General features: G+C 63.3%; 51 protein-coding genes (1 of these 51 running past the window's edge). 11 read left to right on the forward strand and 40 right to left on the reverse strand.

Going from position 1 to position 57,671, the window contains the following annotated elements; genetic code table 11:
• Positions 1 to 389: 389 nt before the first annotated feature.
• The 7 genes from HWY30_RS42715 to HWY30_RS18005 form a co-directional block, all read right to left on the reverse strand.
• Positions 390 to 539 (reverse strand): hypothetical protein, encoded by a 150-nt coding sequence (locus HWY30_RS42715; RefSeq protein ID WP_316251815.1) that lies wholly within the window; start codon positions 537 to 539, stop codon positions 390 to 392.
• Between the two features lie 79 nt (positions 540 to 618).
• Entirely contained in the window at positions 619 to 1,146 is a 528-nt protein-coding gene (locus HWY30_RS17980; RefSeq protein ID WP_090803340.1) for a DUF2778 domain-containing protein, read from the reverse strand.
• A 493-nt stretch (positions 1,147 to 1,639) separates the two neighbouring features.
• A complete protein-coding gene (locus tag HWY30_RS17985) occupies positions 1,640 to 1,897 on the reverse strand; it encodes a hypothetical protein (protein ID WP_090803336.1) in 258 nt (85 codons plus the stop codon).
• Positions 1,878 to 2,396, reverse strand: a complete 519-nt coding sequence (locus tag HWY30_RS17990; RefSeq protein WP_090803335.1) for a DUF2778 domain-containing protein — start codon at positions 2,394 to 2,396, stop codon at positions 1,878 to 1,880. The genes HWY30_RS17985 and HWY30_RS17990 overlap by 20 nt, the downstream gene beginning before the upstream one ends.
• A gap of 1,158 nt (positions 2,397 to 3,554) precedes the next feature.
• On the reverse strand, positions 3,555 to 5,435 hold the full coding sequence (locus HWY30_RS17995) for a polysaccharide biosynthesis protein (RefSeq protein WP_090803332.1): 1,881 nt from the start codon (positions 5,433 to 5,435) through the stop codon (positions 3,555 to 3,557).
• 11 nt (positions 5,436 to 5,446) lie between these two features.
• The gene (locus tag HWY30_RS18000; protein WP_090803330.1) at positions 5,447 to 6,469 is read right to left on the reverse strand and encodes an MraY family glycosyltransferase; all 1,023 of its coding nucleotides are present in this window, start codon (positions 6,467 to 6,469) and stop codon (positions 5,447 to 5,449) included.
• 49 nt (positions 6,470 to 6,518) lie between these two features.
• Positions 6,519 to 7,478 (reverse strand): NAD-dependent epimerase/dehydratase family protein, encoded by a 960-nt coding sequence (locus tag HWY30_RS18005; protein WP_090803328.1) that lies wholly within the window; start codon positions 7,476 to 7,478, stop codon positions 6,519 to 6,521.
• A 520-nt stretch (positions 7,479 to 7,998) separates the two neighbouring features.
• Between HWY30_RS18005 and HWY30_RS18010 the strand changes: the two genes are divergently transcribed.
• From HWY30_RS18010 to HWY30_RS18025, 4 genes are read left to right on the forward strand one after another with little or no spacing between them, the layout of a single operon-like run.
• Positions 7,999 to 8,970 carry a glycosyltransferase gene (locus tag HWY30_RS18010; protein ID WP_090803327.1) on the forward strand — a complete coding sequence of 324 codons (972 nt, stop codon included), beginning with the start codon at positions 7,999 to 8,001 and terminating at the stop codon, positions 8,968 to 8,970.
• Complete coding sequence (locus HWY30_RS18015; protein WP_090803325.1) at positions 8,967 to 11,174, forward strand: glycosyltransferase family 2 protein; 2,208 nt, start codon at positions 8,967 to 8,969, stop codon at positions 11,172 to 11,174. The genes HWY30_RS18010 and HWY30_RS18015 overlap by 4 nt, the downstream gene beginning before the upstream one ends.
• The gene (locus HWY30_RS18020; protein WP_090803323.1) at positions 11,167 to 14,403 is read left to right on the forward strand and encodes a glycosyltransferase family 4 protein; all 3,237 of its coding nucleotides are present in this window, start codon (positions 11,167 to 11,169) and stop codon (positions 14,401 to 14,403) included. The genes HWY30_RS18015 and HWY30_RS18020 overlap by 8 nt, the downstream gene beginning before the upstream one ends.
• Positions 14,400 to 15,518 carry a glycosyltransferase gene (locus HWY30_RS18025; protein WP_090803322.1) on the forward strand — a complete coding sequence of 373 codons (1,119 nt, stop codon included), beginning with the start codon at positions 14,400 to 14,402 and terminating at the stop codon, positions 15,516 to 15,518. The genes HWY30_RS18020 and HWY30_RS18025 overlap by 4 nt, the downstream gene beginning before the upstream one ends.
• A gap of 65 nt (positions 15,519 to 15,583) precedes the next feature.
• Here the strand turns inward: HWY30_RS18025 and HWY30_RS18030 are convergent, their stop codons facing one another.
• From HWY30_RS18030 to HWY30_RS18045, 4 genes are read right to left on the reverse strand one after another with little or no spacing between them, the layout of a single operon-like run.
• Positions 15,584 to 16,489 (reverse strand): hypothetical protein, encoded by a 906-nt coding sequence (locus HWY30_RS18030; RefSeq protein ID WP_090803320.1) that lies wholly within the window; start codon positions 16,487 to 16,489, stop codon positions 15,584 to 15,586.
• Entirely contained in the window at positions 16,486 to 17,076 is a 591-nt protein-coding gene (locus HWY30_RS18035; RefSeq protein WP_090803319.1) for a histidine phosphatase family protein, read from the reverse strand. The genes HWY30_RS18030 and HWY30_RS18035 overlap by 4 nt, the downstream gene beginning before the upstream one ends.
• 14 nt (positions 17,077 to 17,090) lie before the next feature.
• Positions 17,091 to 18,092 carry a glycosyltransferase gene (locus HWY30_RS18040; protein WP_244144935.1) on the reverse strand — a complete coding sequence of 334 codons (1,002 nt, stop codon included), beginning with the start codon at positions 18,090 to 18,092 and terminating at the stop codon, positions 17,091 to 17,093.
• Between the two features lie 49 nt (positions 18,093 to 18,141).
• Entirely contained in the window at positions 18,142 to 19,131 is a 990-nt protein-coding gene (locus HWY30_RS18045) for a glycosyltransferase family protein (protein ID WP_090803315.1), read from the reverse strand.
• 503 nt (positions 19,132 to 19,634) lie between these two features.
• On the opposite strand from HWY30_RS18045, the gene HWY30_RS18050 reads away from it, so the two are divergent.
• The 3 genes from HWY30_RS18050 (at position 19,635) to HWY30_RS18060 (ending at position 22,945) form a co-directional block, all read left to right on the forward strand.
• Complete coding sequence (locus HWY30_RS18050; RefSeq protein ID WP_090803314.1) at positions 19,635 to 20,591, forward strand: class I SAM-dependent methyltransferase; 957 nt, start codon at positions 19,635 to 19,637, stop codon at positions 20,589 to 20,591.
• A 42-nt stretch (positions 20,592 to 20,633) separates the two neighbouring features.
• Entirely contained in the window at positions 20,634 to 21,707 is a 1,074-nt protein-coding gene (locus HWY30_RS18055; RefSeq protein WP_090803312.1) for a zinc-dependent alcohol dehydrogenase, read from the forward strand.
• A gap of 77 nt (positions 21,708 to 21,784) precedes the next feature.
• On the forward strand, positions 21,785 to 22,945 hold the full coding sequence (locus HWY30_RS18060; protein ID WP_090803310.1) for a class I SAM-dependent methyltransferase: 1,161 nt from the start codon (positions 21,785 to 21,787) through the stop codon (positions 22,943 to 22,945).
• 311 nt (positions 22,946 to 23,256) lie between these two features.
• On the opposite strand, the gene HWY30_RS18065 is transcribed toward HWY30_RS18060, so the two are convergent.
• From HWY30_RS18065 to HWY30_RS18150, 18 genes are all read right to left on the reverse strand, one after another.
• Complete coding sequence (locus tag HWY30_RS18065) at positions 23,257 to 24,723, reverse strand: hypothetical protein (protein WP_244144936.1); 1,467 nt, start codon at positions 24,721 to 24,723, stop codon at positions 23,257 to 23,259.
• A gap of 71 nt (positions 24,724 to 24,794) precedes the next feature.
• On the reverse strand, positions 24,795 to 25,193 hold the full coding sequence (locus HWY30_RS18070) for a GtrA family protein (RefSeq protein WP_090803307.1): 399 nt from the start codon (positions 25,191 to 25,193) through the stop codon (positions 24,795 to 24,797).
• Positions 25,194 to 25,326: 133 nt separating this feature from the next.
• Positions 25,327 to 26,067 carry an SDR family oxidoreductase gene (locus tag HWY30_RS18075; protein ID WP_090803305.1) on the reverse strand — a complete coding sequence of 247 codons (741 nt, stop codon included), beginning with the start codon at positions 26,065 to 26,067 and terminating at the stop codon, positions 25,327 to 25,329.
• A complete protein-coding gene (locus HWY30_RS18080; protein ID WP_090803304.1) occupies positions 26,064 to 27,380 on the reverse strand; it encodes an FAD-binding oxidoreductase in 1,317 nt (438 codons plus the stop codon). The genes HWY30_RS18075 and HWY30_RS18080 overlap by 4 nt, the downstream gene beginning before the upstream one ends.
• Positions 27,381 to 27,382: 2 nt before the next feature.
• Complete coding sequence (locus HWY30_RS18085; RefSeq protein ID WP_090803302.1) at positions 27,383 to 28,807, reverse strand: UbiA family prenyltransferase; 1,425 nt, start codon at positions 28,805 to 28,807, stop codon at positions 27,383 to 27,385.
• A gap of 366 nt (positions 28,808 to 29,173) precedes the next feature.
• Positions 29,174 to 30,307: a glycosyltransferase gene (locus HWY30_RS18090; protein WP_090803301.1), complete on the reverse strand. Its 1,134-nt coding sequence runs from the start codon at positions 30,305 to 30,307 to the stop codon at positions 29,174 to 29,176.
• Positions 30,304 to 31,557 carry a glycosyltransferase gene (locus HWY30_RS18095; RefSeq protein WP_090803298.1) on the reverse strand — a complete coding sequence of 418 codons (1,254 nt, stop codon included), beginning with the start codon at positions 31,555 to 31,557 and terminating at the stop codon, positions 30,304 to 30,306. Before HWY30_RS18095 ends, HWY30_RS18090 begins: the two co-directional genes overlap by 4 nt.
• Positions 31,550 to 32,668 (reverse strand): non-hydrolyzing UDP-N-acetylglucosamine 2-epimerase, encoded by a 1,119-nt coding sequence (gene wecB / locus HWY30_RS18100; protein WP_090803296.1) that lies wholly within the window; start codon positions 32,666 to 32,668, stop codon positions 31,550 to 31,552. The genes HWY30_RS18095 and wecB overlap by 8 nt, the downstream gene beginning before the upstream one ends.
• A complete protein-coding gene (locus HWY30_RS18105; protein WP_090803295.1) occupies positions 32,665 to 34,242 on the reverse strand; it encodes a polysaccharide deacetylase family protein in 1,578 nt (525 codons plus the stop codon). The genes wecB and HWY30_RS18105 overlap by 4 nt, the downstream gene beginning before the upstream one ends.
• The gene (locus HWY30_RS18110) at positions 34,239 to 35,621 is read right to left on the reverse strand and encodes a phenylacetate--CoA ligase family protein (RefSeq protein WP_090803293.1); all 1,383 of its coding nucleotides are present in this window, start codon (positions 35,619 to 35,621) and stop codon (positions 34,239 to 34,241) included. The genes HWY30_RS18105 and HWY30_RS18110 overlap by 4 nt, the downstream gene beginning before the upstream one ends.
• Positions 35,622 to 35,812: 191 nt before the next feature.
• Positions 35,813 to 36,589, reverse strand: coding sequence for an ABC transporter ATP-binding protein (locus HWY30_RS18115; protein WP_090803291.1), 777 nt, complete (start codon positions 36,587 to 36,589; stop codon positions 35,813 to 35,815).
• A 4-nt stretch (positions 36,590 to 36,593) separates the two neighbouring features.
• Complete coding sequence (locus HWY30_RS18120; RefSeq protein WP_090803289.1) at positions 36,594 to 37,412, reverse strand: ABC transporter permease; 819 nt, start codon at positions 37,410 to 37,412, stop codon at positions 36,594 to 36,596.
• A gap of 1 nt (position 37,413) precedes the next feature.
• Complete coding sequence (locus HWY30_RS18125) at positions 37,414 to 38,829, reverse strand: mannose-1-phosphate guanylyltransferase/mannose-6-phosphate isomerase (RefSeq protein ID WP_090803287.1); 1,416 nt, start codon at positions 38,827 to 38,829, stop codon at positions 37,414 to 37,416.
• 286 nt (positions 38,830 to 39,115) lie between these two features.
• Positions 39,116 to 40,042, reverse strand: a complete 927-nt coding sequence (gene rfbD, locus HWY30_RS18130; RefSeq protein WP_090803286.1) for a dTDP-4-dehydrorhamnose reductase — start codon at positions 40,040 to 40,042, stop codon at positions 39,116 to 39,118.
• A gap of 9 nt (positions 40,043 to 40,051) precedes the next feature.
• Positions 40,052 to 40,603, reverse strand: a complete 552-nt coding sequence (gene rfbC / locus HWY30_RS18135) for a dTDP-4-dehydrorhamnose 3,5-epimerase (protein WP_090803284.1) — start codon at positions 40,601 to 40,603, stop codon at positions 40,052 to 40,054.
• The gene (rfbA, locus tag HWY30_RS18140) at positions 40,588 to 41,481 is read right to left on the reverse strand and encodes a glucose-1-phosphate thymidylyltransferase RfbA (protein WP_090803282.1); all 894 of its coding nucleotides are present in this window, start codon (positions 41,479 to 41,481) and stop codon (positions 40,588 to 40,590) included. The genes rfbC and rfbA overlap by 16 nt, the downstream gene beginning before the upstream one ends.
• 10 nt (positions 41,482 to 41,491) lie before the next feature.
• On the reverse strand, positions 41,492 to 42,553 hold the full coding sequence (rfbB, locus tag HWY30_RS18145) for a dTDP-glucose 4,6-dehydratase (RefSeq protein WP_090803281.1): 1,062 nt from the start codon (positions 42,551 to 42,553) through the stop codon (positions 41,492 to 41,494).
• A 392-nt stretch (positions 42,554 to 42,945) separates the two neighbouring features.
• A complete protein-coding gene (locus tag HWY30_RS18150; RefSeq protein WP_090805602.1) occupies positions 42,946 to 43,857 on the reverse strand; it encodes a GDP-mannose 4,6-dehydratase in 912 nt (303 codons plus the stop codon).
• Positions 43,858 to 44,086: 229 nt separating this feature from the next.
• On the opposite strand from HWY30_RS18150, the gene HWY30_RS18155 reads away from it, so the two are divergent.
• A complete protein-coding gene (locus HWY30_RS18155; protein ID WP_090805601.1) occupies positions 44,087 to 44,959 on the forward strand; it encodes a symmetrical bis(5'-nucleosyl)-tetraphosphatase in 873 nt (290 codons plus the stop codon).
• Positions 44,960 to 44,995: 36 nt separating this feature from the next.
• Here the strand turns inward: HWY30_RS18155 and HWY30_RS18160 are convergent, their stop codons facing one another.
• The 8 genes from HWY30_RS18160 to HWY30_RS18195 form a co-directional block, all read right to left on the reverse strand.
• On the reverse strand, positions 44,996 to 45,853 hold the full coding sequence (locus HWY30_RS18160; protein WP_090803279.1) for a lysophospholipid acyltransferase family protein: 858 nt from the start codon (positions 45,851 to 45,853) through the stop codon (positions 44,996 to 44,998).
• A 38-nt stretch (positions 45,854 to 45,891) separates the two neighbouring features.
• Positions 45,892 to 47,172 carry a dihydroorotase gene (locus tag HWY30_RS18165; RefSeq protein WP_090803278.1) on the reverse strand — a complete coding sequence of 427 codons (1,281 nt, stop codon included), beginning with the start codon at positions 47,170 to 47,172 and terminating at the stop codon, positions 45,892 to 45,894.
• 60 nt (positions 47,173 to 47,232) lie between these two features.
• Complete coding sequence (locus tag HWY30_RS18170) at positions 47,233 to 48,258, reverse strand: aspartate carbamoyltransferase catalytic subunit (protein ID WP_090803276.1); 1,026 nt, start codon at positions 48,256 to 48,258, stop codon at positions 47,233 to 47,235.
• A gap of 68 nt (positions 48,259 to 48,326) precedes the next feature.
• Positions 48,327 to 48,866: a bifunctional pyr operon transcriptional regulator/uracil phosphoribosyltransferase PyrR gene (pyrR, locus tag HWY30_RS18175; protein WP_090803275.1), complete on the reverse strand. Its 540-nt coding sequence runs from the start codon at positions 48,864 to 48,866 to the stop codon at positions 48,327 to 48,329.
• Positions 48,853 to 49,293, reverse strand: a complete 441-nt coding sequence (ruvX, locus tag HWY30_RS18180) for a Holliday junction resolvase RuvX (protein ID WP_090803273.1) — start codon at positions 49,291 to 49,293, stop codon at positions 48,853 to 48,855. Before ruvX ends, pyrR begins: the two co-directional genes overlap by 14 nt.
• A 10-nt stretch (positions 49,294 to 49,303) precedes the next feature.
• On the reverse strand, positions 49,304 to 49,882 hold the full coding sequence (locus HWY30_RS18185) for a YqgE/AlgH family protein (RefSeq protein ID WP_090803272.1): 579 nt from the start codon (positions 49,880 to 49,882) through the stop codon (positions 49,304 to 49,306).
• 308 nt (positions 49,883 to 50,190) lie between these two features.
• Positions 50,191 to 51,597, reverse strand: a complete 1,407-nt coding sequence (locus HWY30_RS18190) for a FimL-related protein (protein ID WP_090803268.1) — start codon at positions 51,595 to 51,597, stop codon at positions 50,191 to 50,193.
• 379 nt (positions 51,598 to 51,976) lie between these two features.
• Positions 51,977 to 52,147, reverse strand: a complete 171-nt coding sequence (locus HWY30_RS18195) for a rubredoxin (protein WP_006047743.1) — start codon at positions 52,145 to 52,147, stop codon at positions 51,977 to 51,979.
• Positions 52,148 to 52,532: 385 nt separating this feature from the next.
• Between HWY30_RS18195 and HWY30_RS18200 the strand changes: the two genes are divergently transcribed.
• Positions 52,533 to 53,396 (forward strand): hydroxymethylpyrimidine/phosphomethylpyrimidine kinase, encoded by an 864-nt coding sequence (locus HWY30_RS18200; RefSeq protein WP_090803266.1) that lies wholly within the window; start codon positions 52,533 to 52,535, stop codon positions 53,394 to 53,396.
• Positions 53,397 to 53,674: 278 nt separating this feature from the next.
• Here HWY30_RS18200 and HWY30_RS41705 read toward each other — a convergent pair whose 3' ends face one another.
• Positions 53,675 to 53,842, reverse strand: coding sequence for a hypothetical protein (locus HWY30_RS41705; protein WP_244144937.1), 168 nt, complete (start codon positions 53,840 to 53,842; stop codon positions 53,675 to 53,677).
• Between the two features lie 21 nt (positions 53,843 to 53,863).
• Here HWY30_RS41705 and HWY30_RS18205 point away from each other — a divergent pair, with 21 nt between their 5' ends.
• Together HWY30_RS18205 and cysC are read left to right on the forward strand one after the other, a co-directional pair.
• Positions 53,864 to 54,883 (forward strand): chondroitin 4-O-sulfotransferase, encoded by a 1,020-nt coding sequence (locus HWY30_RS18205; protein ID WP_244144938.1) that lies wholly within the window; start codon positions 53,864 to 53,866, stop codon positions 54,881 to 54,883.
• A 26-nt stretch (positions 54,884 to 54,909) separates the two neighbouring features.
• Entirely contained in the window at positions 54,910 to 55,548 is a 639-nt protein-coding gene (cysC, locus tag HWY30_RS18210) for an adenylyl-sulfate kinase (RefSeq protein WP_090803263.1), read from the forward strand.
• 204 nt (positions 55,549 to 55,752) lie between these two features.
• Here cysC and groL read toward each other — a convergent pair whose 3' ends face one another.
• Positions 55,753 to 57,393 carry a chaperonin GroEL gene (gene groL / locus HWY30_RS18215; RefSeq protein WP_018419577.1) on the reverse strand — a complete coding sequence of 547 codons (1,641 nt, stop codon included), beginning with the start codon at positions 57,391 to 57,393 and terminating at the stop codon, positions 55,753 to 55,755.
• 53 nt (positions 57,394 to 57,446) lie between these two features.
• Positions 57,447 to 57,671 carry the 3' portion of a co-chaperone GroES gene (gene groES, locus HWY30_RS18220; protein WP_008923887.1) on the reverse strand. The gene runs 66 nt beyond the window's last position, so the window shows 225 of its 291 coding nt (coding positions 67-291); its start codon lies beyond the right edge, outside the window — the gene reads right to left on this strand; the stop codon is at positions 57,447 to 57,449.

The raw sequence follows: 57,671 nt of genomic DNA on the forward strand, positions 1-57,671 counted from the left end.
CCTGCGGCTTCCTTCAGATTCCGCCTTACGACGGACACCCTTGCCGTTCAGCTAGCACTTCCCCTTGCCGGGTGTGCAGAGGACTTTCACCCCCAAGTCATCCGGCTCGCCACCACAGCGGGTCGGACAGCGCCAGTCACGGTGCTACGCGCCATGCCTGGCGCACCAAAAAAAGCGCGCCACAAGGGCGCGCAAAACATTTGCATCACAGATAAAAGAGCTAACCGAACCGCCACCTCAGCGAGAAAGCGATACCGGGTTGCGACGATTCAATGCTAGGTGTATGTGCCGGGCGCAGGCTTCAGACGACTCCGAAAAGCCGGGGCGTGCGCGATGGTCGTCAACTCTCCTGAGCAAAAATAGAAAAGTCCCGTCGCCGGGGCTTTCGTCTACTTCGTGCGGTACCACCGCCATAGCTTCATGATTGCCACATACGCCAGCACCGCCACGATCAGTTCGATAGTCATCCACAGGCCGATATACAGGTTTTCGGGATCGCCGATACCTAGCACCTCCGAAGCGTGTATCCATGCACGCATCTCAGACTCGGTCCACCCATCGTCGTACGGTCGGACAAATCGGAATGACAGAAGGTACAGACCTATAAACAGCAGGACCTTAAGCACCCTTCGGACAGGTGTTGCCATAGGTAATGACCTCAATTGTTCCGTAGGCGCGAAGCCCCGAATTGCCGGCAGGGATCGTCATGGTGTGAAGGAGTGAGTTGCGGATTCTCAGGAAATCCGTACGGCTCGGCAGGGTAATGCAGCCAAGCGAAACACCCCGACCACCTGCCGGATGCAACCTGAAGTTTCCACGCCGCACGCCGTTGATCCATGTGTAATCGTCGATTAGCCCATCACCACGATACAGTGCAAACCATTCACTGTGATCGGTCGGGTGCGACGAGTAGTAATTGAACTCATCTTTTAACCACGTTTCTACCGCAGAGCGCACGCCGCCAGTAGAGCGCGGGACGATCCAGTACTTGCCAGCGGGGATCGGCCCGTTATTGGGAACCATTGTGCAGCCGCCCCGATTGCGGTATTGGCCGTTGCCGGAATAGGCGTCGAATGTGCCGATGCCATTAATGGTGAGCGGTGACAGCGGCGCGTTGTTCACGAGAAATTTGCCGAAGTAAGCCATGTTTCACGCCTCCTGATTGCGCTGGCTGTAGGTCATTGCGTCCTGCATAGGTTCCTCCCGTTGGTGAGCCTGGACCGTAAGCGCGCGTGCCGCTGGCGCGCTACAGGTCGATTCCGGATTTGCCGCCTCTTGCGCTTGGACAAAAAAAAGCGCCACAGGGGCGCGCAATACCTTTGCATCACAGAAAAAGAGCCAACCGGGGCGCCACCTCAGCGGGAACGACATACCGGGCGGCGACGGTTCAATGCTAGGTGTATGTGCCGGGCGCAGGCTTCAGACGACTCCGAAAAGCCGGGGCATGCGCGATGGTCGTCAACTCTCCTGGGCAAAATCGGGATAGGGGCAGGCCTCGCGGCCCGACCCCTCCCACATACATGGACGCCCCCGTTTTGCCAGGCCTTCACCACCATCAGGTTGGACAGGGGACTCACACCCCCAAGCTGTTGCGCATGCTCGGCGCACAATAGAAAAGCCCCGTCGCCGGGGCTTTCGTCTACTTCGTGCGATACCACCGCCATAGCTTCATGATCGCCACATACGCCAGCGCCGCCGCGATCAGTTCAATCGTCACCCACGCCACGAAATACAAATCTTCGGGATCGCGGACACCAAGCCAACGTGAAGCACCAAACCATGCGCGCGACTCGCTTTCTGTCCACTCATAATGGTACGGACGGACATAGAGCAGAGAGAGATAGCACAGGCCGATAAACAGGGCGACCTTGAACACCCTACGGGCAAGTGTTGCCATATGTGATGACCTCAATTGTTCCATAGGCGAGAAGGCCCGAACTGCGCGCGGGGATTTTGACCGTGTGCAGCAGCGCGTTGCGGATTCTAATGAAATCGCTATGGCTCGGCAGCGTGATGCAGCCAAGCGAAATCCCGCGTCCGCCTGCCGGATGCAAACGGAACTGCCCGCGTTTGACGCCATTAATCCACGTCAGATCATCAATCGTCCCAACATCACGATATAGCGCGAACCAATCACCGTGATTCGATGGGTGACCCATTGCTGCATTCCACTCATCTTTTGCCCATGCAAACACCTGAGAACGGATGCCGCCCGTGGGGCGGTCCACGATCCAGTATTTACCGGCAGGGAGCGGCCCATCATTAGGCACCATCGTGCAGCCGCCCCGATTGCGATATTGATTGTTGCCTGAATACGCGTTGAACGTGCCGATGCCAGAAATGGTGAGCGGTGATAGTGGCTCGTTATTCACGAGAAATTTGTCGGTGTAGGCCATGTGTCACGCCTCCTGATTGCGCTGGCTGTAGGTCATTGCGTCCTGCATAGGTTCCTCCCATTGGTGAGCCTTGACCGCAAGCGCGCGTGCCGCTGGCGCGCTATAGGTCGATTCCGGATTTGCCGCCTCTTGCGCCTGGAATCGGGTAGGAAGCGGGGTTGCCCCCGCCGTCCTCCCACAACACCGGACGTACGGTTCACGTATCCGGCGTTTCCCGTCGGCCTCGGACCGGATCGGTCGTCGGCGTGAGCTTGTTTCGTGCGTCGTGTCGCCTGGCATCCGATGGACACCTCAGCCTCTCTCGGGGCTTCCGGCCCCTCCAGCATGGCTGCAGGCCCCCGGCATGGCCGAGGCTTCTGCCCAGATACGCAGAGATCACGCGTGACTTGCCACTCGTGACAGGTTTGGCCCTTCGCCGCTCCGGTTTCAACGGCTACTACGACCTCTGCTGACTTCTGCCACCCCATTCCGACACCTCTCGATGCCAGTAGCACAAGGCAGGATGGCAGATCTCCCAGGGTAATACGCGCGACCTTCACGCTTAGGCCTGTCGGATCTACGTCATGGCGTTCCGTGCAAGTATCGGGCTTTACAGATTTTGGCCTGCTCACCCCGCCATACCGCCTAATATCCGCTTCCTGTTCGTCAGGCCAGCGCTTTGCCTTCGGCTTCCTTCAGATTCCACCTCACGATGGACACCCTTGCCGTCCGCTAACACTTCCCCTTGCCGGGTGTGTAGGGGACTCTCACCCCCAAGTCATCCAGTTCGCCACCACAGCGATCCAGATAGCGCCTTTCACGGCGCTGCGCGCCATGCCTGGCGCACCAAAAAAAAACGCGCCACAGGGGCGCGCAATACCTTTGCATCACAGAAAAAGAGCCAACAGAGCCGCCACCTCAGCGGGAATGACATACCGGGTGGAGACGGTTCAATGCTAGGTGTGTGTGCCGAGAGCAGGCTTCAGACAACTCCGAAACGCCGGGGCGTGCGCGATGGTCGTCAGCTCTCCTGGGCAAAAATAAAAAAAGCCCCAGCAGATCTGTAGGGGCTCTTATCTATAAACATCCGGCGGCCAACTTCAACGGGTCAACTGACCTGCCTTCGCGGGTACGGATTCCATGCTTCGACTACTCCGATGACTCGCGGCGGCGGAACGCCTACGACACCCGCGTCGCCGGCGCCACACTACGCAGCGTCGTCGCCGTCGCCGGCAGATACTCCGGCACCCAGCGCCGCAGATCGCGCCGCACTTCATCGTCGGCCGGCACGCGATGCTGCATCAGCCACGGCAGCAGATTGTCGATCAGGCTGTCCGGCACCTCGCGCGCCTGTGCGATGCGCAGCTTCGGGTGCGGCGTGCGCGTGGTGGTTTCGTCGTCCGCGAGCAGTTCTTCGTAAAGCTTCTCGCCCGGACGCAGGCCCGTGAACACGACGCGAATCTGCTCTTCGGTGAAACCGTACAGGCGGATCAGATCGTGCGCGAGATCGGCGATTCGCACCGGCTTGCCCATGTCGAGAATGAAAATCTCGCCGCCGCGCCCCATGCTCGACGCCTGCAACACGAGTTGCGACGCCTCCGGAATCGTCATGAAGAAACGCGTGATTTCCGGATGCGTGACGGTCACCGGCCCGCCGCGCGCGATCTGCTCCTGGAACTTCGGAATCACGCTGCCAGCGCTACCGAGCACGTTGCCGAAGCGCACCGTCTCGAACTGAGTGCGCCGCGCGCCCTGCTGCTGCAGCGCCGAGCACGCCATCTCCGCGAGCCGCTTGCTCGCGCCCATCACGTTGGTCGGGTTGACCGCCTTGTCGGTCGAGATCAGCACGAAATGCGCGACGTCGTGGCGGATCGCCGCGCGCGCGACGCGGTACGTGCCAAGCACGTTGTTGCGCACCGCCTGCCACGTGTTGACCTCTTCCATCAACGGCACATGCTTGTAGGCCGCCGCATGAAACACGATGTGCGGACAGTAGCGCGCCATCACCTGATCGAGCAGCAGCGAGTCCTTCACGTCGCCGACGATCGGCACCACCGACACTTCCGGATATTTGTCGCGCAGCTCTTCGTTCAGCCGATAGATCGAGAACTCGGAGATGTCGAACGCGACCAGTTGCACCGGACCGAAGCGCAGGATCTGCCGGCATAGCTCCGAGCCGATCGAGCCGCCCGCGCCCGTCACCATCACGACGCGGTTTTTCAGCAGCGCGGCGACGTGCTCGGTGTCGATCGTCACCGGGTCACGGCCGAGCAGGTCTTCGAGATCGATCTGCCGCACCCGCGACAGGAACGCCTGACCTTGCGTGAGCGGCGTGAGCGCGGGCAGCGTCATCGCGCGTACGCCGGCGCGCACGCACAGCGTGGCGATGCGCCGATGCGCCTCCACCGACGCCGACGGCACCGCGATGATCACATGCTCGACCTTCAGCTCCGTGCAGATTTTCTGCAGATCGCTGATCGCACCAACCACGCGATAGCCGTAGATTTCACGGCCCTGCTTGATCGGATCGTCGTCGAGCAGACCGACGAGGCGCCATTGGCCCGAGCGCTTCAGCTCGCGCACGAGGTTCGCGCCGGCATTGCCCGCGCCGAGCACGAGCACCGGCTTGCCCTGGCCGACCAGTCCGCCGTAGCGATAGAACTCCTTGGCCGCGCGATACAGCGCGCGTGAGCCGCCCATCGTCAGGAACAGCAGCATCGGCGACACGATCAGCACCGAGCGCGGCACGACCGGCGCCGGCTGCAACAGCGCCGAGCCGATCACGACGACGAGCGCGCCGACGCCGATCGCTTTCGCGATCCGCACGAGATCGGGCAGGCTCGCGAACACCCACATGCCGCGATAGAGGCCGTAGCCGCGAAACATCACCGCGTAGATCAGCAGCACCCACACGAGCGCATGCAGCCCGCTCGACCAGAACGGCGCGGGCACCGGTCCGTTGAACCGGATCACATAGGCCAGCAGCCAGGCCATTGCCACCGCGCACAGGTCGAACGCAAACGCACTGAACGAAAGCCATCTGGCTTTGAAGCTTTTCATTGCGCAGAACCTCAGATTGGCCCGGAACGGGACACATGGCGCCGCCAGCGGCGATCAATACACAGCCCCGCGACGACCAGCACGGCAGCCCATGCGACGACAACCAGCCATTGATACAGAAGAGCGAATTGTAGCGCCCAGACAGCAAGCAATATGCCCGCCGCCATGAACAAATACCAAATCCACGCGGTCGATGCGTGCCCGAAACCCGACTGCACCAGTCTTTGATAGTAGTGTTCACGATGCGCCTGCCAAAATTTTTCACCGCGCAGCAGGCGCTTGAGCAGCGTGACCGACGCATCGCCGATGAACGGCGCGAAGCACAGCGCCGGAAACCACACCGGCCATACACCCTCGCGCCACCCCCAATAGCCGAGCGCGCCGGCCAGAAAGCCGAGCGGGATCGAGCCGGCGTCACCGAGAAAGATGCGCGCTGGGTGAAAGTTGAACAGCAGAAAGCCCGAGGCCGCGCCTGTGACGATCAGGCTCGCCGTCGCGAGCGCCGGGTCCGCGTGCGACGACAGCGAGGCGGCCACCGCATAGCCGCCGAAGCCGAACAGCGCCATGCCGCCCGCGAGGCCGTCCGAGCCGTCCATGAAGTTGTAGAGATTGACGAGCCACACGAGTAGAACCGCCATGCACGCGAGCGCCCACCACGGCACGTCGGCCGGATAGACGGCGATCAGTGCCGCCACCGCCGCCGCATGACCGCCGAAGCGCACGCGTGCGGGCAGGCCACGTCGATCGTCGAGCTGCGATAGCGCCGCGAGCAGCGCCGCGGCAAGCGCGGGCAGCCACAGCGACGGCGCCGCCAGCGCGATCAGCAGCACCGCGACCGGCACGATGCCCCAGCCGCCGACGCGCGGCGTCGGGCGCGTGTGCAGCGAGCGGTCGTTGGGGATGTCGGTGGCGAGCCGCCACGCGAGGCCGGTGCGCAGCAGCGTCCAGAGGATCGCCGCGCAGGCCGCGAGCGCGGCGACGCCCCACGGCAGTAGAGAGACGACGGAAGAGGCAGAGTGTGCAGCGAGCGGCATCGATAGCGTTAGCGGTTCAGGTCGGAGTCAAGGCGGGTTCAACCCGTGGTCAATGCGTTGAGCGATACCACGCCGCGGTTTCGAGCAGCCCATGCTCGACCGTATGCGGCGCAGACCAGTTCAGACATTCGCGGATATGCGAACTGTCGACGCGCAGCTCGCCGGTCAATCGATCGATCTGCGCCGAGCGGCCGGTCAGGCGACCCGCGAGACGCAGCAGGCTGGCCGGCACCGGCACGAGCCGCGCGGGCACGTGAAGCTGCGTGGCCAGCAGACGCGCGAGTTCCGGCACGCTGAGGTCGCGGCCGTCGGTCACATGGAAGGTTTCGCCGGCCGCGCGCGGATCGGTCGCGCAATGCACGAGCGCGTCCGCGAGGTTATCGACGAACACGAGGCTGCGCAGCGCGCTGAGCGCGCCGAGCGGCAACGGAATGCCTCTCGCGACCGCGTTCATCAGCTGCAGGAAGTTCGCGCGCACGCGCGGCCCGTAGACCAGCGGCGGCCGCACCACGACGACTTCGAGACCCGTCGAGCGGCCGTAGTCGAACAGCGCGCGCTCGGCTTCCAGTTTCGAGATGCCATACGCATCGGACGGCGCGGGCTGATCCGTTTCAGCGATCGGCCGGCCGCTGCTCGCCTCGCCCATCGCCTTGATGCTGCTGACGAACACGAAGCGCCTCGCGCCCGCGCGCCGCGCCGCGGCCGCGACGCGCAAGCTGCCCTCGACATTGGTCGCGCGATAGGCGGCGAGCGGCTCGGTCAGGGTCTCCCGCATCACGTGCACGCGCGACGCCAGATGGATCACCGCATCGCAAGTGAGCGCGACCGGCCAGCGCTGGTCGATGCCCGCAAAGTCTTCGGTATCGAGCAGCCATTCGCGCACGCCCTCGGCGGCCGTCTGCGGCCGGCGCACCACGCCAGTCACTCGATCGCCCCGCCGCAGCAACGCGCGGGACACCGCCTGGCCGACGAAGCCGTTGGCGCCGGTGACGAGGATCTGCAGACTCATCGCAATGCTCCGTCATGCACTTCGCGGCGCACGATTACGCCCACGCCATGCCGCGCGACCCACGCAAACAGACGATCGCCGTCAGGACTCGACGCGGCCGCAAACGGCGGGAAAGGCGGATCAGACACGATACAATCTGGCATCGGCGGTGCTTTCTCAGGAAGTCTGGCTGGGAACGTATTGTATTCGGGCCGTGATAATAAAACGGACCTGCGCCTGCTGGCGCGTCGTTCGTACACTTCGTAACAACTCAAACATATTCGCGCATGTGGAATTCGTGGTATCGATCCGACGTGCTCGACAACAGCACACGCCGGCCTGCTCGCGGGCCGTGCGATCAGGCCCCGGCCCGCGCACCGGCAAGTCCGCGCCTGAAGGCCGCGCAAGCGCGCGGCGAGCATCCACGTGAATGCCCCGAAACCTGCCGGTCTCGCCGCCATGTTCGCGCGTTACGCGCAGCGGCGTGCCGCGACGTGCTGGTCTGAAGAAAAGAACTGTTTGAGCGACTAGAGTCCCACCTATGAAAGTGCTGTTCGCCACCTACCCGATGGCTTTCCATACCCCCGGCGGCGGAGAAATCCAATTGCTTGCGTATCACAAGCATCTGCCCGCGCATGGCGTCGACGTTACGCTGTTCGATCCGTGGAAGCCGCGTTTTCTAGAACACGACGTGGTGCATTTCTTTTCGTGCGTCGGTGGCTCGGTGCACTTCTGCAACTTCGTCAAGCAACTCGGCTTGCCGCTCGTCGTGTCGTCGAGTCTGTGGGTGACGGAGGAAACCAGGCATCTCTATCCGATCGGCGAGATCCATCATCAGTTTTCTCTCGCGGACCGCGTGGTCGCGAACTCCGAGATCGAATGCGACACGCTCGCTCGCATCTTCGATCTGCCGCGCGAGAAGTTCGCGAGCGTGTTGAACGGCGTCGAACAGAGCTTTTACGAGCCGGTCGCGGCGGAGCCGTTCCGCCGCGAATCCGGCATCGAGGGCCGCTTCATCCTGAACGTCGGCAACATCGAGCCGCGCAAGAACCAGCTCGCGCTGATCCGGGCGATGAAGTCGTTCCCCGACCTGAAGCTTGTCCTGATCGGCCATCAGCGCGATCCCGAGTATGCGAAGGCATGCTTCGACGAGGGTGGCGCGCAGGTCGTCTACACCGGCACGCTGCCCCACGATTCGCCGCTGCTGCGCTCCGCCTACGCGGCCTGCGAAGCGTTCGTGCTGCCGAGCACGCTCGAAACGCCGGGGCTCGCCGCGCTCGAAGCGCATGCCGCCGGCGCCCGCATCGCGGTGACAAAGGTTGGCTCTACCCAAGAATATTTCGCGCAGCACGTTGCCTACCTGGATCCGTTCGACGTCGACAGCATCACCGGATCGATTCGCGCGGCGCTCGCGCAACCGCGCGGCGCTGCCGCTGCTCCGACGCGCGATCTGACCTGGCAGGCCGTCCTGTCGCCCTTGAAAGACCTCTACGATTCCCTGCTGACGAAATGACAAAACCCGTGACGAACCTCGTGAAGAACCTCATGAAGAACTTCGAACTTCGTCCCTTGAATAACGTCGAGGCGTCCTCGAATTCCGGGTTCGCCTGGAACGCGACGAACGGCGATCCGCAGTTCGAGCTGACGGGATGGGAAGAGTTGTCGGGTCGCGCCGCGCGTATTTCGTTCGAGCTCGCGAAAGAAGACATGCCGGCCTCGCCGTGCATGATCTATTTCGACGCGGGCGCGGGCATGTCGGAGCACGCGACGTTCGGCCTCGTGGTCGACGCTGACGGCAAGGTGGATCAGGTCGTCGCGTTTCCGCCGCTCGTCGGTCCGTTGCGCCTCGATCCGATCGCGCGCGCGGGACTGTTTTCGATCACCGGCTTCAACGTCGAACTGGTGGCCGACGCCGACTGCCCGACGGAACTGCTCGAACGCGCGCGCCGGATGGCGTCGTGGGGCGGCGGCGCTCAGCCCGCGCCGGCGCCAACCGTGGGTCACACGTATCAGGAATGGATCGAGCGGCACGAGCCGCCCGCGTCGCATTACCCGGAACTGCGCGCGCGCTCGAAGGCGTGGGCGCTGCAACCGCTGATCAGCATCGTGATGCCGACCTACAACACGCCGGCCAGGTGGCTGCGCATGGCGATCGATTCGGTCGTCGACCAGGTCTACGAGAATTGGGAATTCTGCATCGCCGACGACTGCTCGACGAACCCCGAGGTCAAGCAGGTGCTCGACAGCTACGCCGCCAAAGATCCGCGCATCAAGGTCGCGTACCGCACGACGAACGGCCACATCAGCAGCTCCAGCAACACGGCGCTCGAGCTTGCCGTCGGCGAATTCGTCGGCCTGCTCGACCACGACGACGAATTGCATCCGCTCGCGCTCTACTGCGTCGCCGAGCTGATCAACGCGCATCCGGACGCGACGGTGATCTACAGCGACGAAGACAAGATCTCGATCGACGGGGTCCGCTCGGACCCGTACTTCAAATGCGACTTCAACTACGATCTGTTCCTGAGCCAGAACATGATCTCGCATTTCGGCGTCTACAAGACTTCGGTCATGAAGGAGGTCGGCGGCTTCAGAACCGGCTTCGAAGGCTCGCAGGACTACGACCTCGCGCTGCGCGTGATCGATCGCGCGGGTCATCACACGGTGTATCACGTGCCGCGCGCGCTGTACCACTGGCGCATGATCCCCGAGAGCACGGCGGCCGGCCATGAAGCCAAGCCGTACGCGCATATCGCGGCGATGCGCGCGCTCGACGAACACCTCGCGCGCAACGGCATCAACGCCCACACCGAGCACGCGCCGGGCACGGACGCCTTCAACAAGGTCGTGTACGACTTGCCCGAGGTGCTGCCGTCGGTGGAGATCATCATTCCGACGCGCGATTCCGCCGGACTCGTCGAGCAATGCGTGGAATCGGTGCGGCAGAAATCGAGCTACCCGAACTTGCGCATCACGATCATCGACAACGGCTCGCTCAAGCAGGAAACGCACGACCTGTTCGCGCGCCTGCAAGAGGACGAGCGCATCAAGGTCGTGCGCGACGATTCGCCGTTCAACTACTCGGCGCTGAACAACCGCGTCGCGCTCGCGAGCACGGCGGACTTCGTCTGTTTGATGAACAACGACATCGAAGTGATCAACGCCGACTGGCTCGAGGAAATGGTGTCGGTCGCGCTGCAGGCGAATGTCGGCGCGGTCGGCGCGAAACTGCTGTATCCGGACGACACGATCCAGCATGGCGGCGTGGTGCTCGGCGTCGGCGGTATCGCGAGCCATGCGCACAAGCATTTCCCCAATTCGCACCCCGGCTACTTCGCGCGCGCACGCCTGCGCAACGTGATGTGCGCGGTGACCGCCGCGTGCCTGCTGATTCGCCAGTCGATCTACAAGGAAGTCGGCGGCCTCGACGAACAGTTACACGTCGCTTACAACGACATCGATTTTTGCCTGCGTGTGCGGCAAGCGGGCTACCGCAATGTGTGGACGCCCTACGCGGAGCTTTATCATCACGAATCGGCAACCCGCGGCGCCGAAGACACACCGGAAAAAATCAGCCGCTTCAACCAGGAATCTGAGTTGGTCAGACAGCGCTGGGAGCATCTGTTGATGAACGATCCCTGCTATTCACCCAATCTGACACTGACTGCCGACGATTTTTCCTTTGCTTGGCCTTCAAGGATTGCAAATCTTGATTAATCTGGGACCCCAAAAAAACAAGACCGGATGGCTGGCGGAGTACCGCCATCCATCGCCGGGGGAACTGTTCTGCCTGCCGAGCGCGATCTACTTTCTGATGAAGTTCAGAGCCGATCTCGCGCGCTTCAATTCCAAAGTGCTGGATGACCGCGTCACGCTGTATTTCTGGTGGGAAATGTCGGCGCGCGAAACGTATCCGGACTTCAACTGGGTGCTGCGACAGGAAGACCTCGAATATTTGCGTCAGCTCGACAACGACACGCTGATCGAGCGGCATCCGGACGCCGTCACGTACTGGCTCGGCTCGACCAAACCGAGCGTGCTCGATGCGAAGCATCTGAGCGAGACGCTGCACGAGCCCGTCACCGTGCTCGAAGAAGCCGGCCTGCAATTGCCGAAGCTGATGACGACGGTCGTGCGCAATCGCGGCGATCTGTCTCAGGCATTCAACCTGAACACGCTGACCGGCTATCTTAACTGCCTCGACTGGTGGGAGCAGTACGGTCAGCTCACCTGCCCGCGCGTAACGTGGCGTCCGCCGATCGCGTGGCCCGGGCTGCTGGAACCGATCGACGCGGCCGACTCCAGCGCGATGCCGTTTCCGCGCTTCCTCGCGCTGATCACGACCGAGCGGCCCGATCTGCGCAGCGCGTTCAATCTGAACAGCTTCACTTCGCGGCTCAACGCGCTCAGCTGGTGGGAAGACCACGGCCAGCGCGAGTATCCGCGCATCAAGTGGTCGCAGCCGCCGATCGGCGGCTTCATGCTCGAGCCCGAAGCGCCTCCCGCGGACGGTGGCCCTTACGTGCCGCGCTTCCTGTGCGAGATCTACAAGGACCGGCCGGACCTGCAGGAGACCTTCACGCTGCAGTCCTTCCGCGGGCGGCTCAGCTGTCTGTCGTGGTGGATCGAACACGGCCAGCATCAGTACCACGCGATCAAATGGGTGCCGCCCACGCCCTCCGCCGTGATGTTCGAGCCCGAATTTGGCTCGCACGCCGACTGGCTACCGGTGCCGCGCTTCCTGCGGCTGCTGCACGGTGAGCGCCGGGACCTGCAGGAACTCTGCTCGCTCGACAGCTTCACCGGGCGCCTGAAGTGCCTGTCGTGGTGGATCGAGCATGGGCAGCATCAGTATCCGGCGATTCACTGGGGCATCCCGCCGTTGCCCGACACCCTGTTCAGGATGGAAGCGGGCGAGCAAGGCGCGCTGCCGCTGCTGCCGCGCTTTCTGCCGCTGATCTGGAACGAGCGGCCCGACCTGCAGGCGTCGTTCAACCTGAGCAGCTTCCGCGAGCGGCTCGCGTTCATTTCGTGGTGGGAAAAGCACGGGCACAGCGAGTACTACGCGATCGAATGGTCGCCGACGCATCTCGCCGAAGAACGCGAGGGCGAATGGGTGCCGCCCACCACACCCGCGCTGATGTTCGAGCCCGAATGGGGCACGCACGCCGACTGGCTGCCGGTGCCGCGCTTCCTGCGGCTGTTGCATGACGAGCGCCAGGATCTGCAGGAGCTCTGCTCGCTCGACACCTTCACCGGGCGTCTGAAGTGCCTGTCGTGGTGGATCGAACACGGGCAGCACCAGTATCCGGCGCTTCACTGGGCCATCCCGCCGTTGCCCGACAGCCTGTTCGGCGCGCAAGCCGGCGAGCAAGGCGCGCTGCCGCTGCTGCCGCGCTTTCTGCTGCTGATCTGGAACGAGCGGCCTGACCTGCAGGCATCGTTCAACCTGAACAGCTTCAGCGAACGGCTCGGCTTCATCTCCTGGTGGGACAAGCACGGGCACGACGAGTACTACGCGATCAAGTGGACGCCGACTCATCTGGCCGAAGAGCTCGCGAGAATCGACGACGAGCAGCCGGCGGACGACACCTTGCTGCCGCGCTTCCTGACGATGATCGCGAATGACCGCCCGGATCTGCGCGAAGTGTACGACCTGAACACCGCGGAAGGCCGCGACCAGCTCGTGCGCTGGTGGAACGAATGGGCGTCGACCGAATATCCGCTGGTCGGCTCGCTGAAGGTGCGCTGGACCGACAGCGCCGACGACGAAGCCGATGACGACGCGCACGAGCCCGCGCGCTATCACGCGCGCGTCGAAGGCATCGGCTACGACTTCGGCGTCAACATCATCGGCTTCCCGCAAGGCGTGCTCGGCCTCGGCGAAGACGCGCGCATGGCCGCCCGCGTACTGCAACTGTCGTCGACGCCGGTCACGCTGCTCAATGCGCCGATGGCGGGACCCGCGCGCCTCGAACACTCGGTAGATCATCTGATCAGCGACGAGCTCAAGTACAACATCAGCCTGATCTGCCTGCCGGCGCCCGAAATGGTGCGGCTCGCGCTGGAAGGCGGCCGCAGCCTGATCGACGCGCCCACGCACAAGATCGGCGCATGGCCATGGGAACTGCCCCACTGGCCGAACGCATTCGGCAACGTGCATCAGATGGTCGACGAAATCTGGGCGCAGAGCCGCTTCGTGCAGAGCGTCTACAGCCGGCTCGGCAACACGCCGGTCTACCAGATGCCGATGGCGGTCGAGGTCCCCGCGCCGCTCGAGCCGAAGCGCGAGCGCTTTGGCCTGCCGGCCAACGAGTTCCTGTTCTACCTGATGTTCGACGGCAACTCGTGGCTGAGCCGCAAGAATCCGCTCGCCGGCGTGCAGGCGTTCAAGCAGGCGTTCGGCGACAGCTCCCCGGGCGTCGGGCTCGTCATCAAGGCGATGAACGTGCGCGACGACGACCCGGTGTGGCGCGCCGTGCTCGACCTTGTCGCGGGCGATAGCCGCATTCACATCGTGTCCGAGCGCCTGAGCCGCCAGGACTCGACCGACTTCATGGCCTGCTGCGACGCCTACATTTCGCTGCACCGTAGCGAAGGCTTCGGCCGCGTGATCGCGGAGGCGATGGCGTTGGGGCAGCCGGTCGTGGTCACGAACTTCTCGGGCAACGTCGACTTTTGCGAACCCGACACCGCGTTCCTCGTGGATGGCGAACTCGTGCCGCTGCGCCCCGGCGACTACCTGTTCGCCGAAGGTCAGTACTGGTGCGATGCGGAGGTATCGATCGCGGCGGAACAGCTCAAACGCATGATCGACGATGCGCCACTGCGTGAGCGCATCGCACTGGCGGGGAAGGCGCGCATCGAGCGCGACTACTCAGTTGAGGCAGTCGCACGCGCGTATGCGCGACGGTTGAACGACATTGCGGAGGCGAAGACGATATGACGCTGCGGGTATGTGCTCCGGACATTTTCTCGGGCGATGCGGTGGGTAACCACTGCATCGGTTTCGTACGCATGGCTGAACGTCTCGGCATGAGGGCCGAGCTGTATGCAAGCGGTTTCGAGGAGGGAACGAATGGAGTGCGCCCGCTTGACGCATTATTCGAAGAGGTCACTCGCGACGATGTGGTTCTGCTGAGTTACTCGATCTACGATCCGTACCTCGAGCGGATACTCGCGCTCGATTGCAGGAAGATCTGCTACATCCACGGCGTGACGGACCCGCAGTTGCTGCGCGCGCTCGAACCGCGCACCGCACAGTTGTGCGAGAAGGCACTCGCGCAACTGCCGCTGCTCGCGCACTTCGACACCGTCGTCGCGAATTCGCGCAGCACGGCGGCGAGCCTCGCCGGCATCGTCGCGGCGGACGCCATCAAGGTCGTGCCGCCGATCTTTCCCGACATGTACGTGTTCCGGCGCGAAGGACCGCGCAAGGGCCGCAAGCGCCCTGAGCCGAATCTGCTGATGGTGGGCCGGGTGGTGCCGCATAAACGCATCGAGGACGGCATCGAGATTCTGTCGCTGCTGAAGCAGCGTGATTTCGGCGCGACGCTGAGCATCGTCGGCAGCACGCCGAACTACGATTACCTGAAATTTCTGATCAATCACGCGCGGCGTCTCGGCGTGCTCGAGCAGGTCGACTTCAAGGGCATGCTCGACGACGCCGATCTGTTCGAGTGCTACGAATCCACCCACGCGTTGCTCGCGATGAGCCGCCACGAAGGCTTCTGCGTGCCGGTGCTCGAAGCGATGCATTACGGCAAGCCCGTATTCGTGCGTGGCGACACGGCCGCTCAGGAGATTTGCCCGCCCGACTGCGTGTTCGACGCCCATGCCGAACTCGCCGCCTGGATACCCGTGATCACGCAGCGCCTCGGCCAGACCCACGGCCGCTGTCCGATCGACACGGCCTTCGTCAAACATGCCGACGGTGTGCTGCAACGTGCCAGCGACGAGGTATGGCGCAACATCTTCATCGGCGCCGGGGTCGGCATGGCGGCCGCGTCGACGCATGCGCGCGCGGGTACGGCGGCCGTTTCGCTGAAAAGAGATCGATAGTCAGCGCCGCCGCTCACCAACGCATCCCGGCGCCCATCGGCGCGATCCAACCCGATCGCGCCGCCTCACTCGTTCGCTGGCGGCTTGCCGGTCCTGTCGAAGTCGATCGGTTGCCCCGTATGCGGGTGCGGTGTGAACGAGAAATGCGCGCGCACGTACTTCTGCGATAGCGTGCACAGCAAGTCCATCAATGCAATCTGCTCGGGCGGAAAGACCGGCGCGCGATCCGCCGCGTCGATCGGTTTTTGCATGTAGCGCACGATGTCTTTTTCGAAATCGCTGACGCAATAGTCCAGCACCTGATCGCCTTCGATCGGATAGGCCGCCACCTTCAGTTCGGGATGCAGCGACAGATACGTGCTGAACAGACGCTCGGCAACGAATGGCAGGAACGGTGCGTCGTCCGAGTGGATCGTGGGCTCCAGCACCCCGCGCGCGGCCTCGGTGCCGCTCTGCGTTTCGAGGAACGTGGCAATCGGCTCAAGCACCTTGCCGACGTAGCTTTCCCAGAACGACTGCGAACCGACCCAGAAATTGCAATAGCACAGCGTATGCGGCGACTGACGGGGCGCCTCACGCAGATTCCACGCGATGCCGCAGGCGTCGAGCAGTTGCTGGCTGCGCTCGACGAGTCCCGGATGCGCATGCTCGCCCTGCATCCACGCGGTGTACGAGAAATACGCGAGTTGCGGAAACGGATTGATCATCCAGACGTCGGCGTCGGCATTGGCCTGCACGAACTCCAGAAACCGGCTGCCGTCTATGCGCGCCTTCAGCGCGAACTTCGGCGAAAAAAGACCGGTAATCTGCTGCTGCCGATGCATGCCCTTGCGGTACATGTCGACGAGAATATAAAACTCGCGCCACGCGGCGTGCGCGTTATCGCGCAGTTCGAGCGGTTGAAAAGCCTGTTCGGACAGGACCTGTCCCGGCGCGTAAAGCGGCTCGAAGATCTTGATCGATGCACTCATGACAGCCCTGCGATCTGCAGATAATAGTTTCCGGTATGCACGTTGCGCCGGAACAGCGTGAGCGATGCATTCGGCACCAGCACGTTGGGAAAGCGGGACAACGGCACGTTCAGCAGGTATTGCGAGATCACCGAGATCGGTCCCGCGTGACACACGGCGGCGATCAGGCCAGGCTGCTCAGCGTGCCGCAGCACCTCCTCCTCGAGCCAGTTCACCGAACGCGCGGCCAGTTCGAGATGCGACTCGCCGCCCTCGTAACGGTCCGACAGATGTTTGCCCCAGTCGGGAAACGCCAGACGAAAATCTTCGGCCTTCCAGGTCGCGAACCGCCCCGCATTGGTTTCGCCGAGACGGGCGTCGACGGTCCAGTCGCTGTTGTCCTCGAACAGCACTTCAGTGGTCTGCAACGCGCGCCGCCACGGGCTCGAAAAAACGCGGTCGGGCGCGAAACCGTGACTTTCCATCAGCGTGCGTAGCTTCGCGGCCTGCTGCAGGCCATGCTCGGTCAACTCGTCCTGCTCGGTCGAGTTCAACAGGCCAGCCACGTTGGCGTGCGATTGGCCGTGTCGAATCAGAAGAAGATCCATAGGTGTTAGGTGCTTTAAGGCTTGGGGTCGGGCAAGGCCTTCAGGAACATCGACGAAATGCGTCGCACGCTGAAACGGTCGAACACGTCGGCGTAGGCATTGCGGCGGATCGACTGGCGAAGCTGCGGGTCGCCCAGCATGTCCTCCAGCGCTCGTGCCCAGCTCTCGGCCGTGTTCGACGCAATGTATCCCGTCTCACGATGTTTGACGTTCTCGCGGTAGGTCGGGCAATCCGAATAGATGCTCGGGATGCCGAGGCTGCCGTAGTCCGCGTATTTGATCGGCGACTTGCACGAGTTGAAAAACAGCGTCTCCGGATCCTCTTCGGCGCCGAGCGGCACGATCGCGAACGTGTAGCCTTCGTCGCGAATGGTCTTCTTGTATTCGAGGTTGCCGCGGCTGCCGCGATGCGTCATGCGGGCAATTGTGTTGAGCTCCGGAAACGGATCGCCCCAGAAGTCGATCGACACGTTTTCGTGGCGCGCGAGAAAACTGCGCAAGGTGCCGAAAAACTCCTTGCGAAAGCTCACGAGCTTGATGCCGTCGAGATTGGAGAAGATGATCTTCGGCGGCTGGGTTTCGGTCCACAGTTCCGGCGACAGGTCGAACGCCTGATCGTCGAAACCGTTCGGGATGATCAGCACGTCGTCCGAGCGCCGCACTTTGCGCATGCGCTCCTGCAACAGCGAGTTCGACGCCGTGGCCGCGCTCGCCTCGCGAATCATCGCGAGCACGTTGTAGAGCACGTCCTCGTTCATTTCGAGCACGCTCCACGACGGCAGATCGAGCAGCCAGTCGTCGAGATCGTAAATCGTATGAAGACCGAGTTCGTTGGCCATCCGCATGATCTTCAGCGACAGATTCGACACGTGCTTGTTGAACAGCACGACGTCGAAGCGATGCAGATGGCTGACGCCAACGTCCGCCTCCGAGATCTGCTCCCATTCGATCAACCGATGGCGCTGCATGTACGAAAGCAAAGGCGCGAAGCGCGCGCCGATGGTGCGCGAATTCATTCGCCCATCGGTCATGGAGCGCCGCTGAACGACGAGCAGTCGGGGAATCTTAGTAATTTGTGAGGCCGGCATCGATCAGGTGTCTGATTAGGTCTGCTGCTACCGTGCCCGACGAGTGCCGTGCATAGACGCGTTCGTAGTTACTTTCAATCTTTTCGTCCCTGTCCGGGTCGGTCAGGGCAGCCTGAATGGCGGGAACGATGTCCGGCGCGCGGGTGGAAGCCGCGTACCAGACATTGTCGTCGAAGTGCTCGCGCTGCCAATCCCCATCAACCATGACGAGCGGCTGCTTCACGAACGCGCCTTCGAGGCACGAGCGCCCGGGCGGATCGAGGCTCGGCTCCGCCACTACCATCGCGCTGGCGAGCGCGGAGCGCAACAGCGCGCTGCAGGGCTGGATGAACGGCAGGAAATGAATGCCGCGACGCGCTTCGCGAACGCACTGCCGGTAATACTCCTCGTCCCTGAAACCGCCGACCATCAGGCCGTTCATGTCGAGCTGGTTCAGTGCGCGGATCAGTTCGAGCTGATTCTTGATCGGCTCGATCAAGCCGAGGCACAGCACGTAGTCCGAGACGTCGCAGACCGTGGGGAGCAAATCCTTGTCGGCCGGCAGCAGGAACCGGTCGGATATGCCGGAGCCCACCACCACGCATTTACCTGGATCGACCGTGATGTACCTGTTGAAGTGCGCGAGTTCGGCGGAGGACTTGAACAGTAGCCGCTCGGCACGCTGCACGAACGCCTCGATGCGGCTGATTTCCGCCGGGTCGGGCGCGCTCAACCACCAGACGTTCGGCCACAGGAACAGCTTCTTGCCCTGACTCACCGTTTCGCGAACGATCGCTTCTCCGTCCGCATGGACGGAGAAGTGCATCACCGCGTCGTAAAAGCGTAGCGGCCGGCTGCGAATGCCGTAAATGTCGGCCTGTACGTCCGAATCGTTGAGAAGTTCGGCGACCTGCACGAGTTCCGACTCACCACCACCGCTCGTCATGAACGCGGTACTGTGAGTGGTCAGGAGAATTTTAAAATGCATATTGCGGGCTCCGTCCCGAATCGTGGGCGCTGGCGCCGTCCGCCGGACGGTGCGGAATTCACGCGTTCGCGCGACCTGTGAAACAGGCGCGGACTATTATCGGCAGGGGCTCGATTTTACGCCAAATCGTAACGCAGACGATCGCCCGCGAGCGACGCGCAGAGCACCCTGTTGCATGCTTTCGTCGGCTTACGTGGCTTACGAAACGATGACCGCCCCGCCCTCTTCTGGCGCGCACTCGCGACTCACGCGCGGTATCCACGGAAAACGGACGGCCATGACCCTTGGCATCGCGGCTGTGCGGATTGCTATGACGAATAATTTGTAAGTAACGGTAAATGCGGGCTCATGTCGGAACATCAGGAAATGTTGGACGTGCAGAATACTGAGGGTACGATAGACTGGCCGGCCGGGAGGGCCGGCTCGACAGCCAGTCGGCATATCGGTATGAATTCGCTGTTCTGTCATGGCTTTTCGCAAATTCTTTCAAGCGGAGAAACAAGATGTCGGCATCGCCCGAGCTTCTCGATTCACTTGCCGCGCAGCATCCCGAGATTGCAGAACTGATCGCTGAACGGGACAAGTATCGCGACGCGCTTCAGGTCAATATTCCGCACTTTTCGAATCTCGGCGACGTGCCTCCAGGCCACTACTATTCGCCGATCCCGTCGATCCCCGACATCAAACAGAATGAAGCACGGCTGTTCGGTAACGTCTCGCGCACGCTGCCCGGCATCGAGTTCAACGAAGAGGCGCAGGTGCGGCTCGTCGGCGAGTTCGCCGACAAGTACTACGGCGAAATGCCGTTCGAGCCGCACAAGAAAGACGGCCTGCGCTTCTACTTCGAGAACGTGATGTTCTCGTATGGCGACGCGACGTCGCTGTACTGCATGATTCGCCACCTGCGGCCGCGCCGCATGGTCGAGATCGGCTCGGGTTTTTCGTCCGCCGTTTCGCTCGATACCAACGACCTGTTCTTCGACGGCCAGATCCAGTGCACCTTCGTCGAACCGAACAATGAACGCTTGCTGTCGTTGCTGACCGAGAAAGACAAGGTCACCTCGAAGATCGTCAAGTCGCTCGCGCAGGACGTCGACCTGTCCGTATTCGCGGAGCTCGAAGCGAACGACATACTGTTCGTCGATTCGTCGCACGTGAGCAAGATCGGCAGCGACGTGAACCGCATCGTCTTCGAGATACTGCCGATCCTCGCGCCCGGCGTGCACATACACTTTCACGACGTGTTCCTGCCGCTCGAATACCCGCCGCAGTGGATCTACGAAGGCCGCGCGTGGAACGAAGCCTATCTGCTGCGCGCCTTCCTCCAGTACAACAGCGCGTTCGAAGTTGTCCTGATGAATACGTTCATGGGACACTTCCATGCGGACCTGATGAACGCGCGGATGCCGCTCTTCATGCGCAATCCCGGCGCGAGCTTCTGGATTCGAAAGACACGTTAGGCGCCGCGGCGCAAACGTCTCACATTTTGCGGAGATTGAAAGATGACTTCGACGAACGCGCTCGAGCATCGCAACGAAGGCGCGTCCATGCGAGCCGGCTTGCAAGACGGGGTGCGCGCGATGAAGGTCGGCCGCATCCCGGTACCTGAGTTGCTACCCGGCACCGTGATCGTCAAGGTGGCGAGCGTCGGTATCTGCGGCAGCGATCTGCACGCTTACCGGAACGTCGACGTTCATCAAAGCTTTCCGAACGGCCACGAACTGAGCGGCACCGCGGTCGAGATCGGCGAGGGCGTGACGAGCGTGCGCGTCGGCCAGCGCGTGACGATCGACATGGTGATGGGCACCGCGTGCGGCAAATGCGAGTACTGCAAGCTCGGCGCGCCGATTCACTGCCGCGCGCGCGAATTTCCGTTCGGCGGCGGCTTTGCCGAATACGTGCGCACCAAGGAATCGGGCGTGTTCCCGCTGCCCGATGCCGTCGACGATCAGCTCGGCGCCATCGTCGAGCCGGTGGCGGTCGGCATCCACGGGTGCCGCAAGATGCCGATTGCGCGCGGCTCGGTCGGCGTCGTGATCGGCGCGGGCACGATCGGCCTCGCGGCACTCGCCGCGGCGCTGGACGCTGGCAGTGAAAATGTCTACGTGGTCGCAAGACACGCGGCTCAGGCGCGCGCGGCGCTGGCGATGGGCGCCACCGCGATCCTGCCGGCCGATCGCGCCGAAGCGCTCGCCATGGTCGAACAGGCAACCGGCGGATTGGGCGCGCACTACGCAATCGAAGCGGTCGGCGGAACGGCCGACACGTTCGACTTCGCCTGTCAGTTCGTGCGCCCGCTCGGCCACGTGTGCGTGCTCGGTGCCTTCGATCACGGCTTCAGGAACATCGAAATCATCAAACCGCACATCAAGGAACTGACGATTCATCTGCCGAACTGCTACGGCTATATCGACGGTCAGCACGACTTCGCGCTCGCGATCGATCTGCTGGCGCGCAAGGGCGATACGTTGCGCGCCATGATCACGCACGACCTGAGCCTCGACGACGTCGACGAGGCCTTTCGTCTGGCCAGCGACAAAAGTTCGGACTCCATCAAGGTGCAGATGCATACCTGATGGTGTAAGCGGTCTCGCGCAATGCAGTGAACATCGGTCATAACTGGAAGCTGTGCCGTCCAATACGAGGAGGCAACATGGCGAAGGAAGACAATGCTCTCAGCATCGATGAAATTCGCGATAAGCGGCGTTGCCGTCTGCTGAAAGGACTGAACGTCAAGGAAAGCGTGGGCGTCGAGATAGGCCCGCTGTGCTGGCCTCTCGTGCGACGCAGCGACGCCGGTGAAATCATCTACGTCGACCATACGGACACGCCGCACCTGCGTCAGAAGTACAAAGACGATCCGCATCTCGACGTCAATGAGATCGTCGATGTCGACGCGGTGTGGGGGCGCAACACACTGCATGAAGCGATCAGGGGCCGCTATGTCGACTACGTGGTGGCCTCTCACGTCGTCGAGCATGTTCCCGATCTCGTGACGTGGCTCGGAGAACTTGGCGCGGTCCTCAAACCGACCGGCGAAGTGCGTCTCGTCGTTCCCGACCGACGCTACACCTTCGATTATTTCCGTCGCGAAAGCCGGTTGCCCGAAGTACTGGCCAGCTATATCGCGCGTGCGCGGGTACCGCAGCCCTACTCGCTACTCGATCACTGCCTGTCCGCCGCCGATGTGTCGACACAGGAAGCGTGGCAAAAGCGGATCGACCCGCAGTCAGTCAGACGGCATCACACATGGCAAGGCGCGCTGCATCTCGCGCGCGACGCATTCGAAAACGGCACGTATCACGACGTTCACTGCTGGGTGTTCACGCCGCGCTCGTTTGCGAAACTGATTGCCGATCTTTGCGAAATGAAGCTGATCGATTTCGCGTGTGAAGACTTCTGCGACACGATGCGCAACGACATTGAGTTTTCCGTCGTGATGAGGCGCTCGCGCGATTCGCAATATATTGCCGAGAGCTGGCGGCGTATGGAGCGGCAGGCCAGCGACATAACGCCGGCCGTGCCGTTCTGGCGCACGCACCGCAAACTCCGGGAGCTATGCTCGGGACAGGACGCCGGTAAGAGCCCGCAGCGCGTATGCGGACAGCGTAGCGAACTGGACTCCGACACAGCGATCAAATTGCCGCCGGGTTTCAATGAGCAGGAATATCTCGCCGCCAATACAGACGTGGCGGCGGCGGGCGTGAACGCGGGTCAGCATTACCTTCAATATGGGTGGCGGGAGGGGCGGGCCTTGCGGCCGGCCCCCGAGGCTCAGGCTGCCCCTGCTCCGGTCGCCATTGAAGCGAGGTAACGATCGAGACGGGGAAACGCTCGATGACCTAATGGCCGGGCGGGCTAGCAGGAATCTGTACCGCCCAGTTCGGCGCGACCTTTAGCGTATGCCCCTTGTCGTTCGCCGTAACGTTCCACATTGCGATGAGCGCCGGAAGCAGTATCCATTGAATATTCGTCACGTTCAGCAGCGTCTCGCCCGTCTGCGGGACCAGCAGAGGTTTTTGGACAAAAAGATGAGCAGAAGCCCACAGCCGACTCGAACATCGAGTCGGCTGTCATTGCCTCAAGCCGGCAGGCATGAATTCGCAACGAGTGTTGCAGGGCTCATCAGGTCCGTGGCCCTTTCGCGCATGTTTGAATCTGCTGCTGCGTTCCCGCGGCGTCACTGCGCCGTAGCAGGCGGTAACCAGCGAAATTGAATGTGTCCACAGGAGCATAGGCCTGGCTCGCGAGCAGGCAATTCGCGCTTGCCTCGAAAGTCCAGAGCGGCTCATGCACGAGAATGTAATCCGGGCTGTACTTCGTGAGCCACGAGTAAAGATCCTTGCGAGCAATGTAGTCCGCGTTATAGCGATTGGTCAGACCGAGAATGTCGATGATGTACCGGTCGGAGTACCAGCCCACGGTTCCGATCTCGACGCTTGCAACAACCGCCTTGGCGGGTGTGTTGGTTTTTATCCATTCACCAATATTCTTGTATGCGTCCATCGAGCCGCGCTGCACGTTCGAGATACCAAAGCTGTGATAAACGAAGCCGCTCGTGACGAGAAAAAACGCAAGGAACAGCGAGAGGAAAACAGAGCTCTCCCGGGACCGCTCGTACGTAAAGCTAAGCACTCTCCACGCGCCGACACCAACGAACAACAAGCCGAAGAAGAAGAATGGTGCGTAGTACCAGTGGTAATTCGGAATATGCAGAAACACATAAAACGAACCCAGCAGCACGAGATAGAGAATGACGAGCCACGCGATCCTCTTGCCGAGACTCGACAGCACACCGACGAGACCGATCGGCAGCATGAACGCGAGCAGCCGGAAGTCACCCCCGAAGAAAGCGTCCTTCATGTACTGCACGTGGAGAAAAATCAGTCCCTCGCCCCAGTACCCTGACTTGCCCTGTCCGAGCTTCGCATTGCCGGTGGCCGGAAGAAACGCGCCGTAGTAGTAGTAGTTAAATATGAAATTGGCCGCGAGCAGAATGACCGGTGCGACGAAATACTTAACATGAGGCAGTTTTCTGTTCCTGATGAAGTAATCGACGACCACGACAAGGCCAAGGAACACACCTTCACTGCGCGTGATGAACAGCAGGCCCAGCACCACACCCAGACCGAAAAATTGCTCCCTGCGATAGAGTACCAACGCGAGCGCGGAGAGGAACAGAAACAGCGAAGTCTCCATCCCAAAGGTGTCGTAAAAATAATTGAAGGAAACAACGATCAGCGCGCACAGCGTCTGTTCGTATTTTCCGCTCGCCAGCAGATGCGCTCCGGTGATCGCGGCCGCGCACAGGAACACGAATGACAAAAAGATCGTCGTATATTGCAAATTACCGGCCACGACGTTCGCCACGATCAGCAAGTAGGAATACAACGGCGACGTGAGCCCGTTGAAGCGATCGCCCGCGTTGTAGGTGAGCCCTTGCCCGTCAAACAGATTGCGCAAATATCGCAGATAGATCAGCGAATCATCGAGCTGAAAGTTGCGCGTCTGCCACGCGAGATAACCACCCACGGCAATGGTGACCACCAGTAGAAGCGCGTTCTCCGAAAGGTACTGTCTAAATCGTTGCATGTTCATTGGTCAATATTTTCTGATTACGCGCGTGCGGCAGCGCAACTACAAAAATCAATGCATTGCCCGAATCAGGCAAAAACGAACTTCTTGTCGAGCCGATATTTGACGATGTAACCAATCACGAGGCCAATCACGCCGCCCGTAAAGCGGGCAGGCTCGGAATGATAGATCGCGTCCGCGCCGAATTCGAAGCCCCAGAAAATCGCCGTAGTTGCGAGCCCCATCACCGTGTACAGCAGAAAACTCTGTACGCCGTGCGACAGATCGCGATGCTGGTATCGAAAGATCCAGAGCTTGTCGAGTAAGAACTTCACCACCAGCCCGCCACCCGTTCCGACGACCACGGACAGCGGCACGCTGAACGCTCCCGAATAGGTGATCAGCGAGAGCTTCTGCAGACCGATATTCGCGGCGATCGAAACTGCCGCGAATATCGCGTAAAAAATCACGAGGCGCGACGCGCTCATGGGAGTTGCCGAGGAGTTCACGAAAGGCACACCAGGTCAGGAAGGTCGAACGAACATTCGCCGCGCCATGCGCTCGCTGGGCGGCGACGGTTGCCGTCGAGCACGGCAGACCCGTCGCGATGCATGCAATGCATCACAACGAGAGCCGCTTGAACACGCGGCCAGGAACAGAGCGAATGATCAGCATGATGCCCCACCAGAACCACGGGGTATAAATGACATCCCTACCCTTTTCCACCGCGCGCACGATATCGCCCGCGACCTTGTCCGCGGTAGCAACAAGCGGTCCCGGCAAGGGAAGACCCGCTGTCATTGGCGTCGCGACAAAGCCAGGCTTGATCGTCAGCACATGCGCGCCCGCCTTGAACAGGCGCGCCCTCAGGCCCTCGCAAAACGCGGAGAGCGCTGCTTTTGCACTGCCGTACAGATAGTTCGACTGGCGACCGCGATCGCCGGCCACCGACGAAATGACCGCGATCGTGCCGCGCCGCTGCTGCTCGATCACAGTGGCAAAACGCGTCAGCAACGCGATGATCGATACGGCATTGGTATTGAACTCGCGGACCGCGACGTCGGCATCGTTCTGACAGGCCTGCTGGTCAGGCAGCGTTCCCGGCGCCACCAGCACGATGTCGAGCGCGCCGAACTCGGCCGAACAACGCTGCATCATGGCGGCATGTTCACCGATCTGATCGATGTCCAACTGCTGACACAGCACGTCTTGCGCACCACGTGCCTTGAGGTCGTCGGCAACCTGCTGGAGGCGCTCCATGTTGCGCGCGACGAGAAAGAACCGCGCGCCCTGTTTAGCCCATTGCCGTGCACAGGCAATGGCGATCGCCGAAGTGGCGCCTACGATAACGATGTTTTTCATACTCGAGTGGTTCGTTCCCAAAAGCGTGACAGCAAAGCCGGATCACGCAGCGCTTCGACCTGTTCCCACTGCGGATAGGCAGCGCGAAAATCTTCGCCCGACATATGCGCGTCCTTGGCGGGATACAAACGGCCGCCGCTCTCGCGCACGATCGCATCCAGCCGGTCGAAAAGCTTGCGATTCGATTCCTCGCGCTGCGGGAAGTCGAGCGCGAGCGAGGTGCCTTCGAGCGGAAAAGACAGCAAGCCCGGCGATTTGATGGCGCCGCAGCGCTTCAGCACGGCAAGTATCGACCCCGTGCCGCTGCGGGCAATCGCGTCGAGAATGGCCCGCGTTGCGTCGCGCGCAACGGCCGCCGGGATCACGCATTGATACTGCTGGAAGCCCGAGCGGCCATAGATGCGATTCCATTCAAGCAGGCTGTCGAGCGGATAGAAGTACGAGTCGTAAGTGACCGTCGAGCGAACCGCGTCCGCGCGTTGCCGCCTGTAGTACAACTCGTTGAAGGCGCGCAGGGTCAGGCGGTTGAAAACGGGGATCGGCGACGTGAACGGCACCGTACGCGTCTTGCGGCGTTCGACGTCGAGCCCCCCCTCGGAGGCGTGATCGCCGACCATGAAAATGCCTCTGCCCAACGCGGCATCGCGGCTCTGACAGTCCACCCACGCCACGCTGTACTCATGCAGTTCGTCGAGCCGTTCGGACAGCGCGAAGAACTCGTCGAGGTTGGCAAAGCGGATACTGGTCACGTCGAGCATGCTCGACCTGATCGGCATCAGCTGGATTTCTGCCCACGCGATCAGCCCCGTCATACCAAGGCCGCCGATCGTCGCGGTGAAGTACTCGGGGTGGAGGTCCGGCGTACATTCGAACTGCGTGCCGTCGCTTCGCAGCAAGCAGAAACGCCGCACATGCCGGCCAAACGTGCCGCGTACATGGTGATTCTTGCCGTGCACGTCGTTGGCGATCGCGCCGCCCAACGTCGCGTACTTCGTCCCCGGCGTGACGGGCAACATCCATCCACGCGGAATCGCCACGTCGAGAATCTGCTCGAGCGTCATGCCCGGTTCAGCGCGCAACACGCCGTTTTGCCAGTCGGCCAGAATCATCCGGTCCAGCGGCAGCGTCTGGACCACGTGCCCCGACGACGCGAGGCAACTGTCGCCGTAACTGCGCCCATTGCCGAAGGCAAGTGTCGTGCGCTGCGTGCCGCCGACACTTCGCCATATCGCCGCGGCCGTATCACGCCAGGCGATCGGATGGGACTCTTGCAGCGCGTACGGATAGCGCCCCCAGGACTGGACTTTCGACATGGCTAGATCGCCATCCAGAACACGGCACCGCATAGGGCCATGATCAGCCAGCTGCTCCGGTCCTTTGCCGCGAATATGATCGGGTCGTCATGCATCGAGCCGCGATGCGCGATGATCCACGTGCGGCTCACCCAGTAAAGCAGCAGAGGACAGGCCACCCAGATGTACTGTGGATGCCGATAGAGGCTCGCCGTATTGCCGTCCTGAATATAAAGCGCGAGAACCAGCACGGACAGATAGCCCGAGGCCGCGCCTAGTGACGAAATCAACGGCAGATCGCTCGCGACATAGCCGCGGCCGCGTGACTTCACGAGGCCGCGCTCCTTCAATGCGTGCAGTTCCGCATACCGCTTGACGAGCGCGAGGCTGAGAAAAATGAACATCGAAAACGCGAGCAGCCAGAACGTGAGCCGCGCATCGATCGCGGCGCTTCCGGCGATGATCCGTGTCGTATAGAGCAAGGCCAGCACCACCACGTCCATCATGACTCGCCGCTTCAGATGGAACGAATAGGCCAGCGTGAGTACGTAATATCCAAGCAAAACCAGCGCGAACTGATGAGGCAGGCAGAACCACGCGATCGCGCCGCCCACGACCAGCAGAACGGGACAGAGCGCCGCGCCCCAAACCAGCGGCAACGCGCCCGACGCAAGCGGGCGTTTGCGCTTGGTCGGATGATGCCGGTCGTCCTCGAGATCGAGCAGATCGTTCAACAGGTAGACGCTCGACGCACAGACACCGAAGGCAAAAAAAGCGAGGAGCGCGGCAATGACCAGCGCAGCGTCCGACAGTTGATGCGCCGCGAGCAGCGGAACGAAAATCAGCAGATTCTTCAGCCACTGATGCAGTCGCAACGACTTCGCCCACGTTCTCGGCCACGCGGAGCGTTGGTCGATGACGCGCTCGACGTTGCCCTGCTTGCGGGCCGCGCGCTCTACGCCACTCGACGGATTGATCACATAAGCACGCTCGGCCGCGGCCCAGACTGCGACATCGTCGTGCGAATTGCCCGCGTAGTCGAAGCCTTTCTCGCCGAACTCGGCCACGAGCCTGTCGCGCTTGCGATGCGCGGACAGATTGATGTCGCTTTGCGTGGCGAAGGTTTTGTCGAATAGCCCAAGATGATCGGCAATCGCCTTCGCGTAGCGTTCATGGCTAGCGGTCGCCAGCACGAGCGACCGCCCGGCGGCCCGTTCTTCCTTCAGCCACTCGATGACCGTGGCGTCGTAGGGCAGGACGGTGACATCGATATCGGTCGCTTCGGCCAAGCGGGCTTTGAGCCCGGCTTTGCCCCCGCGCAGGAGCCACAGAAGCGGCTCGTAGAACCGATGGGGAGCGGATCGGGTGAAAGCAAATCCGCATTCAATCAGGACGTCCGAGCGAATCAGAGTTCCATCAAGATCGACGACGAGTGGTTTGCTGCTCATTCAGTGAACCGCCGCAGGGCAGAAAAGAGTGTGGAAGGCACATGCGCTGCCGTAGAAATTCGTTCCGGCGCGGCAGCGGGTCAAGTCGAACCACGAGAATCAAAATCCGGACCGCGTAAAGCGGCATCACGCTACCATCTCGCGCCCTCCCCTACAACCCGCTTCCAATTTATTTGTCAACTTATTGCCGACTGATTTAACAACCATGAGTCTGCAAAATTGTAATGAAGCAGAATAATCAGTGTACCGGGCTCGACCGCGCAGATAATACCAACATCTCGCATATAGGCCGAATTTGCGCAAACAAAGGTGAATTAAACACTTTCGCAAGCTTTTCGGCGAAATAGAGAGAAAGAAAGTAACGACTCAGGAAGACAATACGTGTTCATACAGCGATTTATATGCGTTTCCCAACGCTGCCCCAGAAAATAGCCGCTCATATCGCTGCCGCGCCGCCGCTCCCATGCCGCACGCCAGTGCTTCATCCAGCGTCAGCCGGTTAATCGCGGCGATCAGCGGTTCGGGCGCCTCGGGCGGCACGACAAACCCCGTCACCCCATCCTCGTTGACGAACGACGTCCCGGACCCCACCTCACAGCACACCATCGGTTTGCCGAACATCGCGGCTTCGACCAGCACCATCCCGAACGCTTCGGAGCGCAAATGCGAGGGCAGCACCATCGCGCGACAGCCCTCGAGCAGCGCAACCTTTTCCTCATGCGTGACCTGCCCGGCAAACACGACGTTGGTCGCGCCATGCTGCCGCGCCAAGGCGGCGAGCCGCTCGCGCTCCGGCCCCGAGCCAGCGATGACGATTTTCGCCTGCACATGCCTGGCGGCCTCGACGAGCGTATGCAGTCCCTTGTAGTAGCGCAACACGCCGAGCGCCAGAAAATACGGTTCGGCCGGCGCCAGGCCGAGCCGGCTCTCGAGCTTGCGCCGCGCGTCGAGCGGCTGCGGCTCGTCGCGATAGTCGATGATGCCGAGCGGAATCGTCTTCAAACGCTCCTTCGACACGCACGCGGCAAGCGTCTCACTGGTCCGCGCATAGGCCGCCGACGTCGCGACCACCGCGGACATGCTGCGCAGCGTGCGCCGCATCAGCGGCCCATAGACGGCGCCGAGCAGCTTCTGCCGCACGATGTCGGAGTGGTAAGTCATCACCGTCGGTTTGCTGGTGCGTCCGAGCAGATGCAATACGTCGGCGAACGGCCACGGAAAGTGGAAATGCACGACGTCGGCCCAGTCGGCCAGCTCGCGATACCTGATCACCGAGCACGGCCCGCCGAGATCGCACGATGCCGGCGCCGCCCACGATTTCTCGCGGATCACCTGCCCTTCCGGGCGTTCGACGACGGTCGGCGTCGGGCTCGGCGACAGCGTCAGAATGCGCGGTTCGACGCCGCGCTCGCGCGTCGCTAGCGCAATCTGGCGGATCGCTTCCTGCAGGCCGCCGGGCGGGTCCGGGAAGTACGTGCGGTACACATGAACGACCCTCACGTGCGCACCTCAGCGCCGTGTGGCCGCGAGCTGCCGCCGCCCGCCTGCGGGAAGTGGAAGGTAATCGCCAGCATCTTGTCCAGCCGCGCTTCCCACGTGTTCTCGCCAACCGCCGCGCGGGCTTCCTCCACGCTCAGCTTGCCGCGTGCAAGCTGTTTCTCGATCGCCGCGATGAACGCGTCGGCATCGCTGCCCACTTCGAGCCCCGCGCGCGGTTCCTTCGCGAAATCGAGCGGCGTCGATACGACCGGCAGACCGGCCGCGAGATATTCGTAGAACTTCATCGGAAACATCGAGTGCGTGTATTCGTTGATCAGCGTCGGCAACACACCGACCCGCATGCCGCGCAAATACTGTGGCAGCACGCGATACGGCCGGTAGCCGAGCAGATGCACGTTCGGCAGACGCTTGAGCTGCGCGAGCAGGTCGCTGCGCTGCCCTTCGCGCTCCTCGCCGATGATCACCCATTGCCACTGCGGCCGCGCCTGCGCGGTTTGCAGCAGCAACGGCAGATCGACCTTGAAGTCCGACAGCACGCCGTGATACACGAGCCGCGGCTCGTCGATCGCGGCGAGCTCGGCGGGCAGCGGGCCGTCCGCGCGCGCCGCGCCGAAGTGCGCTTCATCGACGACGTTGCCGAAGAAATGCGTATTGGGGTTAAACGGCAGGCACACGTCCTTCAGCGACTGCGCAGTCGTGAATACCGCCTCGCATCGCCCGAGCAGGTCCTGCTGGGCATTGCGGAACGCGTCGACGTCGACGCCCGGAATCGCCGCGATATCGTCGACGCAGTGGTAGACCAGGGTCCCGCGCGGCAGCGTCGCGATCGCATCGAGCATGTACGGGTGGTACGTCCACACGACCGGCTTGACGTAGCGATGCGACCTCGCGAAGCGGTTCACCGAAAAACGCAGCATCGCCTGATTCAGCGAGCGCACGAACGGCAGATGATGCCCGGCCGGCACCATCAGCGGCGACAGCACCCAGATGTTGGCGGCGCGGCGCGGCGGGCCGAGCACGAGCGACTGCACGCCGCGCCACAGACGTCGCCACAGGCGCGACCAGTCGCGGCCGCTGGCCACTTTCGGCGAGCGGAAGCCAACGCTTTCCACATACAGAATCCGCCAGCCGCGCGCGGCGAGGATGCTCGCCGTGTGCTGCTTGTTGGTCCAGTACGGCTCGTCCCAGTCGGCGCTCGAAAACAGCACGCAGTCTTGCGGAGCAAGCACGGGGTTCTTGCCGTCAGCCAACGAACACCTCGACCGGTCGGCCGCGCAGGCTGTCGACGATGCGTCGTGAGGCCAGTCCGTCGCCGTACGGATTCGCGCGATCGCGCAGCGCAGCGCGCCGCGCGGGATCGTCGAGCCAGCCGATCACCGCGCTTTCGATGCTCGCCGCGCTCTGGCCCGCGAGCGTCGCGAAGCCGGCGTCGACGCCTTCGCGGCGCTCGGTGTGATTGCGCATCACGACGACCGGCACGCCGAAGGTTGGCGCTTCTTCCTGGATGCCGCCCGAATCGCTGACCACGACGGCGCTGCCGCTGATCAGATAAAGGCTCGTCGGATAGTCGACCGGCTCGATCAGCGCGAGGTTCGGGATGCCATCGAGCTCGCGATGCACGGGCCCGCGCACGGCCGGGTTCAGATGCACCGGGAACACCCAGCGGTAATCGCTATAGCGCTGACACAGATCGCGCAGCACGCGGCAGATGTCCTGCAGCACGTCGCCGAAATTCTCGCGCCGATGGCACGTGACGAGCACGTGCTGCTGCGCGCCATGCCATGCGGGCAGCGGACTCGCCGGCGGCGTGACGCTCCAGCTCGCGCGCACTTCGCCGATCGCATCGACGACCGTGTTGCCGGTCACGACGATCTTCTCTGGCGCGACGCCTTCGCTGAGCAGGCTGTCGCGCGCGCGCGAGGTCGGCGCGAAATGCAGCGTCGCGATGCGGCCAAGCAGGCTGCGGTTAGCTTCCTCGGGAAACGGACTCGCCAGATCGCCGGTGCGCAGCCCCGCCTCGACGTGACCGACGCGGATGCCGCGCTGGAACGCCGCGAAGCCCGCGCAGAACGCGGTCGTCGTGTCGCCCTGCACGATCACCCAATCGGGACGTGTTTCGTCGAGCGCGCGATCGAGCGCGGCGATCAGGCGCGACGCGAGCGCGTTCAGCGATTGACCCGGGTGCATCGTTTCGAGCGTGATGTCCGGTTCGATGCCGAAGAATTCGAGCGCCTGCGCGGCCATGTCCCTGTGCTGCCCGCTCGCGCAGACGATCGTGTCGAACTCGCTGCGCAGCGCTCGCACGAGCGGTGCGAGCTTGATGACCTCGGGCCGCGTGCCCATCACCACCATGACTTTCATTGCAGTGCTTTCCCCGTCTCGACCTTGGTATGAGCGCCCCGGAACTCGACGCCGAGCGCGAGCGGCGTCGTGTCGGCGAAGGGCGTGACGACGCGAAAGACGCCGTCGTGTTCGACGATCTGCGCGAGCGAGCGCAAGCGCAGGAAATCGAGCGCGGCTTCCTCGTGCAGGAACAGCGGCCGTTGGGCCTTGCCGCGCATGTAGGTGATCAACTGCTCGTGCGCGTCGATGCGCGCCGCCTCGTCGGTCCAGCCGTACGCGTAGCGCTCGGAGAACGGATGGTCGAGATAGCCGAACAGCGTGTTGGTCGCGTACGCGGTGTCGAAGGCCTGCTTGAAGATCGCGAGCGGATCGCCCTCTTTCAGCATGCAGTCGCCGTGCAGCATGCACTGTTGGCTGTGACCGACGAAGCCCGCCGGCAAGCCGGCCAATGCGCCACCGCGTGCGCTCAGAAACTCCGGATCGTTGCGGATGATGCCGCCGATGCAGCCCGCGTAGCCCGCGTCGATCAGGCCGCGCATCGCGTAAGGCGGCGACTGGTGAAACGGCGACACCGCGTAGCGCACCGGCACGCCGGTCGCGCGTTCGAGCAGTTCGGCCGATTGCACGCCTTCCGCGATCGCGGTGTCGTAGCTGCCGCCCCAGTTCGGCGAGTGCGTCGCCGTGTGCGACAGCACCGCGCCCTGCTGCCGGTCGGCAAGCAGTTCGCGCAGGATGTCGTGCTGGCCGCCGCGTTGCAGGTTCTGCGTATGCACGGCGAGCGTGAACGGCACGCCGAGACGCCGGTACGCGTGCCACAACGGGCGCGCCGATTCGACGTCCTCGTCGCAATCGAGCCGCGACGTGATCGCCGCGTCGTAACCCCACGGGAGTTCGCTCAGCACCGGCTGACACGGCAGCGCATCAGCCCGGTAGCCCGACAGAAACTGCTCGACGAGGCGCCATTCGAACGAATCGCACGGGCCGACCGGCCGGTTGAACCACAGCACGGCCGATGCGCCCGCATCCCACAGCGCCGCGTACGCGAACTGTCGCTCGCCGTTCACGACGACCGCGGCCAGCTCCGCTTCGGCCGGAACTTCGGGCGCCTGCGCGAGCGCCCAGATCGAACCGTCGGCGCGAATCGCGCCGTAGCCGAGGTTGTTCCATTCGTCGGCGAAATCGAAGCGCTCGAACGGGCGATGCCATGGCGCGCCGCCGAGTGCTTGCGCGAGCGCGCCGTAGCGCACCGCCGCCGCGCTTTCGCGCGACTCGCCCGAAGGCGCCGTTGCACTGCGGCTCGCTTGCGAGAGGTCGGCGGGCAACGCCGCGGGCCGATAACGCAGATAGTCCGCGAGCGCGATCGGCATATGGCCGAACACGATCAGCTTGCGCGGCCGCGCCTGCACGAACGCGATCAGGTCGGCGCTCCACGCATCGGGCGCGTCGACCGCGACCATGACGTCGGGCGCGATCTCATGCAGCATGTTGCGCGTGATCGCCTGGGCCTGGGTCACGCTGACCGAGCGCCGCAGCGCCGCCAGCACGTATTGGCCAGCGTCGGCGCGGGCGTCGGGATACGCGACGCCGATCATGCGCTCACCACGTGACGGAATTTGGCGCGACTGCCCACGCGCACGAAATCGTCGTGACCGACGTAGGCGATCGTGAACGCGTCCTGCCAGAAGTGGCGCAGCTTCGCGGTGGTGTCCTCCGCGTTCGCGTGCGGTTCGAGCACGATGCGCAAAGTGGGCGGCGTCGTGCGCAGATCGATCTGGAATTCCTGGATGCCGCCGACGCGATGATCGAGCATGTCCTGGATGTGGTGCGTCGGATGCGCGACGCCGTTGATCGGCACGACGTCGTGAATCCGGCCGACCACGTCGGTCAGGAAAAAGCCCTTCTCCGTCTTCTGCACGCGCGCGAGGTCGCCGGTCGTGTAGCGGATCAACGGCATCAGCCGGTTGCGGAACCCGGTGAACACGAGCTCGTGCGCGCCGTCGGGGTTGTCCGGCGCAACGCGGCTTTCCGGCCAGCCTTCCGATTCGAGGATCTGGAAGCCGCCTTCGTGACCGTCGAGCTCATAGGCCATCACACCGAGCTCGGCGAGGCCGTAGCGGTCGATCACGCGACAGCGCAACGCCTTCGCGATCATCTCGCGCGCATGCGGCTCGAGCAGCTCGCCACTCGACTCGAACACCTGGAACGCGTTGCCGCCGCCGTACTTGCGCTCGACATAGCAGGCGAGCGCGTACATCGTCGACGGATGCGAGTGCGCGAGATATGGGCGGCGGCGCTTCAGCGTGCGCCACATTTCCTCGAGGCCGTGATCGTCGATGCGGTCGAAGAAGACATTGCTGCGATTCATCGCGAAGCATTTGAAGTCTTCGCGCGACGGCCACTCGGGCACGACCTGATCCGGGAAACGGCACGCGAAGTGCAACTCCGAGCGATGGCGCAGCTTGCCGATCCGCTCGCGGCAATAGTTGGTGACCGCCGACGAATAATCGGCGCCTTCCTGGTCGTAGTAAATCGTCGTGGAGAGGCCGGTCGAGCCGCCGGTCTTGCACGCGTGGTGCTTGCCGGCCTCGAGCGGTCCCGACAGGAGACGCGGACCCTGCTCGCGGATGATGTCCTTGGTCAGATACGGCAGTTCTTCGAGGTAGCGCGGGTCGTTCCTGACCTTGGCGGGATCGAACTGCTTCGCCTGGAACAGGTCGCGATAGTAAGGCACCTTCGCGCCGGCGAATTCGAGCGTGGCGACGAGCCGTTCGAGCGCGATGCGGCGGCGATGCGGCATCGGCAGCGAATAGTGCTCGCGCAGCTCGCGGATTTTCGGGCGCACGTTGCGCTTTTCGGCGTTCTCCGCAATCGGATACGCGATATAGCCGCCCGCGAAACCCTTCAGCGTGCGAAACGGCTGACGCACCAGCAGGGATTCGGAGTAGCGCAGAAACGGGTGATTAGCTCGCATCAAATTCGAACCTTGTTACGCCTCGGGATTGGCCACGAGGGTGTTGCTGAACTGCGGGACTGGCTTGCGCCGGGGCGCGGTTTAGCCGACGAGCCGATGGATTTGCCTGCTGCCGTCGCGCCGCGCAGCTCGCGCGTCGGCGCACATGCGGCAGGCGCGGCATGCGCCGCGCCTGCCGCGCGCCGGCGTGCTCAGTGCGGCAACTGCGCGGTGTGGCTGATGAGCGGCTCGTCGGATTTTTCCGACGGCAGCACGGGTTCGTCGGCGACCATCTTGCCGTGTTCCATCGAGATCTTGCGGGTGCACGCGCGCGCGACCAGCGACGGATCGTGCGACGCCACCACCAGCAGCGCCGCCTTGCCGACGAGGCCTTCCAGACGCTCGGCCGCCTTCACGCTGAACTCGGCGTCGCCCACGCTCAGCCATTCGTCCATGATCAGGATGTCGGCTTCGACGCTCGTCGAGATCGCAAACGCGAGGCGCAGCATCATCCCGCTCGAATAGGTGCGCACCGGCAGATTCAGGTAATCGCCAAGTTCGCTGAAGTCGGCGATCTCGTCGATCTTGCTGCGGATGCGCGCGGGCTTCAGCCCGTCGAGAATGCCGCGCAGATAGATGTTTTCGAAGCCGGTCGCGTCGGGGTCAAGGCCCATCGACACGTCGAGCAGCGACGCGATCTTGCCCCGCACCTTCAGCTCGCCGCGCACCGGCGCATAGACGCCCGACAGCGTGCGCAACAGCGTCGTCTTACCCGAGCCGTTGTGGCCGATCAGGCCGATGCGCTCGCCTTCGCTGAAGGTGAAGCTCAGGTCGTCGATCGCGCGGACGATCGCATGGCGACCCGCGTCCTGGCCGATCCGGCCGCCCGTCGTCAAATTGAGCACCGCCTTTTTCAGCGAGCGATGCGAGTTCTCGTAAATCGGAAATTCGACGGAGATGTTACGAGCGACAATCGATGAAGAACTCACAATATCAAAGCCAGTAAGGAACGCGATTACGGAAACGCTTCATCAGGATCTGCGCGAACGCAAAGCCGACGATCAAGAGACCAATCGACCACGCCCACGACTCCCAGTGGGTCGGGCGGCCGGTGAGCGGCGCGCGCACCGTTTCGATCAGGTGATAGAGCGGGTTGTATTCGGCGACCCACGCGCGGTCCTTCAGGATTTCCGGCGACCACATGACCGGCGTGAAGAAGAACACGACCTGGATCAGGTTCGTGACGATCGGCGGAATGTCGCGAAAGCGTGCGCACAGCACGCCGAGCGTGACGCCGAGCCACACGCCGTGCAGCAGCAGGACCACGAGCGCGAACGGCACCAGCACGATTTCCCAGCCCGGCCAGTGACCGAACACGAACAGCAGCACGACGACGACCGGCAGGCTATGCAGCAGGATCACGAAGTTGCGCCACGCGATGCGGCATACGTGGACCGTCAGCGGCAGCCTGATCTGCTTGATCAGATAGGCCGAGCCGATGAAGGCCATGCAGCCCTCGTTGGCGACCGACGCCAGATACGCCCACACGACGAGACCCACCGCCAGATACGGCAGATAGTCGGAGAGTTCCTGGTGCAGCAGCGTCGAGTACAACGCGCCGAGCACGACCACCAAGATGATCGTGCTGAGCGTGAACCAGAACGGCCCGAGCACCGAGCGGCGATAACGCTGCCGGATGTCGTGCCAGCCGAGCGTGCCCCAGACCCGCACCGCTTTCATGCCGACCAGCAGGTCGTCGCGCTCGTTGTGACGTGTCAGGTCTTCCGAGTCGTTGGTAAAACTGATATCCATCTCAAGTACGTCCGTAAATGTCTTCGAAGCGAACGATATCGTCTTCGCCCAGATATTCGCCGCTTTGCACTTCGATCATCACGAGCTCGACGACGCCCGGATTTTCGAGGCGATGTTTGTGACCCGCCGGGATATAGGTCGACTCGTTGGTCGACACGAAGAACTCTTTTTCGCCGTTGACGACCTTCGCCATGCCGCTCACCACGACCCAATGCTCGTTGCGGTGATGATGCATCTGCAGGCTCAGGCTCGCGCCCGGCTTCACCTCGATGCGCTTGATCTTGAAGCGCGGCCCCTCTTCGAGCACCGAGTACGTGCCCCACGGCCGATGCACGGTGCGATGCACCTTGTACGTCTCATGGCCGCGCGACTTCAGCTCCGCGAAAATCTGCTTCACGTCCTGCGCGCGATCCCGGTGCGCGACGAGCAGCGCATCGGGCGTGTCGATCACGATCAGGTTGTCGACGCCGACCGCGCCGATCAGGCGCCCGTCGCTGCGCAGATACGAGTTCTTCACGTCGACGAGCAGCGCCTCGCCTTCGACGCGGTTGCCGCTCGCATCGGCCGGCGACAGATCGGACAGCGCGGTCCACGAGCCGACGTCGGTCCAGCCGAGGTTGCAGCACACGACCGCCGCGTGCTCGCACTTCTCCATTACCGCGTAGTCGAACGACAGCTCCGGCACCGCGCCGAAGCAGCCCGGCTCGAGACGCACCTGCGCGCCGCTCTTGCCTTCGGCGGACGGCGACTTGTCCATGCATTCGGCCGCGGCATCGAGAATGTCGGGACAATGCTCGCGCATTTCCTTCAGGATCGTGCCCGCGGTGAAGCAGAACATGCCCGAGTTCCACACGAACTTGCCCGACGCCAGATACTCGCGGGCCTTCTCCACCGACGGCTTCTCGACGAAGCGCACGACCCGCTCGCCATCGGCTTCGATATAGCCGTAGCCGGTTTCGGGCGTATCCGGATGCATGCCGAAGGTGACCACGTTGCCGGCCTGCGCAAGCGTCTGCGCACGCGCGACCGCCGCGGCGAACGCGGTTTGATCCGCGATCAGGTGATCCGCGGCGAGCACCAGCATCACGGTGTCTGCGCCATGCGCCTTCGCCGTGTGCAAGGCCGCCGTGGCAACCGCCGCGGCCGTGTTGCGGCCGAACGGTTCGAGAATGAACGAGGTCGCGACGTTCTTGCCGTTCACCTCGCGGAAATCGTCTTCGGTCTTGAAGAACAGCTCACGGTTGGTTACCGTGAGCACTTCCTTCACGCCGGGCAACGCGACCGCGCGCAGGAACGCTTTCTGCAGCAGGCTTTCGCCGTCCGCGAGACGGATGAACGGCTTCGGGTGCGATTCCCGCGAGACCGGCCAGAGCCGCGATCCCGCTCCGCCGCACAGAATGATCGGTAACAAACTCACAGCTCCCTCTCGATACCGTATTTTTTACGTGGCCATACTGGCTTGCGCGCGGTTGACGCAGACGTTTGCAATCTACTGCGCATAGAACGTTAAATCCGCGCCTCGAACGCCCTCGCGTCGAGCGACATTCTACCGCTGCACTCTTTCACCATTGTCAGGGAACAATCGTTTCGATCGGTCCCGGACCACGACGGCATCATGGCGAGCGGCGTGCGCGGCAGGACATCCGATGCGAGTGTTTCCTTCGCCGCACCGGCGCTCGCGAGCCCTGCGTCGAAACCGCGACTCAGGTGCGCGCCGCCGGCGACTTCGGAAAACCGTCCGTCAGACACAGCTTCAACGCGTCGCGCCAATGCGGCGCGGCGAGCCCGAACACGCGCGCCAGCTTGTCGTTCGACATTCTGGAATTGGCTGGGCGCTTCGCGGGCGTCGGGTAATCCGCGGCCGGAATCGGCAGCGTGTTCGGCCTGTTCGGCAAATCCGCGAGTTCAAAGATCGCCGACGCGAAACCGTGCCACGACGTCGAGTCGCCCGCGCACAGGTGATAGATGCCCGAACGCTCGTCCCACCACTTCGCGCCGTCTTCGGTGGCGAAGGACTGCGCGCACAGATGCGCGCTCAGCGTCGCGATCGTGTTGCACCAGGTGGGCGCGCCGAACTGGTCGGCCACCACCTTCAGCTCCGGACGATCGGCGCCGAGTCGCAACATCGTCAGCAGAAAGTTCTTGCCGCGCGTGCCGTACACCCAGCTCGTGCGCAATACGAGGTGATTCACGCCGCTCGCCGCGATTGCCTGCTCGCCCGCGAGCTTGCTGCGGCCGTAGACGTTCTGCGGATCGGTTGGATCGTCTTCGACGTACGCGCCTTCTTTCGTGCCGTTGAACACGTAGTCGGTCGAATAGTGGATCAGCGCGGCGCCGAGCTTTTTCGCTTCCTCGGCGAGCACGCCCGGTGCTTCGCCGTTGATGCGCATTGCCAGGTCGCGTTCTTCTTCGGCCTTGTCCACCGCCGTATAAGCGGCCGGATTGACGATCAGCGCGGGACGCAGGTCGCGCACCACCGCGCGAATCTGATCGAGGTTCGACAGATCGAGCCGCGAGCGGTCGACCGCGACCACGTTGCCGAGCCCTTGCAGCGTGCGCGCGAGCTCATAGCCGAGCTGGCCATTTACGCCGGTGACGAGAATCGTCCGTTTCGCGTCGTGTGCGCTCATGCGATCCCCTTATGCGTAGACTTCGGCGTCGGCGAGACGCTTGCCCGCCGCATCCTTGGCCGCGAGCAGCGGCTCGACGTCGACCGGCCATTCGATTCCGATCGCCGGATCGTTCCACACGATGCTGCGCTCGTGCTCTGGGAACCAATAATCCGTGGTCTTGTAGAGGAACTGCGCGGACTCCGACAGCACGACGAAGCCGTGCGCGAAACCGGGCGGCACCCACAGCTGCCGATGGTTCTCGACCGACAGCGTCACGCCGACCCACTTGCCGAAGTTCGGCGAGCTCTTGCGGATGTCGACGGCGACGTCGAACACCTCGCCCTCGACCACGCGCACGAGCTTGCCCTGCGCATGCTGGATCTGATAGTGCAGACCGCGCAGCACGCCTCTCGCCGAACGCGAATGATTGTCCTGCACGAACTCGACGCCCGGCTCGACCTTCTCGGCGAATTCGAGCGCATTGAAGCTTTCGAAAAAGAAGCCGCGCGCATCGCCGAACACCTTCGGCTCGATGATCTTGACTTCGGGCAGCGAGGTTGCGGTTACCTGGATGGCCATGCGACGTGATCCGTGAGAATGTTTTGCAGGTATTGCCCGTAGGCATTCTTCGCGAGCGGTTTGGCGAGCGCGAGCAACTGCTCGCCGTCGATCCACTGACGCCGGTACGCGATCTCTTCCGGACACGCGACCACCAGACCCTGGCGCTTTTGCAGCGTTGCGATGAAGGTCGCGGCTTCGATCAACGAATCGTGCGTGCCGGTGTCGAGCCACGCATAACCGCGGCCCATGATCTCGACGTTGAGCGCCGCGTTCGCGAGGTAGCGAGAGTTCACGTCGGTGATTTCGAGCTCGCCGCGCGGCGACGGCTTGATGTCCGCGGCGATGTCGCAGACCTGCTTGTCGTAAAAGTACAGACCCGTGACCGCGTAGTTCGAACGCGGCCTGGCGGGCTTTTCCTCGATCGACAACGCGCGGAACTGCTGGTCGAATTCGACCACGCCGTAGCGTTCCGGGTCCTGCACGTGATACGCGAACACGGTGGCGCCGTCGGTCTGATCGTCGGCGCGTTCGAGTTGCTTCGCGAGATCGTGGCCGTAGAAGATGTTGTCGCCGAGAATCAACGCCGACGGATCATTGTTCACGAACTCGCGGCCGATGATGAAGGCCTGCGCGAGTCCATCCGGCGACGGCTGCACCGCGTACTGGATGTTCATGCCCCACTGGCTGCCGTCACCGAGCATCGCCTCGAAGCGCGGCGTGTCCTGCGGCGTGGAGATGATCAGCACGTCGCGAATACCCGCCACCATCAGCGTGGACAGCGGGTAGTAGATCATCGGCTTGTCGTACACCGGCAGCAGCTGCTTGGAGACGACGTGCGTGATCGGATACAGGCGGGTGCCCGAGCCGCCCGCGAGAATAATGCCTTTGCGCGCCATTGCCGTGCCTTTACGCGCGCTGCGCGTAGTTGGTCTCGACCCACTTCCGGTATTCGCCCGAAGCGACTTCGTCGACCCATTGCTGGTTGTCGAGATACCACTGGACCGTTTTGGCGAGCCCCGTCTCGAACGTTTCCGCCGGCTTCCAGCCGAGTTCGCGCTCGAGCTTGCGCGCGTCGATCGCGTAACGGCGGTCGTGACCCGGACGATCTTTCACATAGGTGATCTGGTCGCGATACGAGCCGGCCGCCTTCGGGCGCTGCTGGTCGAGCAGGTCGCACAGCGTGTGCACGACCTCGAGATTCTTCTTCTCGTTCCAGCCGCCGACGTTGTACGTCTCGCCCGGCGTGCCGCGCGCGAGCACTTCACGGATCGCGCTGCAGTGGTCGCCGACGTACAGCCAGTCGCGCACGTTCTGCCCGTCGCCATACACGGGCAGAGGCTTGCCGCCGAGCGCGTTGGCGATCATCAGCGGAATCAGCTTCTCGGGGAACTGGTACGGGCCGTAGTTGTTCGAGCAGTTGGTGGTCAGCACCGGCAGGCCGTACGTGTGGTGGTAGGCGCGCACGAGGTGATCCGAACCGGCCTTGGTCGCCGAATAGGGGCTATTCGGCGCATAAGGCGTAGTTTCGGAGAACTGCGGATCGGTTGCCGACAGCGAGCCGAACACTTCGTCGGTCGACACGTGCAGGAAGCGAAACGCGGCGCGCTCCGCAACGCCCAGCGTGTTCCAGTAGCTGCGCGTCGCTTCGAGCAGCGTGAAGGTGCCGACGACGTTGGTTTGCACGAAATCGGCCGGACCGTGGATCGAGCGATCCACATGGCTCTCGGCCGCGAAATGCAGCACGGCGCGCGGCTTGTGCTCGGCCAATAGCGAATCGAGCGCGGCGCGATCGCAAATGTCGACGCGCGCGAAAATGTGTTTGGGATTGCCCTGTAGCGACTTCAGCGTGCCCAGGTTGCCGGCGTAGGTCAGTTTGTCTACGTTGAGCACCGCTTCGTCCGACGCATTCAGCCAGTCGAGCACGAAATTAGCGCCGATAAAGCCGGCACCGCCCGTTACCAGGATCATGTAATTCCCTTGTCGATGTTAGTGACAGGCGAAGAGCTTGCGACCTGTTCACCCCGCGTGGTGTCCGTTTCTCTGGTCGTCCGTCGCGTTCCCCGGAGAGTGGACACTCAGACGCCAATTTTATGAACCCCCAATTATAAAGCCGCCGAGTGCAAAAACTAGAACCCTAACAACTTGAAACAGCTTGACAGAATTCGTTGCCGTGGGTCTGGGAAAAGGGGCTTTTTCGGTGCGGTTACGCGCATTTTGGCGCCTGTGATGATGTGCACCACATACTGTGCGGCGCGGCGCGGAAAGAGTGGAAAATGAAGAAGAACGGCGAAAGCGTCATGAAAGGCCGCAAACGCGGCCCTTCGGTGCAGACCGTCAGGCGGTTGCTCGCGCGAGCGCGCTCAGGCCGCGAGCATCCAGCGCAGCGTATCGATGAAAGGGATCGACTCGACCGCCGGCACCAGCGAGTGCAATTTGGCGGGCGAACCGGCAAGCATCTTGACGTCCGTTTGCCGGACAAAGGCGGGATTGACCCGGACTTCGATGTCGTGACCGGTGAGTTCGCTCGCGGTCGTGAGGATTTCACGCAACGAATACGGCGCGCCGGTGCAGACGTTGACGATTTCGGCGGCGACATTGGAGTCGAGCAACGCCTCGTACGCGCTCGCCACATAACGCACGTCAGAGAAGTCGCGCGCAATGTCGATATTGCCGAGTTCGATCGATGCCGCGCGCCGCGCGAAGTGGCTGACGATCTTCGGCACGAGGAAGTTCACCGCCTGGCCGCGGCCGGTGTAGTTGAACGGCCGCACGATCAGGATCGGCAGGCGGTCGAACCATGTGCGCACCAGCGCTTCCATGGCCGCTTTGCTGGCCGCGTAATGATTGACCGGCATAAGCGGGAAGCTCTCGTCGATCGCGGCGCTGCTGACGTTGCCGTACACGTTCGCGCTGCTTGCGATCAGCAGCTTGCGCGGCACATGGCCGATCGCGACACAGGCTTCGAGCAGGTTCTGCGTGCCGATCACGTTGACGCGATAAAAGTCGAGCGGATCGTTGTGCCCCACGAAGCTGATCGCGGCCAGATGCACGATGAAATCGGGCCGCACGGTGTCGAGCACGCGCCGGCAGTCTTCCGGTGAGGTGATGTCGAGTTTGACGCGTGCCGGCGTGTCGGGCTCGTCGCGGCCGGACACCGCTTCGATCACGGTATGGCCGCGCCCGGTCAGCTTCTCGACCAGATAGCGGCCGGTAAAACCGTTCGCGCCGGTGACGAGCGTGCGAAATGATTGCTTCGCCGCGGAAGACGACATGCTGGCTTCGTTCACGAGAGAGTCATCCTGTTGTTGTATTGGAATCGCGCGCGGTCCATGCGGGGTTGCCGCCGTGCCGTGTTACGGCGGCGTTCCACCCGCGTCCCGCAACGTTATCGCGCGATACCCGAACCCCAAACGGGCTATTATGTCACGCTATCTTGCTGCTCTGCCCAGCGTGGCACGCGTCGTGCAGCACCGCGCGTATCGAATCGCCTTGATTTCCTCGATGACACCCCTCAACGCTTCCAGTACCTCCGCTCCCCTCGTCCCTCTTGCTTTCGGCGATCTGCAAGGCTGCCGCGCACCGTTTCAGCGACTGCTGGCCAAAGCCGCGCCGCCGGACGGCACACCGCTGTGGTTCGCCGGCGATCTGATCAACCGCGGCCCCGACTCCCTCGACACCTTGCGCGACGTGATCGCGTTCGGCGAGCGCGCGGTGCCGGTGCTCGGCAATCACGATCTGCATCTGCTGTCGGTGTCGGCGGGGATTCGCAAGTCGAAGAAAGGCGACACGATCGAAGAGATCCTCGCCGCGCCCGATGCCGCCGATCTGCTCGAGTGGATACGCCACCGCCCGCTCGCGCATTTCGACAACGGCATGCTGATGGTGCATGCGGGCGTGCTGCCGCAGTGGGATGCGACGCTGACGCTCGAACTCGCCGACGAGTTGCAACGCGCGCTGCGTGCGCCGAACTGGAAAGAGACGCTTGCGGGCTTGTACGGCAATGAGCCGAACCGCTGGAAGCCGGGCCTGAAGGGTATCGAGCGTCTGCGCGTCACGTGCAGCGCGTTGACGCGCATGCGCTTTTGCAGCGCCGATGGCGTGATGGATTTCAGCAGCAGCGGCACGCTCGCATCCACGCCGAGCGGCTGCATGCCGTGGTTCGACGTGCCGTCGCGCCAGACCGCCGACGTGACCGTCGTGTTCGGTCATTGGGCCGCGCTCGGCCTGATGTTGCGCGGCAACCTGATCGGCCTCGACTCGGGTTGCGTGTGGGGGCAGAAGCTGTCGGCGGTACGGCTCGCGAAAAACCCGGCTGAGCGGACGTTGACGCAAGTCGATTGCGATTCGCGCGGCGTGCCGCGCGGGGGCAACTAAACAGAAGACGGCGACGCTGCCCGGCAGCGCCCCCGCTTAGACCGAGCGGTGCGGCTGATCGACGGGCTCGATCAGCGTTTGCGCCGTCTCAGCGGCGTCGCTCGACGACGCAGCATCTACAACGTCGCCCTCTTGCGCGACCGTCCCCGCCACTGCGTTGCCGGCCTGCATGTCCCGCAACGCGTTCGCCACCACCTGCTGAGCCTGCGCCGCGAGCACCCGCCGGTCCGCGTCCGGCGCGAGCGGTGCGCCAACATATACGTGGGCGGTCAGCGGACCGCCACGCAACAGCATGTCGAGCGAGTCGGACAACGACACGTCGTCGATGTATGCGGGTGCCGTCGACTGCCGGCCCTGCGCGTCCTCGTACATGATGCACAGCGGCTGCACCGGCACACCGGCCGACACCGCGGCCTGGAACATGTTCGCGTGAAACGGCAGCAACTCGAGCCCGTTCGACGTCGTGCCTTCGGGGAACACGCACATCAGTTCACCCGCGCTGAGCCGTGCGGCGAGTTCGTGCATGATGCGCTTCGCGTCACTGCGCTTCTCGCGCTGGATGAACACCGTATCGAGCTGCTGTGCGAGCCATCCGACCACCGGCCATTGCCGGATCTCCGCCTTCGAGACGAACGGCGTCGGCCGCCACGCGTTGATTACGTAGATGTCGATCCACGAGATGTGATTGGCGACGACGAGCACGCCACGATCGAGCCGCACCGGGTCGTTATGCACGACGAGGCGCATGCCGCACAGCCGCAGCATCTTCAGCGACCACGCGCGATTGAGCGCGTGACGCCGCTCGGCGCTCGCGTTCGGAAAGCGCGTCGCGACGGTCCACATGCCGTGCAGCAGATGCGTGATGAGACGGACCTTGCGTAACGCGAGCTTCATGGCCGGAGCTTTCCTTGACTGTACCGAAACGATACCGCTCAGCGCTGTTCGTAGGCGAGCTGACCGGACACGACGGTCGCGCGCACCTGTGCCGGCAGCTCGTAGCCGAGGAACGGCGTGTTATGCCCCTGGCTATTCAGCGCACGCGGCTCGACGCGCCAGTAAGCGTGACGGTCGAACACGCAGAGATCGGCCACCGCGCCGACCGCAATGCGGCCAGCCGCTTCGAGGCCGAGCACCTGCGCCGGCGCCGCGGTGATGCGATTGAGCGCGGTCGCGAGCGGCACGCCCGCTTCGTCGGCCCACTTCACCGTCAGCGACAGGAACAATTCGAGGCCGGTTGCGCCCGGCGTCGCTTCGGCGAACGGCAGCAGCTTTTCGTCGTCGTCGACCGGCGTGTGCGCGGAGCAGATCGCATCGATCGTACCGTCGACGAGGCCCGCGCGGATCGCTTCGCGATCGCGCTGCTGGCGCAGCGGCGGATCGAGCCGGAACTGCGCGTCGAAGTAACCGATGTCGAGGTCGATCAGATGCACGTGGTTCACGGTGACGTCGCACGACACCGGCAGGCCCTCGCCCTTCGCCGCGCGCACGAGCGCCACGCCCGCCGCCGACGACACATGCGAAACATGCACGCGCGCGCCGGTCACGCGCACGAGTTCGAAGATCGTATGCAGCGCGATGGTCTCAGCCGCCACCGGCACGCCCGACAGCCCGAGCCGCGACGCCAGCGCGCCGCTCGCGGCGACGCCGCCCTTGCCCAGATACGCATCGACGGGACGCAGCCACACGGTGAAATCATAGGTCTTCGCGTATTGCAGCGCGCGCATCAGCACCTGGGTATCGACGATCGGCGTGTCGGCCTGCGAGAAGCCGACGCAGCCCGCCTCGGTCAGCTGGACCATCTCGGTGATGACCTGCCCCTTGAGACCGACCGTCAGCGCGCCGAGCGGATACACGTGCGCCTTGTTCTGATTGCGCGCGCGGAACTTCAGCATTTCGACGAGGCCCGGTTCGTCGAGCGTCGGATCGGTGTCCGGCGGACATACGAGGCTCGTCACGCCACCCGCGAGCGCCGCGGCCATTTCCGAGCCTAGCGTCGCCTTGTGCTCGTAGCCCGGCTCGCGCAAACGCGCGCACAGGTCGACGAGACCCGGCGCGATCGACAGACCGCGCGCGTCGAGCGTGCGCTCCGCCTGGAAGCCGGCCGGCGCGTTGCCCAAGGCGACGATCTTGCCCGCCTCGATAAAGATGTCCTGCTGCTGTTCGGTGCCCGCTGCCGGATCGATCAGCGTGCCGCCTCGAATATGAATCTTCATGCGCTGCCTTTGTTAAACCTGTGGTTCAGCCTATCGTTCGGCTTCCCGATCAGTCGTTGCTTAGTCGTTATTGCCCGCGACGATCCCCATCACCGCCATGCGCACCGCGATACCGAACGTGACCTGATTCAGGATCACCGATTGCGGGCCGTCCGCGACCTGCGAGTCGATCTCGACGCCGCGGTTCATCGGGCCGGGGTGCATCACGATCGCGTCGGGGGCGGCGAGCGCGAGACGCTCGGGCGTGAGCCCCCAGCTCTTGAAGTACTCCTGCGACGACGGCAGCAGCGCGCCGCTCATGCGTTCGTTCTGCAGGCGCAGCATGATGATCACGTCGACATCCTTGAGACCTTCGTCGAGGTTGTGGAACACGCGCACGCCCATCTGTTCGAGCCCGCCCGGCAGCAGCGTGCGCGGACCGATCGCGCGCACTTCGGGCACGCCGAGCGTGGTCAGCGCATGAATGTCCGAGCGCGCGACGCGCGAATGCAGGATGTCGCCGACGATCGCCACGCGCAGCTTCGTGAAGTCCTTCTTGTAGTGGCGGATCGTGTACATGTCGAGCAGACCCTGCGTCGGGTGCGCGTGACGACCGTCGCCGGCGTTGATCACGTGCACGTGCGGCGCGCAGTGCTGCGCGATCAGGAACGGCGCGCCGCTCGACGCATGACGCACGACGAACAGATCCGCGTGCATCGCCGACAGGTTGTTGATCGTGTCGAGCAGCGATTCGCCCTTGCTGGTCGACGACGCGTTGATGTTCAGATTCAGCACGTCGGCCGACAGCCGCGTGGCCGCGATCTCGAACGTGGTACGCGTGCGCGTCGAGTTTTCGAAGAACAGGTTGAACACCGACTTGCCGCGCAACAGCGGCACCTTCTTCACTTCGCGATCGGTCACGCTGACGAACTGGTCGGCGGTCTCGAGAATGTGATTGACGATGGCCTTCGGCAACCCCTCGATCGACAGCAGATGTTTGAGCTCGCCGCTCTTCGTGAGCTGCGGGTTGCCCTTCAGGAAGCCGTAGCGGAAGCGCTCGGATGCGCTAGCGGAGGAATCTTGCGGAGCCGGGGTGGCGGTGTTCATGATGTACCTGCTTCAAATACGGGCTTCAACGTGATCGAGGTCGCGTCGACACGCCGCTCACGCGCGTTTCAATCGACGCGTGCTTCAGTGTGAAAAGAAAACCGCTGGCCGCCCGCGCCGTCGTCTTCACGGGCCAGCACGAGCGTCGCGTCGGCGGGTACGTCGACCACGCCACCGACGAAGCGCGCCGCCACCGGCAACTCGCGTCCGCCCCGATCGGCGAGCACCGCGAGTTCGACCGATGCCGGCCGGCCATAGTCATACAGCTCGTTGACCGCCGCGCGAATCGTGCGGCCGGTGTACAGCACGTCGTCGACCAGCACGATGCGGCGGCCATCGACCTCGAACGGTAGCGAGGTCGGGCTTGCTTGCGCGTGCAGCCCTTTCTTCGCGTAGTCGTCGCGATGCAGCGCGACGTTCACCACGCCGAAGCTCGGCAGTTTCAGGTCGCGCGCGAGCCGCTCGGCGAGCCACGCGCCGCCGCTATGGATACCCGCCAGTACCGCCGCGTCGGCACCGGCTTGCGTGGCGGCGAGCTGGTCGCCATACGCCGCTCGAATCTGGTCGAGCAACGCGCGATACAGCGCTTCGGCGTCAATGGAACTCATGATCGTCGGAAAGTCCGTCAAGATATTGCTGGAGGATGATGCTCGCGGCTTCGGCATCGAGCATGTCGGCGCGGGCATTGCCGGCGCGGATTTCCGCCTCGGCCTCGACCGACGAGTAGCGCTCGTCGACCCATGTGACCGGCAGATTGAAGCGGCCGTTCAGCTGGTTGCCGAAGCGCTTCGCGAGTTGCGTGCGCTCGTGCGGTGTGCCGTCGGGGTGCATCGGCAGGCCGACCACCAGCGCATCGGGCTTCCATTCGGCGATCAGCTTGCCGAGCGCTTCGAAGCGGTACTCCCTGCTGCGGTTTTGCACGACGACGAGCGGCCGCGCGCGGCGCGTCAGCGAATTGCCGACTGCCACGCCGATGCGTTTCTCTCCGTAGTCGAACGCAAGCAGCGTCGCCTCACCTCCGGCCGGCAGATTCATGCGCGGCCCCTCATGCGTGCCCGGCCTCGCCCGACAGCATCGACAACGACACGCCGAGCAGCGCGAGCGCCGCTTCGAGACGATCTTCGGCGGGCACGTCGAAAACGATTTTCGGATCGGCCTCGACCGTGAGCCAGCCGTTCTTGGAGATTTCGTCTTCGAGCTGACCCGCGCCCCAGCCGGCGTGGCCGAGCGTCAGCAGGAAACGCTCCGGACCGTTGCCGCTCGCGACGGCCTCGAGCACGTCTTTCGACGTGGTCATTTCGAGCCCGCCCGGCACCGACATCGACGACGTGTATGCGCTGCCGCCTTTCGGATCGTGCAGCACGAAGCCGCGCTCGGTCTGCACCGGGCCGCCGAAATACACGGGGACATGGAGAAGCGGTTCGATCTCGAGCTTCAGATCGATGCGATTGAAGAGCGCCTGCAGGTCGATATCGGTCGGCCGGTTGATCACGAGGCCGAGCGCGCCGCGCTCACTGTGATCGCAAAGGTAGACCACCGTTCCTGAAAACGTCGGATCGGCCATGTTCGGCATGGCGATCAGGAACTGGTTGGTCAGATTGATGCGATCGGTACTCTTGGACATAGTTCGGATTTTAGCAAAGACGATGCGTCATGGCGGGCTGCTTTGAGCATTGCAACGCGTTGGGTTGCACGCTACGCGACGCGCCATCGACGCCGGATCAAGTTGCACTCTATCACGCGCGCGACTTGCGCCATGCCGCGATCAGGCGCCGAAACACCGCGTAGAACGGCACGTTCGGCGCGCGTCGCGAAGTTGCGGGATTGTGACTTGTCACAATGGGTTTCAGCGGGTTCGGCGCGCGTCGGTCGAAGCGTTGCGCACGCAATTCGCGCGCCACGTCGCGCGTTTGGTTCGACCCGGCTTGCGCTTCACGCGCCGCCCTGCTCGATCGCACGCGTGAGCGCGGCGAGCGCCGCCTCCGTGAAGCTGCCGCCCGCCGGCCCCACGCCCGCGGCGACCTTGTGCAGCGACGCACGCAAGGCCTCGGCGGCCTGCTCGAGTGTGTCGGCCGGCGGCGCGCCGACGATCACGTGCGCGCGCACCGCCGGCGTCGCGACGCCCGCATGCGCACGACGCCGCCAGGCGAGACCTAGCGCGTCGGCGAGCAGCGCCACGTGACCGAGACCGAGCGCGCAGGCGGCCGAGCCAAGCCGGTAGGCGGCATCGCCCGCCTGCAGCGCTTCGCTCGGGTCGGCTTTTTCCGGCTGATCGGCCGCGCGCGCATGGGCGGCCAGCGCCTCGATGGACGCGTCGGCGGTCTGCAGGAAGTCTTCGTACGCGTTCGCGTTGACGCTCAGCACGCCGAGATCGCGCGTGTGCGGCAGCGACTGCGCCTCGAGCGCGCCCGCCTCCCACAGCGCTTCCGACGACTGCGTGCCGGCGACGTGCCAGTCGACGGTCAAGCCATAATCGTGCAGCACCTCGACCTGGTCGGCGTCTTGCGCGGCCGCGCCGAACAGCGCGTAGTCGCGCCACAGCAGCGCGAGCGTTGCGCGCACCAGCGAACGCGGCGCGCGCTCGATGCCGCGCGCGTGATCGGCGAGCGCCAGGTTGCAGCGCGCGTAGAAGCGCCGCGCCTCGATATCGCGGATTGCGTGGCCGCGCGCGCGCAGCGCCTTCGCGCAGGCGCGCGCGAGCCGCCAGAAGTCATACGGATCGGGGCCGGCGAGTTCGGTGAACACGGCGTCGAGTTCGTCGAGCGCGGCGTTGGTGACCGCAAGCGCCACCGCGCTGCCTGTGTCGGCCTGCGAGCGCAGCACCGGCAGCAACGCGCGCTCGTAGCGCGCCCGCTGATGGGCAAGCTGATCGGCCGATTGCGCGTGCAGCGAAGCCGGCGGCACTGGCCGCGCGCACAGCGCGAGGTCTTCGAACGCAACGGCGGAACCCGGCGTGGGTTCGATGAGTTGCGCACACAGCTCGCGGTAGTGGTTGAACAGCGTCGGCGAGCAACTGAGCTCGCGCAGATTGTGACGTTCGAGCGCCGCGCGGAAGTCGCGCAGCGCCGCGCCGAACACTGGCCGCGCGCTTTCCGCTTCGGCTGGCTCGCCGCTCGCGAGCGGCGAGAGCCGCACGAGGGCGTCGGTGAAACGCTGCGCGCTGAGCCAGCCCGCCGTGCGCAATGCATGCGACGCGCGCAGCAGCGCGGCACCGCTCTCGTCGCGCTGCTCGAACGCGAGCGACGCCTCGGCGAGCGCGAGTTCCGCAGGGCGGACCACGCCACCGCGCGGGTTCGGCAGTGCATCGATGGAAACGGGTGCGGCGGATCGAAGAGTCATGGGCAGGCGAAACGAAGCTGACGGGGCCGTCGCTTCGCGCCGCATGCTGAGTGAGCGGCCACCGCGCGAACCGGCGACAGGACAATGACAGACTACCGTTGCGACACGACGCGACCGGCGATGTTCCGCGCCGGCGCGCTCAGACAGGCGCCGGGCGTGCCGGACGCATCAAGCGATTGCAGCAATTGCGCGGCGGATGACGCCGCTGACTTTTCGGGATCGAAGCTCAGGGTTCAGGTTCGGACCGAATCGCGGGACCCGGTTTGGGGGCCGAAGCTTCCGGCGTGTCGCACGAGCCCATCAAACCGCGACGCCGGAACAAATGATCAAGCGATGCGAACGACCGGCCGGCCGGCTGACGCCGGCGGCTTGCCGAACTTCAGATCTGGACCATTTCGAAGTCTTCCTTGCGCGCTCCGCACTCCGGACACGTCCAGTTGATGGGCACGTCTTCCCAGCGCGTGCCCGGCGCAATGCCTTCGTCGGGCAAGCCGGCCTCTTCGTCGTAAATCCAGCCGCAAATCAGGCACATCCAGCTTTGATATTCCATTCTTTTGTCGCGTCGTTGAGTCCGTGGAAGCGGGAGCCATGATGGTACCGTGTTGCCGCCCCCATGCCTAGCAATCGAAAACTCGCAATCGTAGCGTGGACCGGGCTTCGGCGGTGCGCTCGCGCGCCGTGCGCACGACGCTCGCGGCGTCAGGCCGCATGGCGGTGGGGGACACCCGGCAGCGCCATAGAGGGCGCCCTCGGCAAGCTCGCGGCGCTAGCGTGGCAACCTCAACGCGATCCCCCGCCGGCTGCGCGTCAGCGGGCCGCGAGCCAGCCTCTGGCGATCCCCGCCGCGCGAAAAAACGCCCTCTCCACGGTTTAGGCCGCATAATTGAGCCAATTGCGCATTGCGCGCCGAAATCCTGCTTTCCTTATCCATTTTCATGCCCAGCGACACGCCTCCGATCGTCCTCACCTTCGGTCTCTCCGACCCCACCGGCGGCTCCGGCCTGCAGGCGGACCTGTTGACACTTGCCAGCATGGGCTGCCACGGCGTTTCCGTGCTCACGGGCTATACCGTGCGCGACTCGGCGAACTGCGACGAAGTCACCGGGCTCGACCCGGACATCGTCGCGACGCAGGCGCGCATGCTGCTCGAGGACATGCCGATCGCCGCATTCAAGGTCGGCGCGTGCACGCGCGCCGAAGTGGTCAGCGCGATCGCGGAAGTTGTCGCCGACTACGACGACATCCCGCTGATCCTCGCCCCGGACTTCACGCTCGACGACGAGCACGTGCTCGCCGCCGACGAACTGCGCGAAGCGATCGCCGATCTGCTCGCGCCGCAAACCACGCTGCTGGTCGCCGACTCGGCGACGCTGCTCGCGCTCGCGCAGCCCGACGGCGACGCGGAGGCGCCGAGCCTCGACGCGGCGATCTCGCATCTGCTGTCGCAGGGCTGCGAGTACATTCTGTCGACCGAAACCGGCACGCATCGGCTCGTCAACACACTCTTCAGCGAGGACGGCCAGTTGCGTCAGGACATGTGGGACCGCGCGCCGCATCGGTTGACGGGCCTGACCGATACGCTCGGCGCGGCGATCGCTGCGCTTCTCGCCAACGGCCAGGAGCCCGCGGAAGCGGTGCGCGAAAGCCAGGAGTATCTGTATCAGGCAGTGCGCAATGCGTTCCGGCCCGGCATGGGGGCGTACATGCCCGATCGCTTCTTCTGGGCGCGCAGCAGCGATGAAGACGAAACGCCGCCCGCGCAAGGCAAGGGCGCGGCGCCGGGGGAAGCGCGGCACTGACCTCGCCATTTGTCGGCATCGACTAAAAACCCGCTGTCAGCCGGTTTTTTCATTAATGTGACTTTCGCGATTGGTGCGACTTTCCAATTCGATTTATACAAATTGAACAATGTGATTAGCGCGTAGCTATCGATACTGCCGCGCCCAGTCGTCTCGTCGCATGAATCTTGCGGTCGGCGATGCAACCGGACGTTTTACCGCGTAATCAAACGTTACAACGCCGATGACATCTTTTGTCTAGACTTTACGCATCACGATCAGTCATATGTCCCCACATGTCATTTCCCACCTTCTTCATCCATCCACCGAAATGCGGCGGTTCGACTGTTATTTCGTTTTTTGATTTGAATAAAGGTAATGACCAATTCATTAGCTTTGTCTGGGATCAGGATGGCTGGGGAAACTGTCGCGCAAAGCTGCTCGCGACGCAGGTAGGCGGCGGTCATCTACCGTATGGCATTCATCGGATGATCAAACATCCGGTCAACTACTGCACGATCCTGCGCGATCCGCTCGCGCGCCAGATCTCGCACTACTGGTATGCGGCGAACGGCAAGAACGGCCAGATCACGCGCGGCGTCAGCGTGTCGGCGACCGAGGCTCTGGCGCTGCAAGGCGTACTGTCGCTCGACGAGTGGGTCAGCGAATCGCTCGGCGGCAGGAACCTGTTCGTGCAGATGCTGAGCGGCGAGCCGGCGGTCAACGAAGCGAGCCTCGCCGTCGCGCAAATCCATTTGCGCGAACAGATCGGTACCGTCGGCGTCTGCGAGGACATGAGCGAATTCTTATTGCGGCTGTGCGGTTCGACGGGGATGAAATTACCGTTCTGTTTCGAATCGAATCGCACCAGTGGCGCGCCGAAAGGCAAAGCTCACATCAGCGAAGCAGCAAGACAAAGGTTCATCGACGACAATAGCCTCGATTACGAACTGTTCCGCGATGCGAATCGAATCGTCGAAGCCTATGCGAAAGAAACGGGCAGCGTCTTTTCGAATGCGCTCGAATTGGTTCGTGTGATTCAGTCCGAAATCGATCAGCTCGATAATCCGCACGTCTATAACTCGACGTATTTGGGCATCGACGGCTCATTCCTGTCGCGCGTGCATGAGGTGATCCGCCGCTTCGATCTCGCGCCGATCGACACCTATCTGGAGTTCGCGCGAAGCCGGCAGCGTCCGCCGGTCGACCTGTTCGACGGTTTTGTCGACACGGTGCGCGACGGCGTAGTGTGCGGCTGGGCCGTCAACCTGAGCGAGCCGCAGCGGCAGGTACCGCTCGAGGTGCGGGTCGGCACGCAGATCGTCGCAACCGGCTGCAGCGGCGAGCCGCGGCCCGATGTGGCGAGCGCCGGCTATCCGAACGCATACAGCGGATTTTCGATTCCACTGCCGAACGATATTCCGGAAGGCTTTCGCGTTACCATTGCCAATTCCACCGAAAGCCTGCACAACGCCGGCACGTGGCGGCAAGGCTGGCACTGCGAATGAGCCAGAAGAGCCAAGAGAACCTATCCATGAAAGAGCCGCCCCAGTTCGTGCAACGCTTCCACGGCAAGATCGCGGTGCAGGACCGCATACGCATGTTCGATCAGATGCCCGCCACGATCTGGCTGACCGGCCTGTCCGGCGCCGGCAAATCGACGCTCGCGTTCGCGCTCGAGGAGCAGCTGATCGCGCTCGGTCACGCCTGCTATGTGCTCGACGGCGACAACATCCGCCACGGTCTGGCGAGCGACCTTGGATTCGAGCCCGACGACCGGCGCGAAAACATCCGCCGGGTCGCGCACGTCGCCCAATTGATGAACGACGCGGGTCTGATCGTGATTTCCGCGCTGATTTCGCCGCTACGCGAAGATCGGGCAATGGCGCGCGCGATCATCGGAGCCGACAAGTTCGTCGAAACCTATGTGTCCGCCTCGCTCGCCACCTGCGCGAGCCGCGATCCCAAAGGTCTTTACGCGAAAGCGAGGTCTGGCGAGATCAGCTCGTTCACCGGCGTATCAGCGCCCTATGAAGCGCCGATCGATCCCGACCTGCACGTCGACACGGGAACGCTGAGCCCCGCGCAAAGCGTCGCGCAGATCTTCCACTACCTGCGCGAAAAGTGCCTCGGAAGGTCCTCTCATCGCACGGCTCACGCCGCGGGCGCCTGATCCGGACAAAAGGTCGTCCGGAAGCGCTCGCCAGCAAGCACATCAACGCCGGCCCCAAACGAAAAAAACCCGCATAAGCGGGTTTTTTCGTTTGGGGAAACGCCTCGCGGCGCACTCCCCACACGGACTTCCAGCCGGGCCTCGGCCGTGATCCAGACGCGCGGCAGTTCAACCACGCGGCCGGACCACGAGGCCCGAGCGGAATTACATGTCCATGCCCATGCCGCCCATGCCGCCGGGCATGCCGCCAGGCATCGGAGCATCTTCCTTCGGCAGTTCGCAGACAGCTGCGTCGGTCGTCAGCAGCAGGCCAGCAACCGAAGCGGCGTTTTGCAGCGCCGTGCGCGTCACCTTCGTCGGGTCCACGACACCTGCGTCGACCAGGTCGACGTACTCGCCGGTCGCTGCGTTGTAGCCGTAGTTGCCCTTGCCAGCAGCAACCGCTGCCACGACGACGCTCGCTTCTTCGCCACCGTTGGCGACGATCTGGCGCAGCGGCTCTTCCATGGCGCGCAGAACGATCTTGATACCTGCGTCCTGATCGGCGTTAGCGCCCTTCAGGCCAGCGATTGCCGTACGTGCACGGATCAGCGCGACGCCGCCACCCGCCACGATGCCTTCTTCCACAGCCGCGCGCGTTGCGTGCAGTGCGTCTTCGACACGTGCCTTCTTTTCCTTCATTTCGACTTCAGTCGCAGCACCGACCTTGATCACTGCAACGCCGCCTGCCAGCTTGGCGACGCGTTCTTGCAGCTTTTCACGGTCGTAGTCCGAGGTCGCTTCTTCGATCTGCGTGCGCACTTGCTTGACGCGAGCTTCGATGTTCGCTGCTTCGCCAGCGCCGTCGATGATCGTGGTGTTTTCCTTGCCCACTTCGATGCGCTTCGCCTGGCCCAGTTCAGCCAGCGTTGCCTTCTCGAGCGTGAGGCCGGTTTCTTCAGCGATGACCTGACCGCCGGTCAGGATCGCGATGTCTTCCAGCATCGCCTTACGACGATCGCCGAAGCCCGGAGCCTTGACGGCAACGGTCTTCAGGATGCCGCGGATGTTGTTGACGACCAGCGTTGCGAGCGCTTCGCCTTCGACGTCTTCAGCGATGATCAGCAGCGGACGGCCAGCCTTCGCGACTTGCTCGAGCACCGGCAGCAGGTCACGGATGTTCGACACCTTCTTGTCGTGCAGCAGCACGAACGGGTTCTCGAGCACGGCGACTTGCTTGTCCGGGTTGTTGATGAAATACGGCGACAGGTAGCCGCGGTCGAATTGCATACCTTCGACGACGTCCAGCTCGTCTTGCAGCGACTTGCCGTCTTCGACGGTGATCACGCCTTCCTTGCCGACCTTGTCCATTGCTTCAGCGATGCGCTCGCCGATCGACGAATCGCTGTTCGCCGAGATCGCGCCAACCTGGGCGATTTCCTTGTTGGTCGTGCACGGCTTGCTGATCTTGCGCAGTTCTTCGATTGCAGCTGCAACAGCCTTGTCGATACCGCGCTTCAGGTCCATCGGGTTCATGCCCGATGCGACGTACTTCATGCCTTCGCGGACGATCGATTGCGCGAGAACCGTAGCGGTCGTCGTGCCGTCGCCTGCGTTGTCGCTGGTCTTGGAAGCGACTTCCTTGACCATTTGCGCGCCCATGTTCTGGAGCTTGTCTTTCAGTTCGATCTCTTTCGCGACCGACACACCGTCCTTGGTGACCGTCGGGCCGCCGAAGCTGCGCTCGAGAACCACGTTGCGGCCCTTCGGACCCAGCGTGACCTTCACGGCGTTGGCGAGAATATTCACGCCTTCGACCATCTTGGCACGGGCGGAATCACCGAATACGACGTCTTTAGCTGCCATCTTCTAACTCCTTGAATACTTTGGATATAACCGGTGAAGTAGCGACCTTGCGCTTACTTCTGCACCACGGCCATGATGTCTTCTTCGCGCATCACGAGCAGTTCGTTGCCGTCGACCTTGACGGTCTGGCCTGCGTACTTGCCGAACAGGACGCGGTCGCCGACCTTCACGTCGAGCGCAATGGCTGCGCCCTTGTCGTCGCGCTTGCCCGGGCCGACTGCGAGGATTTCACCTTGATCCGGCTTTTCCGCTGCGGCTTCGGGGATCACGATGCCCGA

This window comes from Paraburkholderia tuberum STM678, assembly GCF_902833905.1.
Taxonomy (GTDB): domain Bacteria; phylum Pseudomonadota; class Gammaproteobacteria; order Burkholderiales; family Burkholderiaceae; genus Paraburkholderia; species Paraburkholderia tuberum.

Coding starts and splice junctions, on each gene's coding strand:
- rfbB (WP_090803281.1), bottom strand. CDS start 42,553: ATGATCCTGGTAACGGGCGGTGCCGGCTTTATCGGCGCTAATTTCGTG.
- HWY30_RS18085 (WP_090803302.1), bottom strand. CDS start 28,807: ATGAGCAGCAAACCACTCGTCGTCGATCTTGATGGAACTCTGATTCGC.
- HWY30_RS18150 (WP_090805602.1), bottom strand. CDS start 43,857: ATGTCGTCTTCCGCGGCGAAGCAATCATTTCGCACGCTCGTCACCGGC.
- HWY30_RS18205 (WP_244144938.1), top strand. CDS start 53,864: ATGATCAAACATCCGGTCAACTACTGCACGATCCTGCGCGATCCGCTC.
- groL (WP_018419577.1), bottom strand. CDS start 57,393: ATGGCAGCTAAAGACGTCGTATTCGGTGATTCCGCCCGTGCCAAGATG.
- HWY30_RS41705 (WP_244144937.1), bottom strand. CDS start 53,842: ATGACCGCCGCCTACCTGCGTCGCGAGCAGCTTTGCGCGACAGTTTCC.
- HWY30_RS17980 (WP_090803340.1), bottom strand. CDS start 1,146: ATGGCTTACTTCGGCAAATTTCTCGTGAACAACGCGCCGCTGTCACCG.
- HWY30_RS17995 (WP_090803332.1), bottom strand. CDS start 5,435: ATGAAAAGCTTCAAAGCCAGATGGCTTTCGTTCAGTGCGTTTGCGTTC.
- HWY30_RS18190 (WP_090803268.1), bottom strand. CDS start 51,597: ATGACTCTTCGATCCGCCGCACCCGTTTCCATCGATGCACTGCCGAAC.
- HWY30_RS18185 (WP_090803272.1), bottom strand. CDS start 49,882: ATGTCCAAGAGTACCGATCGCATCAATCTGACCAACCAGTTCCTGATC.
- HWY30_RS17990 (WP_090803335.1), bottom strand. CDS start 2,396: ATGGCCTACACCGACAAATTTCTCGTGAATAACGAGCCACTATCACCG.
- HWY30_RS18170 (WP_090803276.1), bottom strand. CDS start 48,258: ATGAACACCGCCACCCCGGCTCCGCAAGATTCCTCCGCTAGCGCATCC.
- HWY30_RS42715 (WP_316251815.1), bottom strand. CDS start 539: ATGCGTGCATGGATACACGCTTCGGAGGTGCTAGGTATCGGCGATCCC.
- ruvX (WP_090803273.1), bottom strand. CDS start 49,293: ATGAATCTGCCGGCCGGAGGTGAGGCGACGCTGCTTGCGTTCGACTAC.
- HWY30_RS18035 (WP_090803319.1), bottom strand. CDS start 17,076: ATGGATCTTCTTCTGATTCGACACGGCCAATCGCACGCCAACGTGGCT.
- HWY30_RS18155 (WP_090805601.1), top strand. CDS start 44,087: ATGACACCCCTCAACGCTTCCAGTACCTCCGCTCCCCTCGTCCCTCTT.
- HWY30_RS18165 (WP_090803278.1), bottom strand. CDS start 47,172: ATGAAGATTCATATTCGAGGCGGCACGCTGATCGATCCGGCAGCGGGC.
- rfbC (WP_090803284.1), bottom strand. CDS start 40,603: ATGGCCATCCAGGTAACCGCAACCTCGCTGCCCGAAGTCAAGATCATC.
- HWY30_RS18055 (WP_090803312.1), top strand. CDS start 20,634: ATGACTTCGACGAACGCGCTCGAGCATCGCAACGAAGGCGCGTCCATG.
- HWY30_RS18195 (WP_006047743.1), bottom strand. CDS start 52,147: ATGGAATATCAAAGCTGGATGTGCCTGATTTGCGGCTGGATTTACGAC.
- HWY30_RS18160 (WP_090803279.1), bottom strand. CDS start 45,853: ATGAAGCTCGCGTTACGCAAGGTCCGTCTCATCACGCATCTGCTGCAC.
- HWY30_RS18065 (WP_244144936.1), bottom strand. CDS start 24,723: ATGCAACGATTTAGACAGTACCTTTCGGAGAACGCGCTTCTACTGGTG.
- HWY30_RS18105 (WP_090803295.1), bottom strand. CDS start 34,242: ATGATCGGCGTCGCGTATCCCGACGCCCGCGCCGACGCTGGCCAATAC.
- HWY30_RS18040 (WP_244144935.1), bottom strand. CDS start 18,092: ATGAATTCGCGCACCATCGGCGCGCGCTTCGCGCCTTTGCTTTCGTAC.
- HWY30_RS18015 (WP_090803325.1), top strand. CDS start 8,967: ATGACAAAACCCGTGACGAACCTCGTGAAGAACCTCATGAAGAACTTC.
- HWY30_RS18045 (WP_090803315.1), bottom strand. CDS start 19,131: ATGCATTTTAAAATTCTCCTGACCACTCACAGTACCGCGTTCATGACG.
- HWY30_RS18050 (WP_090803314.1), top strand. CDS start 19,635: ATGTCGGCATCGCCCGAGCTTCTCGATTCACTTGCCGCGCAGCATCCC.
- HWY30_RS17985 (WP_090803336.1), bottom strand. CDS start 1,897: ATGGCAACACTTGCCCGTAGGGTGTTCAAGGTCGCCCTGTTTATCGGC.
- HWY30_RS18070 (WP_090803307.1), bottom strand. CDS start 25,193: ATGAGCGCGTCGCGCCTCGTGATTTTTTACGCGATATTCGCGGCAGTT.
- HWY30_RS18060 (WP_090803310.1), top strand. CDS start 21,785: ATGGCGAAGGAAGACAATGCTCTCAGCATCGATGAAATTCGCGATAAG.
- HWY30_RS18200 (WP_090803266.1), top strand. CDS start 52,533: ATGCCCAGCGACACGCCTCCGATCGTCCTCACCTTCGGTCTCTCCGAC.
- cysC (WP_090803263.1), top strand. CDS start 54,910: ATGAAAGAGCCGCCCCAGTTCGTGCAACGCTTCCACGGCAAGATCGCG.
- HWY30_RS18010 (WP_090803327.1), top strand. CDS start 7,999: ATGAAAGTGCTGTTCGCCACCTACCCGATGGCTTTCCATACCCCCGGC.
- rfbA (WP_090803282.1), bottom strand. CDS start 41,481: ATGGCGCGCAAAGGCATTATTCTCGCGGGCGGCTCGGGCACCCGCCTG.
- HWY30_RS18025 (WP_090803322.1), top strand. CDS start 14,400: ATGACGCTGCGGGTATGTGCTCCGGACATTTTCTCGGGCGATGCGGTG.
- HWY30_RS18080 (WP_090803304.1), bottom strand. CDS start 27,380: ATGTCGAAAGTCCAGTCCTGGGGGCGCTATCCGTACGCGCTGCAAGAG.
- HWY30_RS18005 (WP_090803328.1), bottom strand. CDS start 7,478: ATGAGTCTGCAGATCCTCGTCACCGGCGCCAACGGCTTCGTCGGCCAG.
- HWY30_RS18075 (WP_090803305.1), bottom strand. CDS start 26,067: ATGAAAAACATCGTTATCGTAGGCGCCACTTCGGCGATCGCCATTGCC.
- rfbD (WP_090803286.1), bottom strand. CDS start 40,042: ATGAGCGCACACGACGCGAAACGGACGATTCTCGTCACCGGCGTAAAT.
- wecB (WP_090803296.1), bottom strand. CDS start 32,668: ATGAAAGTCATGGTGGTGATGGGCACGCGGCCCGAGGTCATCAAGCTC.
- HWY30_RS18030 (WP_090803320.1), bottom strand. CDS start 16,489: ATGAGTGCATCGATCAAGATCTTCGAGCCGCTTTACGCGCCGGGACAG.
- HWY30_RS18120 (WP_090803289.1), bottom strand. CDS start 37,412: ATGGATATCAGTTTTACCAACGACTCGGAAGACCTGACACGTCACAAC.
- pyrR (WP_090803275.1), bottom strand. CDS start 48,866: ATGAGTTCCATTGACGCCGAAGCGCTGTATCGCGCGTTGCTCGACCAG.
- HWY30_RS18000 (WP_090803330.1), bottom strand. CDS start 6,469: ATGCCGCTCGCTGCACACTCTGCCTCTTCCGTCGTCTCTCTACTGCCG.
- HWY30_RS18110 (WP_090803293.1), bottom strand. CDS start 35,621: ATGCGAGCTAATCACCCGTTTCTGCGCTACTCCGAATCCCTGCTGGTG.